The sequence below is a fragment of the Streptomyces chattanoogensis genome (genome assembly GCF_001294335.1).
GTDB lineage: Bacteria > Actinomycetota > Actinomycetes > Streptomycetales > Streptomycetaceae > Streptomyces > Streptomyces chattanoogensis.
On the sequence record NZ_LGKG01000167.1, the window covers coordinates 1 to 42,722 of the forward strand.

The following is a 42,722-nucleotide window of genomic DNA, read 5'->3' on the forward strand; positions in this document are numbered from 1 at the left end:
CCCCCCCCCCCCCCCCCCCCCCCCCCGCGGCCCCCCCCCGCCCCGTCCGCTCCCCCGGCCGCACCTGCCCCCGCCCAGGCGCCCCCCGCCCCGGCCGCTCCCCCGGCGGCCCCCGGCACCGGCAAGGTCAACCTCGACAAGGGCCGCGTCAGCCTCCAGAAGAACCAGACCGTCTCCCTCGTCAAGGGCGGCCGGCCGCTGCTCAGCACCGTCACGATGGGCCTCGGCTGGGAGCCCGCCTTCCAGGGCAGGGGCATCGACCTGGACGCCTCCGTCATCGCCTACGGCCCGGACCGCAAGAAGATCGACAACTGCTTCTTCGGCAAGCTGATGATCCTCGGCGGCGCGATCCAGCACTCCGGCGACAACCTCACCGGCGACGGCTCCGGCGACGACGAGGTCATCACCGTCCACCTGGGCGGCATCCCCCAGGAGGTCACCGGCCTGGTCTTCACGGTGAACTCCTTCTCCGGCCAGAAGTTCTCCGACGTCGCCAAGGCCTACTGCCGGCTGAGCGACGCCGGCACCGGCGAGGAGCTGGTCCGCTTCGACCTCACCGCCGCCGAACCGCACACCGGCGTCATGATGGCCAAGCTGATCCGCCAGTTCTCCGGCGAGTGGGAGATGACCGCCATGGGCGAGTTCGTCGACGCCCGCACCGTACGCGGAATGATCAAGCCGGCGGCCGCGGCACTCTGATCCCCCGACGGGGGTGACCGCGACACACCGCGGTCACCCCCGCACCCCACCTCGTACGGCCGACCAACACCTCGTACCCCGGCGCCCCGCCCCGGACAATGGTCCCGTCCGCCCCGCCCGTACGAGGAGCGCCCGATGGCGCAGCAACCACAACGGCAACCGCAACCTCAGCCGAATCCGCACCTCCCCGACCGCGTCGCCGCCGTCTACGGCGAACAGGACCTGAGCACCGTCCCCGCCTTCGCCGGCGGCTTCATCAACTTCGGCTACTGGGCGCGCCTGCCGGACCTCGCGGACGGCCCCCTGAGCGAGGCCGACCGGATCCGCAGCGAGCAGGACCTCTACCGTCTGGTGCTCGACACCTTCGGGCGGACGCGGGGCCGCAGCGCCCTGGAGGTCGGCTGCGGCCGCGGCCTGGGATGCGCCCTCGCGCTGCGGGAGTACGGCCTGGCACCGGTCACCGGCCTGGACATCCACCCCGACCAGATCGCCCGCGCCCGCGCAACCCACGCGGAACTGCTGGCGGGACCGTCCACCGACGGCCCCGCCGACGCCCCCGCCCCGCTGGCCTTCGTCGAGGGCGCCGCCCAGCGCATCCCGCTGCCCGACGCGAGCGCGGAGTGCCTCTACTCCGTCGAGGCGGCCCAGCACTTCCGCGATCTGCCCGGCTTCGCCCGGGAGGCGGCACGGGTGCTGCGCCCGGACGGCCGGCTGGCACTGACGACGTTCTTCGCCCGCACCCACGAGGCCGCCCGCGCACTGCCCGGCCTGCTGCCCCCGTACGCCGACGGCCTGGACGTCCCCCATGTGATCGACGACGTGGCCGCCGCCCTGGCCGCGGCCGGGCTGCGCGACGTCCGGGTGCGGGCCATCGGCGAGGCGGTCTGGGAACCGTACGACCGCTATATGGCCCAGCGGCGGGAGCTGCGCGACGCCTGGCCGCGGCACTACCTGACGGCCTATCGGACCGGTCTGCTGGACTACTACCTCGTCACGGCCGCGGCACCGGCACCGGTCAGCGCGCCCGGCGGATCCGCTTCCACGGGCCCGTGATCGCCAGCATGATCCCCGGTTCCTGGATGTTGGCGAACAGCGTCCGCCCGTCGGGCGAGAAGACCGGCCCGGTGAACTCGCTGAACTCCGGCTTGTCGGGCGTGCCGATGTTCAGTTCGTTGCGGGCTATCGGGTACGTACGGCCGTCCTCCGTCGCCCCGAACAGATGCTGGATGCCCTGGCCGTCCTCGGCGATGATCAGCCCGCCGTAGGGCGAGACGCTGATGTTGTCCGGGCCGTCGAACGCACCGTCCTTGCCGGGGTCGGGGTTGACGCCGAACCGCACCTTCAGCGTCAGCGTCCGCCGCCGCGGGTCGTAGAACCACACCTGCCCGTCGTGCTGGACCGGGCTCTCCTCCCGCGCGTACGACGACACGACGTACGCGCCGCCGTCCGCCCACCACATGCCCTCCAGCTTGCGGGCGCGGGTGACCTCGCCGTCCTTGAACTGCTTGCGCACCGGGACGGTCCGGGCGTCGCGGTCGGGGACCTCGACCCAGTCGACGCCGTAGACCGTGCCGACCTTGGTGGCCCGGGAGAGGTCGTCGACGAAGTTGCCGCCGGAGTCGAAGCACTTGGGCGCGGCCAGCACACCGGCGTCGTCGGCGAGGGTGCGCAGCTTGCCGCGGCCGTGGGTGAAGCCCTCCGGCGGGGTCCAGCGGTAGAAGAGGCCGTTGGGGCCGGAGGCGTCCTCGGTCAGGTAGACGCGGCCGCGCTTGGGGTCGACGACCACGGCCTCGTGCGGGTAACGGCCCAGCGCCTTGACGGGCTCGGGGTCGCGGTTGGCCTTCTGGTCGTGCGGGTCGACCTCGAAGACATAGCCGTGGTCCCTGGTCATACCGTGCTCGCCGGCCTTGTCCTCGGTCTCCTCGCCGGACAGCCAGGTGCCCCAAGGAGTGCGCCCGCCCGCGCAGTTGGTCGAGGTGCCCGCGAGGCCGACCCACTCGCTCACGTGCGAGCCGTCGTGCGAGACCTCCACGACCGTGCAGCCGCCGGCCGCGGCCGGGTCGTAGACCAGGCCCCCGGCGAGCGGAACCGGGTGCGGCCAGTCGGCGCGCGGGCCCTTCAGCTCATGGTTGTTGACGAGCAGCGTGGCGCCGCGCGGGCCCTCGAAGGTGGCCGTGCCGTCGTGGTTGGAGGGGGTGGACTCCCCGCTCTCCAGCGTGGTCACGCCGGTCCGGGTGATGATCCGGTACGAGAATCCGGCGGGCAGCGCGAGGATGCCGTCCGGGTCCGGGAGCAGCGGGCCGTAGCCGGTGTCCCGGCCGTCCTGTGTGCCCTCGGGCCCGGCGTCCGGGGCCTCCTCGCCGACGGCGCCGGGCGCGGTGGCCAGCACGCCGACGCTGCCGGCCAGCGCCACCGAGGCGCCGGTGAGGGCGGAACGCTTGGCGAAGTTTCTCCGGGTGAGCGGCATTGTCATCTCCTGGACGGCCGGTTTCTTCCCCTGTGTCTGCGCCGCACACGCTCTCGTGCGCCGTCGAACTCCAGTTGAACGCCGCCCTACGTCCAGGAAGCGGTTGGGGGGTGCCGTCACCCGCCGGAGCGGGCGGCCCGGCCGGCCGCCCTTCCCCGGCCGCCGCTCAGCCCGACCGCCGCGACCGCGCCTTGAACGCGGCCTTGCGGGCCTCCTTGGCGGCCTTCTTGTCCGGGTGGAGGCGGCCCATGGCCTCCAGGACCTCGGCGGTCGCCGGGTGGTCCACCCGCCAGGCGGTCTCGAAGAACCCGCTGTGCTGCTCGGTCAGGCCCTGGATCAGCTCGCGCAGCTCGGCGGCCGCCTCGTCCGCGCTGTCCAGCTGTGCCGCGAGGGTGTCCACCGTCAGCCAGAAGATCATGTCCTCGGACGGCTCGGGGATGCCGGGCAGCGCCCGCTCGGCGAGCCAGACCCGGGCCAGTCCGCCCAGCTGCCGGTCGTCGAGCACCTCGCGCAGCGCGGCCTCGGCGTCCGGCGACACCAGGGAGAGGGTCTGCTGGGCGGCCAGCCGGCGCAGCGGGGCGCGCTCGTCGTCGCCGCGGGCGGCCCCGAGCAGATCCCGGGAGGCGTCGAGGGGGCTGCGGACGGCGAGCCACTGCTCGGACTCGGCCTGGGCGAGCGCCTCGGGGTAGTCGGGCAGCGCCTCCAGGAGGACATCGGCGCCCTTGTCGGTGAGGTCGCCGACGGCCGGGGCGTGCACCCCGGCGTCCAGCATCCGGGCGCGGACGGCCCAGACGCCGAGCGGGGTGAGACGGACCATGCCGTAGCGGGAGACGTCCTCGTCGGTGAGCGGCTCGGCGGACCGCACGGTCTCGCCCTGCTCGTCCAGCTCCTCGATCAGCGCCTCGTCGACCGGCCGGTAGGCCACCAGCCCGATCGGCTCCAGGACCCGGAACTGGTCGTCGAGCCGCATCATCGCCTCGGAGACCTCTTCGAGGACGTCGTCGGTGGGCTCGTCCATATCGTCCGGGACGATCATGGAAGCGGCCAGCGCGGGCAACGGGACGTCCTGGTCGGGGCGTTCGGCGAGGGCGGTGAGCAGGTAGAGGTTGCCGAGGATGCCGTCCAGCAGCTCGGCCTCCTCCTCCGGGTTCCAGTCGATGGCGTCCAGGTCCAGTTCGCCGCCCTCGGCGATCTGGTCGGCGATGTCGGAGAGGTCGGGGGCGGCCGCGTCGGCGAGCACCGTCTCCATGCCCTCGAGCCAGATGTCGAGGATGTCGTGCGGGCTGCCGGAGGTGAGCAGGCCCAGCTCCTCACCGGGGCGGGCGGTGCCCATCGTGGCGTCCTCCGCGCCCGCCTCGCCGGACTCCGCGGACTCTGCGGACCCGTCGTGCTCCTCGATCTCCACGAGCCCCGTGTCGACCGCCAGCTGCCAGGCCTCCGCGGTGTACGCGGGCCCGTCCTCGTCGCCCGCCAGCCCCAGCAGTTCGGTGGCGTCGCCCAGCGCCTCCTCGAGGATCTCGCCGCCGGCGCCCACGGGCACGCCCCGTTCGGCCCAGCGGGCGAGCCTGGCCGCGCGGGCCATCAGCGGGGCGCTCAGCGCGTCCCGGGCCAGCTCCGCTTCGGAGTGCAGCCGCACCGGCGGCAGGGTGGGGCGGTCTGCGGACATCTGGGGCTCAGCTCCTCGACGGGTACGGCTCGTGCGACGCCCAAGCGTAGACGGAATTCGCCGTATCTCGGGCGGTTCACCCTCTCGTACGCTCCCGATCACCTGAAGAACCTTGACAACTTCCTTGCCCAAACCGGAGATTGACGCGCGTAGCGTGCGAGTGGCGGCCGCTTGGCATGCACCTGGCGGCCCGGCTCCACGCTCCCCCACACTCCCCCTTCCTTTCGGAGGCCCAGCATGCCGTCCCGTCGTTCGCTCCGCAGACCGGCCGCCGTCGGCGCGGTGGCCGCAGCCGCCCTCGCCGGCGGACTGATCACCGCCACCCAGTCCGCCACCGCGGCCGGCACCCGGATCCACGACATCCAGGGCAGCACCCGGATATCCCCGCTCGCCGGGAAGCAGGTCAGCGACGTGCCGGGCACGGTCACCGCGGTCCGCTCCTTCGGCTCGGCGCGCGGCTTCTGGGTGCAGGACCCGCACCCGGACTCCGACGACGCCACCAGCGAGGCCGTCTTCGTCTTCACCGGCAAGGAGACCCCCAAGGTCGACGTCGGCAACGCCGTCACCGTCAGCGGCACGGTCAGCGAGTACTACCCCGGCGGCAAGGACGCCGGCCTCCAGTCCGTCACCGAAATCACCGGCGCCACCTGGAAGGTCACCGCCGCCAAGGCCCCGCTGCCGGCCGCCTTCAAGCTCAACCCGGCCTCCGTTCCGGGCCGTTACGCCCCCGGCGCGGGCGGCAAGAGCATCGAATCGCTGAAGCTGAGGCCCGCCTCGTACGCGCTGGACCGCTACGAGTCCCTCGAAGGCATGCGGGTCTCGGTCACCGACTCCCCGGTCGTCGGCGCCACCAGCAAGTACCACGACCTGTGGGTCACCGCCGAGCCCGGCCACCACCGCACCGCCCGCGGCGGCACGTTCTACGGGTCGTACGCGGACCCCAACGGCGGCCGGGTCAAGGTGCAGTCGCTGATCCCGTTCTCGCAGCGGCCGTTCCCGGTGGCCGATGTCGGCAACGAGCTGACCGGCACCACCGCCGGGCCGCTGGACTACGACAACTTCGGCGGCTACACCCTCCAGGCCACCGAGCTGGGCAAGGTCACCGGCCACGGCCCGGCCCCGGAGACCACTCGCAGGCAGCAGGCCGGCCAGCTGGCCGTGGCGACGTACAACGTCGAGAACCTCTCCCCCGCCACCCCGCAGGCCAAGTTCGACCGGCTGGCGAAGGCGCTGGTGCACAATCTGTCGGCGCCCGATGTGGTCGCGCTGGAGGAGGTCCAGGACGACAGCGGCCCCACCGACGACGGCACGGTCACCGCCGGGGCCACCCTCAAGAAGCTCACCGATGCGATCAAGGCGGCGGGCGGCCCGGCGTACGAGTGGCGTCAGATCGACCCGCAGAACGACCAGGACGGCGGCCAGCCCGGCGGCAACATCCGCACCGCGTTCCTGTTCAACCCCGAGCGGGTGGCGTTCACGGACGTCAAGGGCGGCGACGCCACCACGCCCGTGAAGGTCGTCGACGACCACGGCAAGGCGGGACTGTCCGCCTCACCGGGCCGGATCGCCCCCGCCGACCAGGCGTGGAAGACCAGCCGCAAACCGCTGGTCGGCGAGTTCGCGCTCAAGAGCCGCCCGGACAGCCGGGTGTTCGTGATCGCCAACCACTTCAACTCCAAGGGCGGCGACCAGGGTCTGGACAGCCGCTTCCAGCCGCCGGCCCGCAGCTCGGAGACCCAGCGCACCGCCCAGGCGAAGCTGGTCAACACCTTCGTCAAGGACCTGCTGGCCAAGGACCCGAAGGCCGAGGTGGTGGTCGCCGGCGACCTCAACGACTACCAGTTCTCGCCCGCGCTGAAGAACCTGACCGACGGCGGGGTGCTCACCGACCTCGTCGGCCGGCTGCCGAAGGCCGAGCGCTACGGCTACGTCTACCAGGGCAACTCCCAGGTCCTCGACCACATCCTCACCACCAGGGCACTGACCAAGGCCGACTACGACATCGTCCACATCAACGCCGAGTACGCCGACCAGGCCAGCGACCACGACCCACAGGTGCTGCGGATCCGGCCGTAGGCCCGAGCATCACCTGCTGCCACCGTTTATCACTCCTTCGGCCCTGGCCCGGGCGCCCGTCACCACCCGCGGTGCGCTACTGGACTCATCACCGTCGCTTCGGCTCGTCGAGCCGGGCGGGACGGCAGGAGACCAGCACGGCACGGGACCGGCAACACAAGGGAGTCACCATGGCGAAGGCGCAGAACCGTCCGTCCGGCGAGGACCGTGGCGCGGAGCAGCGTTCCGACCGCGAGCGCCATCAAAGAGGAACGGAGGAGTCCGCCGCCGAGCGGACCCAGGAGCTCAAGGCACCCTCACGGGAGGCCTGACAGGCGGCTGAAGGGCCTCGGACCGGATAACAAAACGGCCGTCGCACCGGTGGGTGCGGCGGCCGCTTCGTCGCGCGGAGGGTCAGTGGCCCTGGCGGGGCGGGTACGGGCCGGGCGGCGGGCCGAATCCGCCGGGGGCGGGCTGTTCGGGGGCGGGCCGGCCGTAGGGCTTGGGCTGTCCGTACGGGGCGGGCTGTCCCTGGGGCACGGGCTGACCGTACGGGGCGGGCTGCCCCTGGGGCGCGGGCTGACCGTACGGAGCGGGCTGACCGTACGGGCCCCCGGCCACCGGCCGGCCCGCGTCGCCCTCCGCATCCGGCGCCTCGTCCTCCTCGCCCGCGACGAGGTCCCGTACCAGCAGCGTCGCGCCCGCGACCGCACCCGGCATCAGCACCACCGCGACGAACGGGATCAGGAACAGCAGCACGATCGGAGTCCCGAAACCGACGGCGAGCGCCTTGCGGCCGCGCAGCAGGCGCAGCCGCTCGCGGACCGGGATGTCCCGGCGCTGCATCGCCACCGAGGTCAGCTCGACGGCGAGGAAGAAACCGTTGACACAGAAAGCGATCACCGGGATGACCGTCTGCCCGATGAACGGCACGAACCCGAGGGCGAACAGCAGGATCCCGAACACGGCGGCCCGCAGCAGCACATGGACGCTGTCCCGCAGCGCGATCCAGATCTCCTGCCACATCGGCCGGTCCGGGCCGTCCGGGCAGTGCCCCTCACTCTTCTCGACCTGCTCCGACAGCGACTCGTAGAAGGGGTCGCCGATCACCAGCGTGACGGCGGTGAAGGTCAGCACGGACAGCATCAGCGCGCCCGCGAACAGCAGCGCGACGAAGACCCCGCGCACCAGGCCCTGCCAGGGCGAGCCCCAGTCGTCGGCGAACGGCGTCGCCCAGGCGGCGATATCGCCGGACCAGAGGGCCAGCACGGTGAGCACCGCGCCGTACAGCACCAGCGTGATCAGCGCGGGAATCAGCCCGAACCCCCACCACCGGCCGTGCCCGGCAACCCACCGCTGCCCCTTGCCCAGATACCGCATCCCCGCTACAAGATCACGCATACGGCCAAGCCTATCGGCGCCCGGCAGGCCGGTCGCACACCCGTGCCAGATGGTGACGCAGGCGTGCCCGGCCCGTCATGTCCGGTCACGGCCCCGGCACACGGCCCCCGTAGGAGCCGCACGCGCGCCTCCGTACGGGCCCCGTGTGAACCCGCCCCGCATACGGGAGCCCCGCATACAGGACAGCGTCCCGCCCCCGGCCTCACACCTCTCCGGACAGCCGCCCCAACTGCCGCTGGAACCGGTCGAGCCGGGCCTGCATGACGCCGGCCTCGGCACCGGGCCCGGGGACACCGCGGACGGCCGGGCCGGGGGCCGCCGCGGCATCGGCCGGGCCGTCCCGGTGGCCGGGCAGCAGCCGCAGCCGGCCGCCCCCGATCCGTACGAAGTCCTCGAAGCTCACCTGATCGCGCCCGGCCGCGCAGCCCCGGCAGGCCCCGGACAGCGCCCGCCACCCGGTCCGCCCCCAGCCCCCGTCCACGAAGACCTCCGGCGGCAGCCCGCAGCCGCACGGCCCGATCCGCGCCACCCGCACCCGCTGCCGCGCATAGCGCATCCCGCGCTCGAAGCGGATGTACGCACCGAGCACCGTGACCTCCAGGATCGCCGCCCGGCGGTGCGTCCCCGCACGGGCCAGGGCCAGCGCCTGCGCGAAGGTGTGCAGACAGTAGAACCCGCAGTCGCAGCGCAGCGCCGGACAGCGGTGCCGCCGCCCGTACATGCACCGCGCCTCGTCCACCACTCCGTACGGCTGCGCACCGCCGATGGCGACCCCGGCGAAGCCGATCCGGCCGCAGTCCTCGGACAGCACCGGATTGGCGAGCTTGTATCCCCGGGGCGGCTCGGCGGGGCGCTCCCGCGGCAGCCGCAGCCTCAGCGGCGGCCTCATCGTGCGGCCAGTGACCCGGCAAAGGGCCTGCCCGGCTCCCCGGACCCGGCCACCGCGGCCACCGCCACCTCGCCCAGCGGCTGCACAGCCGCCCATGCCCCGGCCCCCCACTCCTCGGCCAGCGGCTCCCCCGCCTCTGGCGCCTCTTCCTCCGCGATGCCGACAGCGAGCGGTTTGCCCAGCCTCATGCCGCCTCCCGGGCGCGGTCCGTACTACACGGTCCCCGCCATGGTGACCCACCCGCCTCCCGCCCGGCAGGAGCGCAAAGCGGCCCCCGCCCCCGCGCCCGGTGCACACGCTGCCCCACGCCCGCGCACGAGCCGGACACCACCCCGGAGCCACCCCGGAAAAGCCACCCCGGAAAGGCCACCCCGGACGCACGGCGGCCCGGCAGGAACTCCCCGCCGGGCCGCCGTCACATGCTTTCGTCCGTGATCAGTTGTGGCTGTGCAGAATCTCGTTCAGACCGCCCCAGACCGCCTTGTTCGGACGGGCCTCGACCGCACCGGTGGTGGAGTTGCGGCGGAAGAGGATGTTGTCTCCGCCGGACAGCTCCAGCGCCTTGACGATCTGCCCGTCGGGCATGGTGACCCGGGTACCCGCGGTCACATACAGCCCGGCCTCGACCACACACTCATCGCCCAGCGCAATACCGATACCGGACTCCGCGCCCAGCAGGCAGCGCTCACCGATCGAGATGATCTGCTTGCCGCCACCCGACAGCGTGCCCATGGTCGAGGCACCGCCGCCGATGTCCGTGCCGTCGCCGATCACCACACCCGCGCTGATCCGGCCCTCGACCATGGAGGTGCCCAGCGTCCCGGCATTGAAGTTGACGAAGCCCTCGTGCATGACGGTGGTGCCGGCCGCCAGGTGGGCGCCCAGCCGCACCCGGTCGGCGTCGCCGATACGCACGCCGGACGGCGCGACGTAGTCCGTCATCCGCGGGAACTTGTCCACGCTGGTGACCTGCAGATGCAGCCCCTCGGCGCGGGCGTTCAGCCGCACCGACTCCAGCCGGTCGACGGCCACCGGGCCCAGCGAGGTCCAGGCGACGTTGGTGAGCAGGCCGAAGATGCCCTCGAGGTTCTGGCCGTGCGGCTTGACCAGCCGGTGGCTGAGGAGGTGCAGGCGCAGATAGGCGTCGTGCGCGTCCAGCGGCTTGTCGTCCAGCGAGGCGATGACCGTGCGGACGGCCACGACCTCCACGTCACGGACCGGGTCGGGACCGATCGCCTTGAGCACGGCCGCGCCGAGCAGTTCGGTGGCGCGCTCGTCCTCCAGCCGCTCGGTGCCGGCCGGGCCGGGCGCGTCGACCAGCGTGGGCGCCGGGAACCAGGTGTCGAGAACAGTGCCGTCGGAGGTGACAGTGGCAAGGCCGGCGGCCACGGCGCCGGTGGTACGGGAGGCAGAAGTTGCAGCATCGGTCATGCGGGAAACCTAACCGGAGCGCGCCCCGCGAGGCGAACCGGTCTCAGCGATCGGGCCCGGCGCCGTAGGGTCGCACGAATCCTCCCGGCGGGCGTGCGTCCCCTCTCGTAGGCCCGCACGAGTCCGCGGATCCCGTCAGGGGCCCGTACGAGTCCCGGTGGGCCACCGCAGCGGCCGCCCCTGCCCCTGCCCCGCAGCCCTTGGCTGCACTTGCGCCTGTGGCTGTACCTCTGCCTGGCGTCTGCCTGCTCACCCCTGCCCCCGCCGTTGCCTTGCTGCCTCCTTGTTCCGGCAACGTTCACGGAGAGTAATTAGTTCCCGACCGTTCACTCTCTGTAGTGACAGCGGTACAGAATCGTCTGCTGGAGATCTCCTGGACCTGCTGGACCTGCTGGATCGCCTCCGGCACAAACGTCATCTGCCGAGCAGACTCTTTGACGCAGATACGGCCGTGCCCGCCAGGAAGTCCTGGCGGGCACGGCCGTACGCGGTGGAGGTGCGCAGGGTCAGACGTTGAACCCCAGGGCGCGCAGTTGCTCACGGCCGTCGTCGGTGATCTTGTCCGGGCCCCACGGGGGCATCCAGACCCAGTTGATCTTCAGTTCGCTGACGATGCCATCGGTGGCCGACTTCGCCTGGTCCTCGATGACGTCGGTCAGCGGGCAGGCCGCGGAGGTCAGCGTCATGTCGATGGTGGCGATGTTGGCGTCGTCGATGTGGATGCCGTAGATCAGGCCGAGGTTGACGACATCGATGCCCAGCTCGGGGTCGACGACGTCGTAGAGGGCCTCGCGGACCTCTTCCTCCGAGGCCGGCTTGGTGGTCGTTTCGGTCATGCGGTCTTCGCCTCCTCGGAGAGGGCCTTGGCCGTGGCGTCCTTCCAGGCCATCCAGCTGAGCAGGGCGCACTTCACGCGCGCCGGGTACTTGGAGACACCGGCGAACGCGACGGCGTCCTCCAGCACCTCCTCCATGGCGTCATCCGGCTCCACCTGGCCCTTGGACTGCATCAGTTCCAGGAACGTCTCCTGGATCTTCTGCGCCTCGCCGAGCTGCTTGCCGACGAGGAGGTCGTTGAGGACGGACGCGGAGGCCTGGCTGATGGAGCAGCCCTGGCCCTCGTACGAGACGTCCTCGATGGTGGCGCCGTCCAGGCGGACGCGCAGGGTGATCTCGTCGCCGCAGGTCGGGTTGACGTGGTGCACCTCGGCGTCGCCGTCCCGAAGACCGCGCCCGTGGGGGTGCTTGTAGTGGTCCAGGATGACGTCCTGGTACATGGAATCCAGCTTCACGGCTGTGTCAGTCCTCGCCTCATCCGCTGTGCGTGGTGATCCGGCTGCATTTCCTCAACCAAAGAAGTTGCGGACGTGCTCCAGGCCTTCGACCAGGGCGTCGACCTCGGCCGGGGTGGAGTACAGATAGAACGACGCTCGCGTGGTCGCAGGAATTCCGTAGCGCAGGCAGACGGGCCGGGCGCAGTGGTGGCCCACCCGCACCGCGATGCCCTGCTCGTCCAGTACCTGGCCGACGTCGTGCGGGTGGATGTCGCCGAGCGTGAAGGAGATCGTCGCGCCGCGGTCCTCGGCCGTGCTGGGGCCGATGATGCGCAGGTCGGGGACCTCCAGCAGCCGCTGGACGGCGTACTCGGTGATCGCGTGCTCATGCGCGGCGATCTTGTCCATACCGATCGCGCTGAGGTAGTCCACGGCCGCGCCGAGGCCGACGGCCTGGGCGATCGGGGGCGTACCGGCCTCGAACTTGTGCGGGGCGGGCGCGTAGGTCGAGGAGTGCATGGACACCGTCTCGATCATTTCGCCGCCGCCGAGGAACGGGGGCAGGTCCTCGAGGAGCTCCTGGCGGCCCCACAGGACGCCGATGCCGGTCGGGCCGCACATCTTGTGTCCGGTGAAGGCGACGAAGTCGGCCTGCAGCGCCTGGACGTCCAGCACCATGTGCGGGGCGGCCTGCGAGGCGTCGATGCAGACCAGCGCGCCGACCTCCTGGGCGCGCCGGATGATCGTCTCGACCGGGTTGATGGTGCCCATGAGGTTGGAGACCAGGGTGAACGAGACGATCTTGGTCTGGTCCGTGATGATCTCGTCGATGTTGGAGAGGTCGAGGCGGCCGTCGTCGGTCAGGCCGAACCACTTCAGCTTCGCGCCGGTGCGCTGGGCGAGCAGCTGCCACGGGACGATGTTGGAGTGGTGCTCCATCTCCGTGATGACGATCTCGGTCTCGCGGTCCACGCGGTAGGGCTCGTCGGCCCAGCCGAGCATGTTGGCCACGAGGTTGAGCGACTCCGAGGCGTTCTTGGTGAAGATCACCTCGTTGCGGCTCGGGGCGTTGATGAAGGCGGCAACCTTGTCGCGGGCGCCTTCGTACAGCGCCGTGGCCTCCTCGGCGAGCACATGCACGCCGCGGTGGACGTTGGCGTTGTGGCGTTCGTAGTAGGCGTTCAGGGCATCGAGGACCTGGCGCGGCTTCTGGGACGTCGCCGCGTTGTCCAGGTACACGATCTTCTTGCCGTCGTGGATCAGTCGGTCCAGGACGGGGAAGTCCTTGCGGATCGCCTCTGTGTCGAGGAGGCCAGGCAGCTGTGTCACGCGGTCGCGCCACCCTTCGTGTATGCCTCGTAGCCCTCGGCCTCCAGCTTGTCGGCGAGCTCGGCGCCGCCGGACTCGGCGATCCGGCCGTCGGCGAAGACGTGGACGTGGTCGGGCTTGATGTAGCGCAGGATGCGCGTGTAGTGGGTGATCAGCAGGGTGCCGACCTGGCCGGTCTCGCGGACGCGGTTGACGCCCTCGGAGACGATGCGCAGCGCGTCGACGTCGAGGCCGGAGTCGGTCTCGTCGAGGATCGCGATGGCGGGCTTGAGCAGCTCCAGCTGGAGGATCTCGTGGCGCTTCTTCTCACCGCCGGAGAAGCCCTCGTTGACGTTGCGCTCGGCGAAGGCGGGGTCCATGCTGAGGCGCTCCATGGCCTCCTTGACCTCCTTGACCCACAGCCGCAGCTTGGGGGCCTCGCCGCGGACGGCGGTGGCGGAGGTGCGCAGGAAGTTGGAGACGGAGACGCCGGGGACCTCGACCGGGTACTGCATGGCGAGGAAGACGCCGGCGCGGGCGCGCTCGTCGACGGACATCTCGAGGACGTCCTCGCCGTCGAGGGTGACGGTGCCGCCGGTGATCGTGTACTTGGGGTGACCCGCGAGGGAGTAGGCGAGGGTCGACTTGCCGGAGCCGTTGGGGCCCATGATGGCGTGCGTCTCGCCCTGCTTCACGGTCAGGTCGACGCCCTTCAGGATCTCGCGCTGGCCGTTCTCGGCCTCGACGGAGACGTGCAGGTCGTGGATCTCAAGCGTTGCCATGGGTGACTCAGGACTCCTGGGTGACGGAGACGAGCACGTCGTCCCCTTCGATCTTTACGGGGTATACGGGGACGGGGCGCGTCGCGGGAAGGCCGTTCGGCTTGCCGGTGCGCAGGTCGAAGCTCGAGCCGTGCAGCCAGCATTCGATCGAGCAGTCCTCGACCTCGCCCTCCGAGAGGGAGACGTTCGCGTGCGAGCAGATGTCGTTGATCGCGAACACCTCGCCCTCGGTGCGGACCAGGGAGACGGGGGTGCCGTCGATCTCCACCCGCTTGGGGGTGTCGTCCTCCAGCTCGCTGAGCGCCGCTGCGCGTACGTAGCTCATACCGCGGACGCTTCCAGCTCGGCCTCGATCTTGCTCATCAGGCGCTCCTCGACGTCCGGGAGGCCGATCTGCTGGACGAGCTCGGCGAAGAAGCCGCGGACGACCAGCCGGCGGGCCTCGTCGGCGGGGATGCCGCGGGCCATCAGGTAGAAGAGCTGCTCGTCGTCGAAGCGGCCGGTGGCCGAGGCGTGGCCGGCGCCGACGATCTCGCCGGTCTCGATCTCGAGGTTCGGCACCGAGTCGACCCGCGCGCCGTCGGTCAGGACGAGGTTGCGGTTGAGTTCGTAGGTGTCCGTGCCGGTGGCCGACGCCTGGATGAGCACGTCGCCGATCCAGACCGCATGGGCGTCCTGGCCCTGCAGCGCGCCCTTGTACGTGACGTGGGAGCGGCAGTTGGTGGCCTCGTGGTCGACGAAGAGGCGGTGCTCGTGGTGCTGGCCCTGCTCGGTGAAGTACAGGCCGTAGAACTCGGCCTCGCCGCCGGGGCCCGCGTAGGTGACGCGCGGGTGGATGCGGACGAGGTCGCCGCCGAAGGTGACGACGACGGACTTGATGCTGGCGTCCCGGCCGACCAGGGCGTTGTGCTGGCCGGTGTGGACGGCCGTGTCGTCCCAGTCCTGGACGGAGACGACGGTCAGCTTGGCGCCGTCGCCGAGGAGGTAGTCGACGTTGGCGGCGAGCACCGCGTCACCGGTGTGGTCGATGACGACGACGGCCTCGGCGAACGCGCCGAGCTCGATGACCTGGTGGCCGAAGGCGGTGCCGCCCTCGCCGTGCACGGCGATCCGGATGGGCTCGGTGAGCACGGTCTCCTTGGGGACCGTGACGACCGAGGCCTTCTCGAAGTTGCTGTACGCCTGCGCCGCGACCCGGTCGACGGGCTTGCCGGCCTTGCCGACGCGGGGGTCGGCGCGGTCGACGAGCTCGTGGGTGACGCCCTCGGGAGCGGTGATGTCGATCTTCAGGTCGGGGCCGCCGGCCTCGGCGGTGCCGTCGTGCAGGCCCTTGAGGCGCGGGAGGGGGGTGAAGCGCCACTCCTCCTCGCGGCCGTGCGGCACCGGGAAGTCCGCCACGTCGTAGGACGGCGGGGCGCTCATCCGGGTGGCGACGGTGGACTCCGCGGCCACCGCGATGGAGCCGGTGGTCGTGGAACCCGCCGGGATGTTCTGAGCCTCAGCCATGGCTGTCGTCGTGCTCGCTTTCTGCGTTCAGGGAGTCGGTCGCTGCTGGGGGCGCGGCGTCAGCCGACCGCGCCTTCCATCTGCAGCTCGATCAGCCGGTTGAGCTCGAGGGCGTACTCCATCGGCAGCTCACGGGCGATCGGCTCGACGAAGCCGCGCACAATCATCGCCATGGCCTCGAACTCCGTCAGGCCGCGGGCCATCAGGTAGAAGAGCTGGTCCTCGCTGACCTTGGAGACGGTCGCCTCGTGTCCCATGGAGACGTCGTCCTCGCGGACGTCGACGTACGGGTAGGTGTCCGACCGGGAGATGGTGTCCACCAGCAGGGCGTCACACAGCACGTTGGACTTGGAGCCGGCCGCGCCCTCGCCGATCTCGACCAGACCGCGGTAGGAGGTACGGCCGCCGCCTCGCGCCACCGACTTGGAGACGATGTTGGAGGAGGTGTTCGGCGCCATGTGGACCATCTTGGAGCCGGCGTCCTGGTGCTGGCCCTCGCCGGCGAAGGCGATGGAGAGGGTCTCGCCCTTGGCGTGCTCGCCCATCAGGTAGACCGCCGGGTACTTCATGGTCACCTTGGAGCCGAGGTTGCCGTCGACCCACTCCATGGTGGCGCCCTCGTAGGCGACGGCGCGCTTGGTGACCAGGTTGTAGACGTTGTTCGACCAGTTCTGGATGGTCGTGTAGCGGCAGCGGCCGCCCTTCTTGACGATGATCTCGACCACCGCGGAGTGCAGCGAGTCCGACTTGTAGATCGGCGCCGTGCAGCCCTCGACGTAGTGGACGTAGGCGTCCTCGTCGACGATGATCAGCGTCCGCTCGAACTGGCCCATGTTCTCGGTGTTGATCCGGAAGTAGGCCTGCAGCGGGATGTCGACGTGGACACCCTTGGGGACGTAGATGAACGAGCCGCCGGACCACACCGCGGTGTTCAGCGACGCGAACTTGTTGTCGCCGACGGGGATGACCGTGCCGAAGTACTCCTGGAAGAGCTCCGGGTGCTCCTTGAGCGCGGTGTCGGTGTCCAGGAAGATGACGCCCTGCTCCTCCAGGTCCTCGCGGATCTGGTGGTAGACGACCTCGGACTCGTACTGCGCGGCGACACCGGCGACCAGGCGCTGCTTCTCCGCCTCGGGGATGCCGAGCTTGTCGTAGGTGTTCTTGATGTCCTCGGGCAGGTCCTCCCAGGAGGCGGCCTGCTGCTCGGTGGAGCGGACGAAGTACTTGATGTTGTCGAAGTCGATGCCGGACAGGTCCGAGCCCCAGTTGGGCATGGGCTTCTTGTCGAACAGCTTCAGGCCCTTGAGGCGGAGCTTGAGCATCCACTCCGGCTCGTTCTTCTTCGCCGAGATGTCGCGGACGACGTCCTCGGAAAGACCGCGCTTGGCGGAGGCGCCGGCCACGTCGGAGTCGGCCCAGCCGTATTCGTAGTTGCCCAGGCCCTCGAGCTCAGGGTGAGCAGTCTCCGTGGGGAGCGTCATGCGGGGTTCCTCCCGGCCGTGCTTGCAGATGCTGTGGTGGTCTTGGTGGGGCGCTCACCGGGGCGGTGAGCTGTCTTGCCGGCGCCGGCCTTCGGGACGAAGGTCGTGCACACCCCGTCACCGTGGGCGATGGTGGCAAGACGCTGTACGTGGGTCCCGAGCAGTCGGGAGAAGACCTCGGTCTCCGCCTCGCACAGCTGCGGGTACTGCTCGGCGACATGGGCGACCGGGCAGTGGTGCTGGCAGAGCTGTTCACCGAGCTGGGGGTTGGGCGCGCTGCGCGCCGTAGCAGCGTACCCGTCCGCGGTCAACGCCTCGGCAAGGGCCTGGGTGCGGTCCTCGGGGGCGGCCGCCTCGACCGCCGCCTGATAGCCCTTGGCCTGGGCCGCGAGCCGTGCGCGGGCGAACGCGGCGACCGCCGCCTCGCCCATCGCGCCGCCGCCGGCGGTCTGCGCGATCCAGCGCAGCGCGTCGGTGGCGAGCTGGTCGTAGGCCTGGTCGAAGGCGTCCCGGCCGCAGTCGGTGAGGGCGAAGGCCTTGGCGGGGCGGCCGCGGCCGCGGGCGCCGTAGACCCGCTTCTCGCGGGGCTCGACGACGCCCTCCGCGACCAGCGCATCCAGATGGCGGCGGACCGCCGCCTGGGTGAGCTCCAGGCGCAGCGCCAGCTCGGCCGCGGTGGACGGACCGTGGTCGAGAATGGAGCGGGCGACGCGGTTTCGGGTGCCCTGCGCCTCGTCGTGGGCCGCAGGGGCGGGATGAGCGGCCCTCGGCTGCGGGGACCGCTCGTGCGCGGAGGGGACCGGCCCGGCGGCCGGCCCGGCCGTCGGTGCTCCCTGGTCCTCGCCCGTCTTTTTCACAACGTCATTGTTGCGTAATTCCTCAGAGCGATTCAACCCATGTCCGGATCGCGGACTGGTGGTCTCCATCACTTAGGGTCACCTACCTTCCGGGCCCGGAGGGGCGTCTCCCCCGGCCGGAAAGCGTCCCGGGCGCGGGCCCCGCCCGCCGGGGCCCGCGCCCCGCTCCGTAAACTGCCCGGCATGCGTACCGAGCCTGCCGTCGAGGTCGTCGGCCTGGTCAAGCGATACGGGACCAAGACCGCCGTGGACGGGCTCGACCTGACCGTCGCGCGCGGCAGGGTGACCGCCGTGCTCGGCCCGAACGGCGCCGGCAAGACCACCACCGTCGAAACCTGCGAGGGCTACCGCCGTCCGGACGAGGGCACCGTCCGCGTCCTGGGCCTGGACCCCGTCGCCGACGCCGCCGCGCTGCGCCCCCGGGTCGGCGTGATGCTGCAGTCCGGCGGGGTCTACGCGGGCGCCCGCGCCGAGGAGATGCTGCGGCACACCGCCACCCTGCACGCCGACCCCGTCGACGTCGGCCTGCTCGTCGACCGGCTCGGCCTGGGCGGCTGCGGCCGTACGCCCTACCGGCGGCTGTCCGGCGGCCAGCAGCAGCGGCTCGCCCTGGCGATGGCCGTCGTCGGCCGCCCCGAGCTGGTCTTCCTCGACGAGCCCACCGCCGGCCTCGACCCGCAGGCCCGGCGCGCGACCTGGGACCTCGTACGGGAACTGCGCACCGACGGCGTGAGCGTCGTGCTGACCACCCATTTCATGGACGAGGCCGAGCAGCTGGCCGACGATGTCGCGATCATCGACGGCGGCCGGGTCATCGCCCAGGGCAGCCCCGAGGAGCTGTGCCGGGGCGGCGCGGAGAACAGCCTGCGCTTCACCGGCCGGCCGGGCCTGGACATCGCCTCCCTCCTCAAGGCGCTGCCCCCGGACAGCACCGCCGCCGAGCTGACCCCGGGCAGCTACCGCGTCAACGGCACGGTCGGCCCGCAGCTCCTCGCCACCGTCGCCTCCTGGTGCGCGCAGAACGGCGTGATGCCCGACGCGATAGCCGTGGAGCGGCACACGCTGGAGGACGTCTTCCTGGAGCTCACGGGTAAGGAGCTGCGCGTATGACCGCCGTCGAGGCCGGTACGGCCACCTCAACCGGTACGTTCACCCCGCGCCCCGGCGCCGCCCCGCTGTCCCGGATGATCCGCGCGCAGGCGGCCCTGGAGACCAGGATGCTGCTGCGCAACGGCGAACAGCTGCTGCTGACGGTCGTGATCCCGACGCTGCTGCTGGTGCTGTTCTCCACCGTCGACATCCTCGATACGGGAACCGGGAAGGCCGTCGACTTCCTCGCGCCCGGCGTCCTCGCCCTGGCCGTGCTGTCGACCGCCTTCACCGGCCAGGCCATCGCCACCGGCTTCGAGCGGCGCTACGGCGTGCTCAAGCGGCTCGGCGCCTCGCCGCTGCCGCGCTGGGGGCTGATGACCGCCAAGACCTGCGCGGTGCTGGTCACCGAGGTGCTCCAGGTGGCGCTGCTGACGGCGGTCGCCCTCGCCCTGGGCTGGTCCCCGCACGGCAACCCCGTCTCCGTCGCCCTTCTGCTCCTCCTGGGCACGGCGGCGTTCTCCGGGCTCGGGCTCCTGATGGCCGGCACCCTCAGGGCCGAGGCCACCCTCGCCGCCGCCAACCTGGTCTTCCTGCTGCTCCTGGTGGGCGGCGGGGTGATCGTCCCGCTCGGCAAGTTCCCGGCGGCGGCGCAGACCGTCCTGCAGTACCTGCCCATCTCCGCGCTGTCGGACGGACTGCGGGACGTCCTCCGGCACGGGGCGGGGCTCCCGTTGGCCGACCTGGGGATCCTCGCCGTATGGGGCGTGCTGGGGCTCGGCGCGGCGGCGAAGTTCTTCCGCTGGGAGTAGGCCGGGCCGGCACCGGTACGCGCCCTTTCGCACCCCTCGTGCTGCATCTTCCCGGGGAGACGACTCCCCCTGCCCCCCTCGTGCTGCATCTTCCCCGGGGAGACGACTCCCCCTGCCCCCCTCGTGAAATCGCGCACAAGCCGCCGCCTACGATGGCACCCGTGCCGAACACGCTGAATCCCCTCGAGCTGATCGCCCGCCGCTGGCAGCCGTCCGCGCGCTTCGTGCGGCGGGCCGCGCTGGCGACCGTCGTCATGGCCGTCATCATCGTCGTGACGGGAGGCGCGGTCCGGCTCACCCAGTCCGGACTGGGCTGCTCGACCTGGCCCAAGTGCACCCCGGACAGCCTGACGCCGACCGCGGCGATGGGCATCAACGGCTACATCGAGTTCGGCAACCGCATGCTGACGTACGTCCTGTGCGCGGTCGTCGGCCTGTTCATCATCGCCGCCCGCGCCCGGCACCCCCGGCGGCGCGCGCTCACCCGGCTCGGCTGGGCGCAGTTCTGGGTCGTGATGGGCAACGCGGTCTGGGGCGGCATCGTCGTACTGACCGGCCTGAACCCGTACCTCGTCGCCGCACACTTCCTGCTCTCCACGGCCCTGCTCACGGTCGCCGTGCTGACCTGGCAGCGGGCGGCCGAGGGCGACGAGGAGCCGCGCGACCTGGTCGCCCGCCCGGTGCGGCAGCTGGCCTGGCTGCTGGTCGCGGCGACCGGCGCGCTCACCGTCATCGGCACGGTGGTCACCGGTACGGGCCCGCACGCGGGCGACGCCAAGAAGGTCCACCGCATCCCGCTGGACTGGCAGGAGATCACCCAGCTGCACGTCGACTTCGTCTACATCGTGGTCGGGCTGAGCGTCGCGCTGTGGTTCACCCTGCGGGCCGTCAAGGCCCCGGCCGCGCCGCGCCGCAGGGTCCTGGAACTGTTCGCCTGCATCGCCGCGCAGGGCGTCATCGGCTACGTCCAGTACTTCATGGGCCTGCCCGAGCTCGTCATCGGGCTCCACATGCTGGGCTCGGCGCTGGTGTGGATCTGCGTGCTGCGGGCCGCCCTGGCGCTGCGCGACCGCGGTCCGCTCCCCGAGGAGGACGCCGTCGTCCCCGCCCCCTCCGACGGGCACGAGGCGCCCGGTCCTCAGGTGGCCGCCGCGTCCAGCCGGTAGACCCGCCGCGCCGTCCCCGACCCGACCATTCCGGCGATCCGCCGCCCGTCCGCGGCGGTGCACAGCCCCTCCTCGGTCCACTCCCGTACGACCCGCTCCAGCGCCCGCAGGAAGAACCGGGCCCCGGTGACGTACAGCTCGGGCAGCCCGCGCGCGCCCGAGGAGAACAGCAGCTTGCCGAACGGCGCCTGCGCGAGTGTCTCCTCGGGGCGCGGTCCGGCGTCGGCGTAGACATGGGTGTGTTCGGCGGCGAGCTGTGCCGCGGGGCGGTGGTGGGGCGCCCCGGGCAGCAGGACGACATCCGTGCCGATGCCGGCCGTGGCGCGCAGGAAGCCCGCCAGCGGCCGGGGGTCGGGGCAGTGGAGCTGCACCGGCAGGCCGGTGGCCATCGCGCTCCACAGCAGATGGCGTACGAGGGCGGGCTCGGCGAGCCGCTCCCCGGGGCGGCGCCCGCGCAGCCAGCGACCGGCGGCGCGCCGTACCTCGCCGGCCTGCGGGGCGTGACCGTCGCAGTAGGTGGCGCCGGAGGCGAAGGCGGTGGCGTGCTGGGCCGCGGCGTAGAGGGCCTCGGCGGTGTAGCCGATGAAGGAGTCGACGCTGCCGGAGGTGTCGGCGACCTGTTCGGCGAGCGATTCGAGGCGGACGACCTCGTGGGCGCGGGCCTGGGCGGCGGCGGCCAGCTCGGTGGCGGAGGTCAGTTCGCTGGGCGCGCCGGCCTCCAGCAGGAAGGTGCCGATGCCGGAGCCGCGCAGCAGCAGCCGGCCCGCGCCGAACGCGCCGATCTCCCGCCGGCGGGCCAGATAGCGGGCGGGCGGGCAGTGCGGCTCGAGGCCCAGCAGCGGGGGGCACCAGCGGCGCAGGGCGAGGCCGGTCCAGCTGTCGAAGTAGCTGGTGCCCGCGGGGGCCGGGCCGTGTGCGCCGGCCGCGGCGGCCAGGTGGGTCTCGAAGGAGCCGAGGCCGAGTTCGCCGTGCACCGCGCCGTGGCTGTACTGATCGATGAGCGGTGGCTGATCCGCCGGGGAGGGAAGGCCGTCCATCCGCTCCTCCTACCCAAGAGGCCCCCGGGCGCGAACGAGATGCCGCGCCCGGTGGGCCTAACGGGCGAGGGGGTGGTGAGGTAGCGGGCTCCGCTTCCGGCGTGCGCTCCGGCGCACTTCACCCCGGCCGTCAGGCGTTGGCCGGGCCGCCGATCCCCAGGCCCGCCATCCGGGACCACTCGTAGCGGCCGGTGCGGACCTTGGCGGCGAGCTCGCCGTCGAAGTCGTCCTGGAGGGTCAGGCCGGCCAGGGCGGCGGCGTCCTTGGCCGTCTCGTAGGAGTCCGCGACGAGGTTGCCCCACTCGCCGTTGGCGCCGACCAGGGCGATCCGGGTGCGGCCGCGGCCGATGTGCGCGAGCTGGCCCTCGGCGCTGCCGCCGTGTGTGTCGGCGAAGGCACGGATCTGCCGGGCGAGCCGGGCCGTGCGCCGGTCCGCCTTGCCGCCCGGCGTGCCCTCGGCCGCCGTCGCCACCTGCTCGTCCGCCTGCTGGGTGTCTGCCATGGACAGCATGCTACCCGCCGGTAATCAGCTGAGGAAGAGGCGGCGGGACGTGACGGTCAGCGCAGGAACGGGTCCACCGCGACGGCCACGAACAGCAGCGACACATAGGTGATGGACCAGTGGAACAGCCGCATCTCCTTGAGCTTGGGGCCCGTGATCCCGGCCTTGGCGCGGGCCTGCAGGCCGTGCGCCTCCTTGAGCCAGAAAGCGCCGGTGAGCACGGCGACCGCGGTGTAGAACCAGCCGGTGTAGCCCAGCGGCTGCAGCAGCAGCGAGACGCCGACCATCACCCAGCTGTAGGCGACGATCTGGCGGGCCACCGCCTTGTTGCCGGCGATGACCGGCAGCATCGGCACGCCGACCCGCTCGTAGTCGTCCTTCACCTTCATCGAAAGCGGCCAGTAATGCGGCGGCGTCCAGAAGAAAATGACGAGGAACAGGATCAGCGCGGCCCAGGACACGGAATTCGTCACCGAGGACCAGCCGATGAAGACCGGCATACAGCCCGCGATTCCGCCCCAGACAATGTTCTGCGCGGTGCGCCGCTTGAGGATCATCGTGTAGACGACGACATAGAAAAGCAGCGCCCCGAGCGAGAGCATCGCCGACAGCGGATTGACCAGGAACCAGAACCAGGCGGTGGAGCCGACCGCGAGGACGGTCGCGAAGACCAGGCATTCGCGCGGCGAGACCATGCCGGTGACCAGCGGACGCTGCGACGTGCGGTCCATCAGGGCGTCGATGTCGCGGTCGATGTACATGTTGTAGGCGCCTGCGCCGCCGGCCGAGAGATAGCCGCCGATGCAGGTGGCCAGGACCAGCCACAGATCGGGTACGCCCTTGGCCGCCAGGAACATCACCGGCACCGTGGTCATCAGCAGCAATTCGATGACCCGCGGCTTGGTCAGCGCGATGAATGCCTTGACGCGAGCCCCGAACGGCCGCTTTCCGGAACTCCCCGGGACCTGAGCAAGCGCCCCCGCAGGACGGGATTCGACGGCCGTCACGCACACCCCTGGATAACGTCAGCGGCCAGCGCCGCGGAGATAAGGCCCGCAAGCTGGACCGGCCGGGAAGAGGCGGTGAAGCTTGCGCGTACCACGCCACTTTAGACGTTGGCGAGAGAGCGATCTTCGCGGGGGTGGGGTCGTGTTGGGCGCCGCACCGCGCCACCGGGACGGCGGCTTTCCGGCGCGGCCGCCCGGTGTTCGGGAGGCGAACGCGACGCCCGCCCGGCAGTCTGGTCGTACGGCCCGCGCATCCGGGCCGCGCCCGGACCGGGAACACCCGATTTCCGCATTCGGCCGCGCAAACCGATCGGCCCTGTGAACCCGCCCGCCGAGTGAGCGCCGGGCACCCCGACTGAGCGTCGACTGAGCGTCTGAAACACCGACTGAGCGTCGAAAAGGCGCACGCACCGGCGGGGGTAGGCTCGGCACCGCCGGCGGACGCACGTTCCCGGTGACCGAGATGTGGAGAGGAGCCCTGACTCAGGGTGAGCACCAAGCCGACCACCACAGATTTCGAGTGGACCGATCTGGACCAGCGGGCCGTGGACACGGTTCGCGTCCTGGCCATGGATTCCGTGCAGAAGGTCGGAAACGGCCATCCGGGTACGGCCATGAGCCTGGCTCCCGCCGCGTACGTTCTCTTCCAGAAGCTGATGCGGCACGACCCGGCGGACGCGGACTGGACCGGCCGTGACCGGTTCGTCCTCTCCGCGGGCCACTCCAGCCTGACCCTCTACATCCAGCTCTACCTGGCCGGCTACGGCCTGGAGCTGGACGATCTGAAGGCGTTCCGTACCTGGGGCTCCAAGACCCCCGGTCACCCGGAGTACGGCCACACCACCGGCGTGGAGACCACCACCGGCCCGCTGGGCCAGGGTGTCGCCAACGCCGTGGGCATGGCGATGGCCGCCCGCTACGAGCGCGGCCTGTTCGACCCCGAGGCGGCGCCGGGCACCTCGCCGTTCGACCACACCATCTGGTGCATCGCCGGTGACGGCTGCCTCCAGGAGGGCATCTCCGCCGAGGCGTCCTCGCTCGCGGGCCACCAGAAGCTCGGCAACCTCGTGCTGCTGTGGGACGACAACCACATCTCCATCGAGGGCGACACCGAGACCGCGGTCTCGGAGGACACCCTCAAGCGCTACGAGGCCTACGGCTGGCACGTCCAGCGCGTCGAGCAGCTGCCCAACGGCGACCTGGACCCGGCCGGTCTGGCCCGGGCCCTCGAGGCCGCCCAGGCCGAGACGGAGCGCCCGTCGTTCATCGCGGCCCGCTCGATCATCGCCTGGCCGGCCCCGAACGCCCAGAACACCGAGGCCGCGCACGGCTCGGCGCTGGGCGCCGAGGAGGTCGCCGCCACCAAGCGGGTGATGGGCTTCGACCCCGAGCAGGACTTCGAGGTCTCCGACGAGGTCCTGGCGCACACCCGCGCCGCCCTGGACCGCGGCCGGGACGCCAAGAAGGAGTGGGAGAAGTCGTTCGCCGCCTGGCGCACGGCCAACCCGGAGCGTGCCGCCGAGTTCGACCGGATCGCCGCGACCGAGCTCCCCGAGGGCTGGGAGTCCCACCTCCCGGCGTTCGAGCCCGGCCATGCGGTCGCCACCCGCGCCGCGTCCGGCAAGGTGCTGCAGGCGCTCGGCGCGGTCATCCCCGAGCTGTGGGGCGGCTCCGCGGACCTCGCCGGTTCCAACAACACCACCATCGACAAGACGTCGTCGTTCCTGCCGAAGGGCAACCCGCTGCCGGAGGCCGACCCCTACGGCCGCACGATCCACTACGGCATCCGCGAGCACTCCATGGCCGCGGAGATGAACGGCATCGCGCTGCACGGCAACACCCGCATCTACGGCGGCACCTTCCTGGTGTTCTCCGACTACATGCGCAACGCCGTCCGGCTGTCCGCGCTGATGCACCTGCCGGTGACGTACGTGTGGACGCACGACTCCATCGGCCTGGGCGAGGACGGCCCGACCCACCAGCCGGTCGAGCACCTGGCCTCGCTGCGCGCCATCCCGGGCCTGAACATCGTGCGCCCGGCCGACGCCAACGAGACCGCGATCGCCTGGCGCGAGATCCTCAGGCGCTACACGAAGAAGTTCGGCGTGGGCGCCCCGCACGGCCTTGCGCTGACCCGTCAGGGCGTGCCGACGTACCCGGCCAACGAGGACGCGGCCAAGGGCGGCTACGTGCTCTTCGAGGCCGACGGTGGCGAGCCGCAGGTCGTCCTGATCGGCACCGGCTCCGAGGTGCAGCTCGCCGTCGCGGCGCGCGAGCAGCTGCAGGCCGCGGGCATCGCGACGCGGGTCGTGTCGATGCCGTCGGTCGAGTGGTTCGAGGAGCAGGACCAGGCATACCGCGACAGCGTGCTGCCGCCGTCCGTCAAGGCCCGTGTCGCCGTCGAAGCCGGCATCGGCCTGACCTGGCACCGCTACGTCGGTGACGCCGGGCGCATCGTGTCGCTGGAGCACTTCGGTGCCTCGGCCGACGGCAAGGTCCTCTTCCGCGAGTTCGGCTTCACCGCCGACGCGGTGGCGGCCGCCGCCCGGGAATCTCTCGACGCCGCAGCGCGCTGACGCCCGTATACAACAAGTAGGAGATGCTGAACCCATGACAGACGCACTCAAGCGCCTCTCCGACGAAGGCGTCGCGATCTGGCTGGACGACCTGTCGCGCCAGCGCATCACGTCCGGCAATCTCGCCGAGCTGATCGACCAGCAGCACGTCGTCGGCGTCACGACCAACCCGTCGATCTTCCAGAAGGCGATCTCGGACGGCCACGGCTACGACCAGCAGGTCGCCGACCTGGCGGCCCGCAAGGTCACCGTCGAGGAAGCCATCCGCATGATCACGACGGCGGACGTCCGCGACGCCGCCGACATCCTGCGGCCGGTCTTCGACGCCACCGGCGGCCAGGACGGCCGGGTCTCCATCGAGGTCGACCCGCGCCTGGCCCACAACACCGCGGCGACCATCGCCGAGGCCAAGCAGCTGGCGTGGCTGGTGGACCGCCCGAACACGCTGATCAAGATCCCGGCCACCAAGGCGGGTCTGCCGGCCATCACCGAGGTGATCGGCCTGGGCATCAGCGTCAACGTCACGCTGATCTTCTCGCTGGAGCGCTACCGCGAGGTCATGGACGCCTACCTGGCGGGCCTGGAGAAGGCGAAGGCCGCCGGCCTGGACCTGTCCCTGATCCGTTCGGTCGCCTCGTTCTTCGTGTCCCGGGTGGACACCGAGATCGACAAGCGCCTGGAGGTCATCGGCACCGACGGGGCCAAGGCGCTCAAGGGCAAGGCCGCGCTGGCCAACGCCCGTCTGGCGTTCGAGGCGTACGAGGAGGTGTTCGGCTCTGCCGACAACTCGACGCAGTCCTCGGACCGCTGGGCCGCGCTCGACAAGGCCGGCGCCAACAAGCAGCGTCCGCTGTGGGCCTCGACCGGCGTCAAGGACCCGGCCTTCAAGGACACGCTGTACGTCGACGAGCTGGTAGCCCCGGGAACCGTCAACACCATGCCGGAGGCCACCCTGGTGGCCACCGCCGCCCGCGGACAGATCACGGGCGACACGGTGCGCGGCACGTACGAGGCGGCCCGTGCCGACCTCGACGCGGTCGCCGCGCTGGGGATCTCGTACGACGAGGTCGTCCAGCTCCTGGAGGACGAGGGCGTCGACAAGTTCGAGACGGCCTGGAACGACCTCCTCAAGTCCACGGAGGCGGAACTCAAGCGCCTCGCTCCCTCGGAGGGCTGATCTCAGTTGTCCAGCAGCAATCCGCTGCGTGACGCACTGGACCGACGGCTCCCGCGTATCGCGGGGCCGTCGGGCCTGGTCATTTTCGGCGTCACGGGCGATTTGTCCCGCAAAAAGCTGATGCCTGCGGTGTACGACCTGGCCAACCGGGGTCTGCTGCCGCCGGGCTTCTCGCTCGTCGGGTTCGCCCGCCGCGAGTGGGAGCACGAGGACTTCGCGCAGGAGGTGTACGAGGCGGTCAAGGAGCACGCCCGTACGCCGTTCCGCGAGGAGGTCTGGCAGCAGCTGGTCCAGGGCTGCCGCTTCGTCCAGGGCAACTTCGACGACGACGAGGCCTTCGAGACGCTCAAGACGACGATAGAAGAGCTGGACAAGGCCCAGGGGACCGGCGGCAACTTCGCCTTCTACCTCTCCGTACCGCCGAAGTTCTTCCCCAAGGTCGTCCAGCAGCTCAAGAAGCACGGCCTGGCCGAGCAGAAGGCGGACTCCTGGCGCCGCGCGGTCATCGAGAAGCCCTTCGGGCACAACCTCGAGAGCGCCCAGGAGCTCAACAAGGTCGTCCACGAGGTCTTCCCGACCAACGAGGTCTTCCGGATCGACCACTACCTGGGCAAGGAGACGGTCCAGAACATCCTGGCGCTGCGCTTCGCCAACACGATGTTCGAGCCGCTGTGGAACCGCAGCTATGTCGACCACGTCCAGATCACGATGGCCGAGGACATCGGCATCGGCGGCCGGGCCGGCTACTACGACGGAATCGGCGCGGCCCGTGACGTCATCCAGAACCACCTCCTCCAGCTGCTCGCGCTGACCGCGATGGAGGAGCCCGCCTCCTTCGACGCCGATGCGCTGGTCGCGGAGAAGACCAAGGTGCTGGGCGCGGTCCGGCTGCCCAAGGACCTCGGCAAGGAGACCGTCCGCGCGCAGTACGCGGAGGGCTGGCAGGGCGGCGAGAAGGCCGTCGGCTACCTCCAGGAAGACGGCATCGACCCCAAGTCGAAGACCGACACCTACGCCGCGATCAAGCTGTCGATCGACAACCGCCGCTGGGCGGGCGTCCCGTTCTATCTGCGCACCGGCAAGCGCCTCGGCCGCCGGGTCACCGAGATCGCGGTGGTCTTCAAGCGCGCCCCGCACTCCCCCTTCGACCACACGGCGACCGAGGAGCTGGGCCAGAACGCCCTGGTCATCCGGGTACAGCCGGACGAGGGCGTGACCGTGCGGTTCGGCTCCAAGGTGCCCGGCACCTCGATGGAGGTCCGGGACGTCTCGATGGACTTCGCCTACGGCGAGTCCTTCACGGAGTCGAGCCCGGAGGCGTACGAGCGCCTGATCCTGGACGTCCTGCTGGGTGACGCCAACCTCTTCCCGCGGCTGGAGGAGGTGGAGCAGTCCTGGCGGATCCTCGACCCCATCGAGGAGTACTGGGACCGGCACGGCAAGCCCGCGCAGTACCCGGCGGGCACCTGGGGCCCGGCCGAGGCGGACGAAATGCTCGCACGAGACGGACGGAGCTGGCGTCGGCCATGAAGATAGATCTGACGGAAACCACGGCCAGCAAGATCAACAAGGCGCTGGTGGAGGGCCGCCGCGCCGTCGGCACCCCGGCCATCGGCATGGTGCTCACCCTCGTCATCGTCACCGACGAGGAGAACGCCTACGACGCGTTGAGGGCCGCCAACGACGCCTCCCGCGAGCACCCCTCGCGCACCCTGGTCGTCATCAAGCGGGTCAGCCGGTCGCCGCGCGACCGCGCCAAGGCCCGCCTGGACGCCGAGGTCCGGGTCGGCACGGACGCGGGCACCGGCGAGACGGTCGTGCTGCGGCTGTACGGCGAGGCGATAGACCACGCCCAGTCCGTGGTGCTGCCGCTGCTGCTGCCGGATGCCCCGGTGGTGGTCTGGTGGGCGGTCAACGCCCCGCTGGACCCGGCCAACGACCCGCTGGGCGCGCTGGCGCAGCGCCGGGTCACCGACGCCTACGCCGCCGAGCAGCCCGTCGAGGAGCTGTCCGGACGCGCCCAGACCTACACCCCCGGCGACACCGACCTGTCCTGGACCCGCATCACCCCGTGGCGCTCGATGCTCGCGGCGGCGCTGGACCAGGCGCCGTGCACGGTCACCTCGGCCGAGGTCGAGGGCGAGGAGTTCAACCCCAGCTGTGAGCTGCTCGCCATGTGGCTCGCCGGCCGGCTGAACGTCCCGGTCACCCGCAAGGTGTCGCCCGGCCCGGGTCTGACGGCCGTCCGCATGGAGTCCAGCGGCGGCACGATCGTGCTGGACCGCCCGGACGGCTCGCTGGCCACGCTCTCCATGCGCGGCCAGCCGGACCGTGCGGTGGCGCTCAAGCGGCGGGAGACCTCCGAGCTGCTCGCCGAGGAGCTGCGCCGGCTCGACCCGGACGACATCTACGCCGCCGCGCTCAAGTACGGCGTGGACCGGCTCGCGGACACGGACGCGCAGCCCGCGCCGCAGGCCCCGGCGGCCGGGGAAGACGCCGCCGCCAAGCCGGCCGCGAAGAAGGCGCCCGGCAAGAAGGCGGCCGCCAAGTGAGCGCTCCGCAGGTCGTCGTCCACCGCGACAAGGAGCTGATGGCGAAGGCCGCGGCGGCCCGGCTGATCACCAAGATCGTGGACGCCCAGGCCGCCCGCGGCTCCGCCTCGGTGGTCCTGACCGGCGGCCGCAACGGCAACGGCCTGCTCGCCGCGCTCGCCGAGGCGCCCGCCCGGGACGCGGTGGACTGGCACCGCCTCGACCTGTGGTGGGGGGACGAGCGCTTCCTGCCGGAGGGCGACCCGGAGCGCAACCACACCCAGGCGCGCGAGGCGCTGCTGGACAGCGTCCCGCTGGATCCGGCGCGGGTGCACCCGATGGAGCCGGCCGGCGGCCGCTTCGGCAACGACGCGGACGCGGCGGCCGAGGAGTACGCCCTCGAGCTCGCCGCCGCGGCCGGGCCCGAGGACCATGCCGCGGTCCCGTCCTTCGACGTCCTCCTCCTGGGCGTCGGCCCGGACACCCACGTCGCCTCGCTCTTCCCCGAGCTGCCCGGCGTGTACGAGCAGGAGCGGACGGTGGTCGGTGTGCACGGCGCGCCCAAGCCGCCGCCCACCCGTGTCTCGCTGACCCTGCCCGCGATCCGCGCGGCCCGGGAGGTCTGGCTGCTGGCGGCCGGCGAGGACAAGGCCAATGCCGTGGCCATGGCCCTCTCCGGTGCCGGTGAGGTCCAGGCCCCGGCGGCGGGCGCCCGGGGCCGCAGCCGCACGCTGTGGCTGCTGGACGAGGCGGCGGCGGCCCAGCTGCCGCGCGATCTGTATCCGCCGGCCTCGGCCTGAGCGCACGCACACGACGAAAGCCCCATGCCCTTCAGGGTGTGGGGCTTTCGTCGTCTTGACCGCAACCATCAATGGAGCAACCCCCACGGCGCGCGACCACCTCCGCGAGAGCGGCGCCGGTCAGGTGCAAAGGGGGTGGTCCCGCAGCCGGATCCCGAGGTGGCGGCGCAGCCGGTGCAGCTCGAACAGGGCGATACAGGTGACCAGCACCGGCGCCCCCAGGATGAAGACCGCCCCCAGCGTCAGCCCGAGGCCGTGCAGATCACCGGTCACCAGGTCCGGCACGGCCATCAGCCAGGTGGTGACGGACGCCAGGACCGGCGGCAGTGCGCGGTGGACGACCCCGGTGCCGAAGAAGTTGCCGTTGATCCGGATCCCCGCGGCGCCGAGGAACCACATCAGCCAGAGCGCCAACGGGGTGGTCGGCAGGGAGTAGGCCACGCCTCTCAGGAGAAGCAGCATCAGCACCGCCGCCCCGACGAAGGCCAGCAGCAGCCGCAGCGGGCCGGACAACCGTGACCGCAGCGGGCGCAGCGGCCCGCGACGGCGCCAGACCAGCAGCATCACCCCGACCGTCAGCGGGGCGACGACCAGAAGCACCAGAGAGGCGACCACCAGGTTCTCCGCGGCCTCCTCGAGGCTGAAGTCCCGTGCCACGAAGGTATAGACGCCGAACGCCACCACCATCCCGGCCAGGACCCGGACGCGTTTGAGCCGCTCCACCAGCGGGTCGTCCGTCTCCGGTATCCAGCCGGGCTGGAAGACCCGCCGGGCCGCACGGTGCGGCCACAGCAGACTCGGCCCGGACCGTGTTCCGCCGCCGCGCCGTACCCGGTCCATGGCCGTCTCCCCCGAACGCGTCACCTGTCCGTGATCGTCCGGGGGATCCTGTGCGACGGCCGGTCAGCGGCCGCGCAGCTCCCGGTACTTGGCGACCAGCCCGGCCGTCGAGGCGTCCAGCCCCGGCACGTCCGCGCCCTCCGTCAGCGCCGGCTCCACCCGCTTGGCGAGCACCTTGCCCAGCTCCACGCCCCACTGGTCGAAGGAGTCGATGTTCCAGACGGCGCCCTGGACGAACACCTTGTGCTCGTACAGCGCGATCAACTGGCCCAGCACGGACGGGCTGAGCTCCTTGGCCAGGATCGTGGTGGTGGGGTGGTTGCCCTGGAAGGTCTTGTGCGGCACCAGCTCCTCGGCCACGCCCTCGGCGCGCACCTCCTCCGGCGTCTTGCCGAACGCCAGGGCCTGGCCCTGCGCGAAGAGGTTGGCCATCAGCAGGTCGTGCTGGGCGACCAGGCCCGGCTGCAGATCGGCGACCGGCTCGGCGAAGCCGATGAAGTCGGCCGGGATCATCTTGGTGCCCTGGTGGAGCAGCTGGTAGTAGGCGTGCTGGCCGTTCGTACCGGGCGTGCCCCACACGACCGGGCCGGTCTCCCAGTTGACCGGATTGCCGTCGCGGTCCACGGACTTGCCGTTGGACTCCATGTCCAGCTGCTGCAGGTAGGCGGTGAACCGGGAGAGGTAGTGGCTGTACGGCAGCACGGCATGCGACTGGGCGCCGAAGAAGTTGCCGTACCAGATGCCCAGCAGGCCCATCAGCAGCGGGGCGTTCGCCTGCGGCGGGGCCGTGCGGAAGTGCTCGTCGACGAGGTGGAAGCCGGCCAGCATCTCGCGGAAGTGCTCCGGGCCGATCGCGATCATCAGCGAGAGGCCGATCGCGGAGTCGAAGGAGTAGCGGCCGCCGACCCAGTCCCAGAACTCGAACATGTTGTCCGTGTTGATGCCGAACTCCGCCACCTTCCCGGCGTTGGTCGACAGCGCCACGAAGTGCTTGGCGACCGCGTCCTGACCGGCATCCAGCCCGGTCAGCAGCCAGTCGCGGGCCGAGACGGCGTTGGTGACGGTCTCGATGGTGGTGAAGGTCTTGGACGCGATGACGAACAGCGTCTCGGCCGGGTCCAGGTCCCGTACCGCCTCGTGCAGATCGGCGCCGTCCACGTTGGACACGAAGCGGAACTGCATGTCCCGGTGGGTGTAGGCGCGCAGCGCCTCGTACGCCATCGCGGGGCCCAGGTCCGAGCCGCCGATACCGATGTTGACGACGGTCTTGATACGGCGGCCGGTGTGGCCCTTCCAGCCGCCGGAGCGGACCCGGTCGGCGAAGGTGCCCATCTTCGTCAGGACGGACTGGACCCTGGGGACGACGTTCTCGCCGTCGCTCTTGATGACCGCCGAGCCGGGCGCGCGCAGCGCGGTGTGCAGCACGGAGCGCCGCTCGGTGATGTTGATCTTCTCGCCGCGGAACATCGCCTCCCGCAGCCCGGCGACGCCGGTGGCCTCGGCCAGTTCGCCCAGCAGCCGCAGCGTCTCGTCGGTGACCAGGTGCTTGGAGTAGTCCAGGTGCAGATCGCCGACCTGGAGGGTGTAGCGCCCGGCACGGTCCGGGTCGCGGTCGAACAGCTCGCGCAGGTGCACCTCCCCCAGCTGCTCCCGGTGCTTGCTCAACGCGGTCCACTCAGGCATCTGGTCGAGCCTGCGGCGGCTTTCTGCGTTCATCTCGGACATCAGCCTTCTTCGTCTCGTACCGGCACCCCGCCGGCACCCAACCTAATTGATCAGGGCGGGGTATGAGGTATCTGTCCGCTGAGGGACGAAGGGCTGTCGGGGGTGTGGCGTACGGGTGCCGGGCGCGCGTGCGAACGGCCCGGCCGGAGGGCGGATGGCCCTCCGGCCGGGCCGGGCGGTGCGTCTGTGCTGCTCAGATCTCGCCGCGGAGCTTGGCCAGCGCCTCGGCGAGAATCGCCTCACCGTCGGCGTCGCTGCGCCGCTCGCGCACGTAGGCGAGGTGGGTCTTGTACGGCTCGGTGCGCGGCGGGTCCGGCGGGCTGTCCCGGTCCTTGCCTGCCGGGAAACCACAGCGCGGGCAGTCCCAGGTGTCCGGGACCTGTGCGTCGCCGGCGAAGCTGGGCTGCGTCTCGTGCCCGTTGGAGCACCAGAAGGAGATGCGGATGCGCGGCGCGGACTCGCCGCGCTCGGCCTCCCCCATCGGCCCCGCCCCGACCCGACTTCCTCGGATCGCGTTGCCACTTGCCACGGTCGTAACTCCCTGCTCAATCGCTGCAAAGCTTTTCTCGCTGCAGCTGCGCTGCGGGCGCTCCAGTCTATGTAGGGCCCAACGCGCGTCCAGTGACAGGAGTTACACCCCGCCCAAGGACGCCGCCCTCAATGATAGGCCGCGCCTCCGACGGTATGTCAGTTGCCGAGCTTCATCAGAATGCCGAGGACCACGATGCACGCGAACCACAGCAGACCGACCACGATGGTGATGCGGTCGAGGTTCCGCTCGGCGACCGAGGAGCCGCCGACCGAGGACTGCATACCGCCACCGAACATGTCGGACAGGCCGCCGCCCTTTCCCTTGTGCATGAGCACCAGCATCATCAGCAGCACGCTGAAGACGATGAGGGCGATCGAGAACCCGATGACCACGGCTGGACCAACTCTCTGGGACTGGTTGAAATGGTGCGGGGCCGGGCGGCGCACTGCACGCCGGACCCGGCCCCGACAGGGTACGACGGGCCGGGCCCGTCGTCATAGCTGCTACTGGTCGCGGAAGCGGACGATCTTCACGAATTCGTCCGCGTCCAGCGCCGCGCCGCCGATCAGCGCGCCGTCGACGTCCGGCTGCGCCATGATCGCCGCGACATTGCCGGACTTGACCGAGCCGCCGTACTGGATGCGGACCTTGTCGGCCAGCTCCTGGCTGTAGAGCTCGGCGAGGCGGCCGCGGATCGCACCGCAGACCTCCTGCGCGTCCTCCGGCGTGGCGACCTCGCCGGTGCCGATGGCCCACACCGGCTCGTAGGCGATCACAATGGTCTCGGCCTGCTCGGCCGGGACGTCCTTGAGGCCGCCGTCGACCTGGGCGAGGGTGTGTGCGACCTGGTTGCCCGCCTTGCGGACGTCCAGGCCCTCACCGACGCACAGAATCGGGGTGAGGCCGTGCTGGAAGGCAGCCTTGACCTTGGCGTTGCAGATCTCTTCGTTCTCGCCGTGGTACTGGCGGCGCTCGCTGTGGCCGACGGCCACGTACGTGCACTTCAGCTTGGCGAGCATCGCGCCGGAGATCTCACCGGTGTAGGCACCGGAACCGTGCGCGGAGAGGTCCTGCGCACCGTACTTGATCTTGAGCTTGTCGCCGTCGACCAGGGTCTGCACCGACCGCAGATCGGTGAAGGGCGGCAGGACGGCGACCTCTACGGCGTCGAAGTCCTTGTCATTGAGCGCGAAGGCGAGCTTCTGGACGTGGGCGATGGCCTCGAGGTGGTTGAGGTTCATCTTCCAGTTGCCCGCCATCAGCGGGGTACGGCCCTTGGCAATATCAGTCATACGGGGTCAGTCCTCCAGTGCGGCGAGGCCGGGGAGCGTCTTGCCCTCGAGGTATTCGAGGCTGGCGCCGCCGCCGGTCGAGATGTGGCCGAAAGCATTCTCGTCGAAGCCCAGCAGGCGCACCGCGGCGGCCGAGTCACCGCCTCCGACGACGGTGAAGGCCTTCGAGTTCAGCAGCCCCTGCGCGACGGCCTTGGTGCCGCCCGCGTAGTCGGGGTGCTCGAAGACGCCCATCGGGCCGTTCCAGAAGACGGTGCCCGCGTCGGCGAGCATCTCGGCGTACAGCTCGCGGGTCTTCGGGCCGATGTCCAGGCCCTCCTGGTCGGCGGGGATGGCGTCCGCGGCGACGGTCGTGGGGTTGGCCGGGGTCTTGCCCTTCAGGTCCGGGAACTCGGGCGACACCAGGACGTCGACGGGGAGCACGAACTCCACACCGCGCTTCTCGGCGCGCGCCAGGTACTCCAGGCAGGCCGGGACCTGGTCCTCCTGGAGCAGCGAGATACCCACCTCGTGGCCCTTGGCCTTGAGGAAGGTGTACGCCATGCCGCCGCCGACGAGGATGCGGTCGGCCTTCTCCAGCAGCTGGTCGATGACGGCGAGCTTGTCGGAGACCTTGGCGCCGCCGAGCACGACGACGTAGGGGCGCCTGACGTCCTCGGTGAGCTTCTTCAGCACGCCGACCTCGGTGGCGATCAGATCGCCGGCGGCGTGCGGAAGGCGCTTGGGCAGGTCGTAGACGGAGGCGTGCTGACGGTGCACGGCGCCGAAGCCGTCGCCCACGTACAGATCCGCCAGCGCGGCGAGCTGGTCGGCGAAGGCGCCGCGCTCGGCGTCGTCCTTGCTGGTCTCGCCCGCGTTGAAGCGGAGGTTCTCCAGCACGGCCACCTGGCCGTCGGCCAGGCCCGCGGCCACGGCCTGGGCGGACTCGCCGACGGTGTCGGTGGCGAACGCCACGTCCTTGCCCAGGAGTTCACCCAGCCGCGTCGCCGCGGGGGCCAGCGAGAACGCCGGGTCCGGCGCACCCTTGGGACGGCCCAGGTGGGAGGCGACGATCACCTTGGCGCCCAGCTCGGCGAGCTTGGCGATCGTCGGGGCGACGGCGCGGATCCGGCCGTCGTCGGTGATTTCGGTGCCGTCCAGCGGCACATTCAGGTCGGCGCGGACAAAGACCCGCTTGCCCGCGACGCCTTCGGTGGCGAGGTCGTCGATCGTCTTCATGGTGGCTCCGTGACTCTGTTCGGAAAGTCAGTCATAGCACGGGGCCCGTACGACGCTTCATCGCGTCGTACGAGCCCCGTCCTCACATCTGCGGTGACTTAACGGTCACACCGGTCAGAGCTGGCCGCCGACGAAGACGGTCAGGTCGACCAGACGGTTGGAGTAGCCCCACTCGTTGTCGTACCAGCCGACGACCTTGACCTGCTTGCCCTGCGCCATCGTCAGCTTCGAGTCGAAGGTGCAGGAGGCCGGGAAGTTCACGATGTCCGAGGAGACGATCGGGTCCTCGGTGTACTCGAGGATGCCCTGGAGCTGGCCCTCGGCGGCCTTCTGGAAGGCGGTGTTGATCTCGTCCTTGGTGACCTCGCGGTCCAGCTCGAGGACCAGGTCGGTGACCGAGCCGGTGGGGACGGGCACGCGCATGGCGATGCCGTCCAGCTTGCCCTTGAGCTGCGGGAGGACCAGGGCGGTGGCCTTCGCGGCACCCGTCGAGGTCGGGATGATGTTCTCCGCGGCGGCGCGGGCGCGGCGCAGGTCGCTGTGCGGGAAGTCCAGGATGCGCTGGTCGTTGGTGTACGCGTGGACCGTCGTCATCAGACCCTTGACGATGCCGAAGTTCTCGTCGAGGACCTTCGCCATCGGCGCCACACAGTTGGTGGTGCAGGAGGCGTTGGAGATGACGTGGTGGTTCGCCGCGTCGTACTTGTCCTGGTTGACACCCATGACGATGGTGATGTCCTCGTCCTTGGCCGGAGCCGAGATGAGGACCTTCTTCGCGCCGCCGGCGAGGTGCTTGGCGGCGTCGTCGCGCTTGGTGAAGATGCCGGTCGACTCGATGACGATGTCGACGCCCAGCTCGCCCCAGGGGATGTCGGCGGGGTTGCGCTCCGAGAGCACCTTGATGGTGCGCTCGCCGACGGTGATGGTGTCCTCGGTGTGCGACACCGTCTCCTTGAGGCGGCCCAGGATGGTGTCGTACTTCAGCAGGTGCGCGGTGGTCGCGGTGTCGCCCAGGTCGTTGACAGCCACGATCTCGATGTCCGCACCCTGCTCCAGCAGCGCGCGGAAGTAGTTACGACCGATGCGGCCAAAGCCGTTGATGCCTACGCGGATCGTCACGAACCGATCTCCTCGTTGGTACGGCGGTATGTGCACCGCCGAGCTGTATGGGATGTCCCCGACCGCCTCCGACCCTACCCCCTGAACGAGACGTACGTGACATTGACATCTGGCCCAACTCCGTACTCACAACTGAGAAGACCAGCAGCTCAGCTGAGCGATCTTGCCGCGCGCCCGCCCCGGAACACCCGCGCACGACAGAAGCCGGGCCCACCGCGTACGACGGTGCCGGCCCGGCCTCTGTCTTCCACTTGTCTTCGGTTCTCCTGCCGGCGACCCTGCCCGCCCGGCGACGGCCCGTCAGCCGACCATCCCCTCGGCCAGCTCCTCCGTCAGATTGGACTCCGTACCGGGAATCCCGAGGTCCTGCGCACGCTTGTCCGCCATCGCCAGCAGCCGCCGGATCCGCCCGGCCACCGCGTCCTTGGTCAGCGGCGGATCGGCGAGGGCACCCAGCTCCTCCAGCGAGGCCTGCTTGTGCTCCATGCGCAGCCGGCCCGCCGCGGCGAGATGCTCGGGAACCTCCTCACCGAGGATCTCCAGAGCACGCTGCACACGGGCACCTGCGGCCACCGCCGCACGCGCCGAGCGGCGGAGGTTGGCGTCGTCGAAGTTGGCGAGGCGGTTGGCGGTGGCGCGGACCTCGCGGCGCATCCGCCGCTCCTCCCAGGCGAGCACCGACTCATGGGCGCCCAGCCGCGTCAGCAGCGCGCCGATCGCATCACCGTCACGGACGACCACGCGGTCCACCCCGCGCACCTCCCGGGCCTTGGCGCCGATACCCAGCCGGCGGGCCGCGCCGACCAGCGCCAGCGCCGCCTCGGGGCCGGGGCAGGTGACCTCCAGCGAGGAGGAACGGCCGGGCTCGGTGAGCGAACCGTGCGCCAGGAACGCGCCGCGCCAGGCCGCCTCGGCGTCACACGTCGCGCCGGAGACCACCTGCGGTGGCAGCCCGCGGATGGGCCGGCCACGGCCGTCGACCAGGCCGGTCTGCCGCGCCAGCTGATCGCCGCCGGCCACCACCCGCACGACATAGCGGCTGCCGCGCCGCAGGCCGCCGGGGGCCATCACCACCAGGTCGGAGGAGTGCCCGAAGATCTCCAGGATGTCCTTGCGCAGCCGGCGGGCGGCGATGCCCGTGTCCAGCTCCGCCTCGATCACAATGCGGCCGCTGACCAGGTGCAGACCACCCGCGAACCGCAGGATCGACGAGACCTCCGACTTCCGGCAGCAGGTCCGGGTGACGGGGAGCCGGGAGATTTCATCCTTCACCGCAGCCGTCATCGCCATGGGCCGATCCTTCCATGCATCCGAAAAATACGGTCGTACGCGGCTGCCAGCAGCTCCGGGTCGTGCCGGTCGGGGGCCGGCCCGGCACCTGGCCGGGCATCGTCTCCTCGGGCGGCGACCGCAGCCAGCTCGACCTCGCTGCCCACCAGCTGCTTGGCGGCAACCGTCAGACCTTCGATGTCGGGCACGGCGGCCTTGTCGGCCAGCACCACGTCGAAGGCGAGTTTAGGGGCGTGTCGGGCCAAAACCTCCAAATGACGCTGCGGTGAGAAGCCATCGGTTTCGCCCGGCTGGGGAGCGAGGTTGAGCGAAAGGACCTTTCTGGCCTTGGTCTCCTCCAGGGCCTCGCGCAGCTCCGGCACCAGCAGATGCGGAATGACGGACGAGAACCACGAGCCGGGACCCAGCACCACCCAGTCGGCATCACGCACCGCGGCGACCGCCTCCGGAACCGCCGGCGGGTCCTCGGGCACCACATGAACGGCGAGCACCTCACCGGGGGTCAGCGCCACGGTGGCCTGGCCGCGCACCGTGGAGACCTCGTCCGGACGCCCCACGTCATGGCCCCTGACCTGGGCCTGGAGCTCCAGGGGCACCGCCGACATGGGCAGCACCCGGCCATGGGCACCCAGCAGCCTGCCGACCAGGTCGAGGGCCTGGACATGATCACCGAGCTGCTCCCACAGCGCGACGATCAGCAGATTGCCCACCGCATGGTCGTGCAGCTCACCCTCGGACTGGAAGCGGTGCTGGATCACCCGGGCCCAGGTCTGGCCCCAGTCGTCGTCACCGCACAGCGCGGCCAGCGCCTTGCGCAGATCACCGGGCGGCAGCACACCCAGCTCGTCACGGAGCCGGCCACTCGAGCCGCCGTCGTCGGCGACCGTGACCACGGCCGTCAGATCGCCGGTGATCCGGCGCAGCGCGGCCAGCGAGGCGGACAGGCCCATCCCGCCGCCGAGCGCCACCACCTTGGGGGTGGCGCCCCTCTTCTTCGAACGGCCGCCCGGGACGAAACTGCGGACCCGGCGCAGCCGCGGCGTACGGCCGGTCATTCGCGCCCCATGTCCCGGTGGACGACGACGGTTTCCACTCCTTCGGAGACCAGCCGGCGGGCCAGCTTCTCCGACATCGCCACGCTGCGGTGCTTGCCGCCCGTACAGCCGACGGCGATCGTCACATAACGCTTGCCCTCCCGGCGGTAGCCCTCGGCGACGATCCGCAGCAGCTCGGCGTAACCGTCCAGGAACTCCTTGGAGCCGGGCTGGCCGAAGACGTAGTCCGAGACCTCTTCGTTCAGACCGGTGAAGGGGCGCAGCTCCGGCACCCAGTGCGGGTTGGGGATGAAACGGCAGTCGATGACCATGTCGGCGTCGACCGGAAGGCCGTACTTGAAGCCGAAGGACATGACCGTCGCGCGCAGCTCCGGAACCTCCTCGCCGGCGAACTGGGCGTCCAGCTTGGCGCGCAGCTCATGGACGTTGAGGCTCGAGGTGTCGATGACCAGGTCGGCGTCGCCGCGCAGCTCGCGCAGCAGATCGCGCTCGGCGGCGATGCCGTCGACGATCCGGCCGTCGCCCTGGAGGGGGTGCGGGCGGCGCACCGACTCGAAACGCCGCACCAGGGCCTCGTCGGAGGACTCCAGGAAGACGATGCGGCGCTTGACGTTCTGCGCGTCGAGAGTGGCCAGGGATTCCTTGAGATTGGCGAAGAAACGGCGGCCGCGGACATCGACGACGACAGCGATCTTGGCGACATTGCCCTGGGAGCGGGCGCCCAGCTCGACCATCGGCGGAATCAGCTCCGGCGGGATGTTGTCGACGACGAACCAGCCGAGGTCCTCCAGGCACTTGGCGGCCGTGCTGCGGCCGGCCCCCGACATGCCGGAGATGATCACCAGCTCGGGGATCGCGGCGCTCTCGCCCTGGTCGGTCGTGCCCGTACTCACCTGTGCACCGTCTCTCTCGGTTTCCTGCGCTGCATGCTCTGTGCTCATCGGTCCTGCCCCCGTTCTGCTGACAACGCGGCCGAGGGGACCCCGTCATCCTCAATGATCTCTCCTGTGGCGGTGTTCACCGCAGGCGCGGACGGCGCCGCCGCCGCGAGCGCCGCCGCGACCGTCTCCGCCGTCTTGCGGCCGACGCCCGGAACCTCGCAGATCTCCTCCACCGTGGCGGACCGCAGCCTCTTCAGCGAACCGAAGTGCTTCAGCAGCGCCTGGCGGCGCGTCTCGCCCAGGCCCGCCACCGCGTCGAGCGGCGAGGCCTTCAGCCGCCTGGTGCGCTTGCTGCGCTGATAGGAGATCGCAAAACGGTGCGCCTCGTCACGGACGCGCTGCAGGAGATAAAGGCCCTCGCTGCTGCGCGGCAGCACGACCGGATCGTCCTCCTCGGGCAGCCAGACCTCCTCCAGCCGCTTGGCCAGCCCGCAGACCGCGACGTCATCGATACCCAGCTCGTCCAGGGCACGGCGGGCGGCCGCCACCTGGGGAGCGCCGCCGTCGACCACCACGAGCTGCGGCGGATAGGCGAACCTCTTGGGACGGCCGTCCTCGTCGGTGGGGCGCCCCGCCATCGCGTCCGGTGCCCCGTCCTCCTCCGCCGCGGCACCGGCGGGCGGCTCCTCCGTCCACTCCCCCGACTTCTGCTTCTCCTGCAGATAGCGCTTGAAGCGGCGGCCGATGACCTCGTGCATGGACCGGACATCGTCCTGGCCCTCGAAGGTCTTGATCTGGAAACGGCGGTATTCGCTCTTCCGGGCGAGACCGTCCTCGAAGACCACCATGGAGGCGACGACGTCCTCGCCCTGGAGATGCGAGATGTCGAAGCACTCGATGCGCAGCGGCACCGCATCCAGGCCGAGGGCCTGCGCGATCTCCTCCAGGGCGCGGGAGCGGGTCGTCAGGTCCGAGGCACGCTTGGTCTTGTGCAGGGCCAGGGCCTGCTGGGCGTTGCGCTGGACCGTGGCCATCAGGTCCTTCTTGTCGCCGCGCTGCGGGATACGCAGCGAGACCAGGGAGCCACGGCGCCCGGCGAGCCACTCCTGGACCGGCCCGACCGGGTCCGGCAGCGCCGGGACCAGGACCTCCTTGGGAACCGCATCGCCCCGCTCCTCGCCGTAGAGCTGCTGGAGGGCGTGCTCGACCAGACCGGCGGTGGTGACCGCCTCCACCTTGTCCGTCACCCAGCCGCGCTGACCGCGCACCCGGCCGCCGCGGACATGGAAAATCTGGACGGCGGCCTCGAGTTCGTCCTCGGCGACGGCGATCAGATCAGCGTCGGTGGCATCCGCGAGCACCACCGCGCTCTTCTCCATCGCCCGCCTCAGCGCGCCTATGTCGTCACGCAGCCGGGCCGCCTTCTCGTACTCCATCTCCTCGGCGGCATCCTGCATCTGCCGTTCCAGACGGCGGATGTACGCCCCCGTACGGCCCGCCATGAAATCGCAGAACTCCTCGGCCAGTTCACGGTGGTCGGCGGCGGAAATACGCTCGACGCAGGGGGCCGAGCACTTGCCGATATAGCCCAGCAGGCAGGGACGGCCGATCTGGGCGGAGCGCTTGAAGACACCCGCCGAGCAGGTGCGTACAGGAAACACGCGCAGCATCAGATCGACGGTCTCGCGAATGGCCCAGGCATGGCCGTACGGACCGAAATAGCGCACGCCCTTCTTCTTGGCGCCACGCATCACCTGAACCCGCGGGAACTCCTCGTCGAGCGTCACCGCCAGGTAGGGATAGCTCTTGTCGTCCCGGTACTTGACGTTGAACCGCGGGTCGAACTCCTTGATCCAGCTGTATTCCAGCTGAAGCGCCTCGACCTCCGTGGCGACGACCGTCCACTCCACGGAAGCGGCGGTGGTCACCATCGTGCGCGTACGAGGATGGAGCCCGGCCAGGTCCTGGAAGTAATTGGCCAGGCGCTGGCGCAGGCTCTTCGCCTTGCCTACGTAGATGACCCGGCCGTGATCGTCGCGGAACTTATAGACCCCCGGCGAGTCGGGGATCTGTCCCGGCTTGGGTCGGTAGCTGCTGGGGTCTGCCATGCCCACCACCCTACTGACCGCCACTGACAATCACGGGCGGCGGAGCACTCCACGGCGGACGGCCGCGCGAGCAGGGCGAGCATGCGAAGGCGCGCCCCCGCCCCCACCCCCCGTCACCCTGCCCTCCCCCCTTCGGGGGGAGGGCAGGGT

General features: G+C 70.9%; 40 protein-coding genes. 12 read left to right on the top strand and 28 right to left on the bottom strand.

Features of this window, described 5'->3' with window-relative positions; translation table 11 throughout:
- Positions 1 to 699: TerD family protein (locus tag ADL29_RS31500; protein WP_211274427.1), on the top strand; the 699-nt coding region annotated here is incomplete at its 5' end.
- Positions 700 to 834: 135 nt separating this feature from the next.
- Positions 835 to 1,752, top strand: a complete 918-nt coding sequence (locus ADL29_RS31505; protein WP_053926963.1) for a class I SAM-dependent methyltransferase — start codon at positions 835 to 837, stop codon at positions 1,750 to 1,752.
- Here ADL29_RS31505 and ADL29_RS31510 read toward each other — a convergent pair.
- Positions 1,715 to 3,166 (bottom strand): alkaline phosphatase PhoX, encoded by a 1,452-nt coding sequence (locus ADL29_RS31510; RefSeq protein ID WP_053926964.1) that lies wholly within the window; start codon positions 3,164 to 3,166, stop codon positions 1,715 to 1,717. The two genes, ADL29_RS31505 and ADL29_RS31510, sit on opposite strands and share 38 nt — an antisense overlap.
- A gap of 166 nt (positions 3,167 to 3,332) precedes the next feature.
- Entirely contained in the window at positions 3,333 to 4,832 is a 1,500-nt protein-coding gene (locus ADL29_RS31515; RefSeq protein ID WP_053926965.1) for a hypothetical protein, read from the bottom strand.
- A gap of 237 nt (positions 4,833 to 5,069) precedes the next feature.
- Here ADL29_RS31515 and ADL29_RS31520 point away from each other — a divergent pair, with 237 nt between their 5' ends.
- The gene (locus ADL29_RS31520) at positions 5,070 to 6,908 is read left to right on the top strand and encodes an endonuclease/exonuclease/phosphatase family protein (RefSeq protein WP_053926966.1); all 1,839 of its coding nucleotides are present in this window, start codon (positions 5,070 to 5,072) and stop codon (positions 6,906 to 6,908) included.
- A 170-nt stretch (positions 6,909 to 7,078) separates the two neighbouring features.
- Entirely contained in the window at positions 7,079 to 7,219 is a 141-nt protein-coding gene (locus ADL29_RS43780) for a hypothetical protein (RefSeq protein WP_157878620.1), read from the top strand.
- An 82-nt stretch (positions 7,220 to 7,301) separates the two neighbouring features.
- On the opposite strand, the gene ADL29_RS31525 is transcribed toward ADL29_RS43780, so the two are convergent.
- The 12 genes from ADL29_RS31525 to ADL29_RS31580 all read right to left on the bottom strand — a co-directional run bounded on the left by ADL29_RS31525 (position 7,302) and on the right by ADL29_RS31580 (position 17,815).
- A complete protein-coding gene (locus ADL29_RS31525; RefSeq protein WP_078971433.1) occupies positions 7,302 to 8,288 on the bottom strand; it encodes an EI24 domain-containing protein in 987 nt (328 codons plus the stop codon).
- A gap of 202 nt (positions 8,289 to 8,490) precedes the next feature.
- Positions 8,491 to 9,177 (bottom strand): hypothetical protein, encoded by a 687-nt coding sequence (locus ADL29_RS31530; RefSeq protein ID WP_342671186.1) that lies wholly within the window; start codon positions 9,175 to 9,177, stop codon positions 8,491 to 8,493.
- Positions 9,174 to 9,365 carry a hypothetical protein gene (locus ADL29_RS31535; RefSeq protein ID WP_046928631.1) on the bottom strand — a complete coding sequence of 64 codons (192 nt, stop codon included), beginning with the start codon at positions 9,363 to 9,365 and terminating at the stop codon, positions 9,174 to 9,176. Before ADL29_RS31535 ends, ADL29_RS31530 begins: the two co-directional genes overlap by 4 nt.
- Positions 9,366 to 9,612: 247 nt before the next feature.
- Positions 9,613 to 10,608, bottom strand: a complete 996-nt coding sequence (gene dapD, locus ADL29_RS31540) for a 2,3,4,5-tetrahydropyridine-2,6-dicarboxylate N-succinyltransferase (protein ID WP_053926967.1) — start codon at positions 10,606 to 10,608, stop codon at positions 9,613 to 9,615.
- A 506-nt stretch (positions 10,609 to 11,114) separates the two neighbouring features.
- Positions 11,115 to 11,444: a metal-sulfur cluster assembly factor gene (locus ADL29_RS31545; RefSeq protein WP_053926968.1), complete on the bottom strand. Its 330-nt coding sequence runs from the start codon at positions 11,442 to 11,444 to the stop codon at positions 11,115 to 11,117.
- Positions 11,441 to 11,899 (bottom strand): Fe-S cluster assembly sulfur transfer protein SufU, encoded by a 459-nt coding sequence (gene sufU / locus ADL29_RS31550; protein ID WP_046928629.1) that lies wholly within the window; start codon positions 11,897 to 11,899, stop codon positions 11,441 to 11,443. The genes ADL29_RS31545 and sufU overlap by 4 nt, the downstream gene beginning before the upstream one ends.
- A gap of 54 nt (positions 11,900 to 11,953) precedes the next feature.
- On the bottom strand, positions 11,954 to 13,210 hold the full coding sequence (locus ADL29_RS31555; RefSeq protein ID WP_053926969.1) for a cysteine desulfurase: 1,257 nt from the start codon (positions 13,208 to 13,210) through the stop codon (positions 11,954 to 11,956).
- Positions 13,207 to 13,971 (bottom strand): Fe-S cluster assembly ATPase SufC, encoded by a 765-nt coding sequence (sufC, locus tag ADL29_RS31560; RefSeq protein ID WP_053926970.1) that lies wholly within the window; start codon positions 13,969 to 13,971, stop codon positions 13,207 to 13,209. The genes ADL29_RS31555 and sufC overlap by 4 nt, the downstream gene beginning before the upstream one ends.
- 7 nt (positions 13,972 to 13,978) lie before the next feature.
- Positions 13,979 to 14,296 (bottom strand): non-heme iron oxygenase ferredoxin subunit, encoded by a 318-nt coding sequence (locus ADL29_RS31565; protein WP_046928626.1) that lies wholly within the window; start codon positions 14,294 to 14,296, stop codon positions 13,979 to 13,981.
- The gene (gene sufD / locus ADL29_RS31570; RefSeq protein ID WP_053926971.1) at positions 14,293 to 15,477 is read right to left on the bottom strand and encodes a Fe-S cluster assembly protein SufD; all 1,185 of its coding nucleotides are present in this window, start codon (positions 15,475 to 15,477) and stop codon (positions 14,293 to 14,295) included. Before sufD ends, ADL29_RS31565 begins: the two co-directional genes overlap by 4 nt.
- 59 nt (positions 15,478 to 15,536) lie before the next feature.
- On the bottom strand, positions 15,537 to 16,958 hold the full coding sequence (gene sufB, locus ADL29_RS31575) for a Fe-S cluster assembly protein SufB (protein ID WP_053926972.1): 1,422 nt from the start codon (positions 16,956 to 16,958) through the stop codon (positions 15,537 to 15,539).
- Positions 16,955 to 17,815, bottom strand: a complete 861-nt coding sequence (locus tag ADL29_RS31580; RefSeq protein ID WP_053926973.1) for a helix-turn-helix transcriptional regulator — start codon at positions 17,813 to 17,815, stop codon at positions 16,955 to 16,957. The genes sufB and ADL29_RS31580 overlap by 4 nt, the downstream gene beginning before the upstream one ends.
- A gap of 183 nt (positions 17,816 to 17,998) precedes the next feature.
- Between ADL29_RS31580 and ADL29_RS31585 the strand changes: the two genes are divergently transcribed.
- From ADL29_RS31585 to ADL29_RS31595, 3 genes are all read left to right on the top strand, one after another.
- Complete coding sequence (locus tag ADL29_RS31585; RefSeq protein WP_053926974.1) at positions 17,999 to 18,925, top strand: ABC transporter ATP-binding protein; 927 nt, start codon at positions 17,999 to 18,001, stop codon at positions 18,923 to 18,925.
- Positions 18,922 to 19,716: an ABC transporter permease gene (locus tag ADL29_RS31590; RefSeq protein ID WP_053926975.1), complete on the top strand. Its 795-nt coding sequence runs from the start codon at positions 18,922 to 18,924 to the stop codon at positions 19,714 to 19,716. Before ADL29_RS31585 ends, ADL29_RS31590 begins: the two co-directional genes overlap by 4 nt.
- Before the next feature lie 161 nt (positions 19,717 to 19,877).
- Positions 19,878 to 20,882, top strand: a complete 1,005-nt coding sequence (locus tag ADL29_RS31595) for a COX15/CtaA family protein (RefSeq protein WP_053926988.1) — start codon at positions 19,878 to 19,880, stop codon at positions 20,880 to 20,882.
- Here ADL29_RS31595 and ADL29_RS31600 read toward each other — a convergent pair.
- The 3 genes from ADL29_RS31600 to ADL29_RS31610 all read right to left on the bottom strand — a co-directional run bounded on the left by ADL29_RS31600 (position 20,855) and on the right by ADL29_RS31610 (position 23,428).
- The gene (locus tag ADL29_RS31600) at positions 20,855 to 21,919 is read right to left on the bottom strand and encodes an amidohydrolase (protein ID WP_053926976.1); all 1,065 of its coding nucleotides are present in this window, start codon (positions 21,917 to 21,919) and stop codon (positions 20,855 to 20,857) included. The two genes, ADL29_RS31595 and ADL29_RS31600, sit on opposite strands and share 28 nt — an antisense overlap.
- A gap of 130 nt (positions 21,920 to 22,049) precedes the next feature.
- Entirely contained in the window at positions 22,050 to 22,430 is a 381-nt protein-coding gene (locus ADL29_RS31605) for a hypothetical protein (protein WP_053926977.1), read from the bottom strand.
- A gap of 47 nt (positions 22,431 to 22,477) precedes the next feature.
- Positions 22,478 to 23,428: a heme o synthase gene (locus ADL29_RS31610; RefSeq protein ID WP_078971434.1), complete on the bottom strand. Its 951-nt coding sequence runs from the start codon at positions 23,426 to 23,428 to the stop codon at positions 22,478 to 22,480.
- Positions 23,429 to 23,916: 488 nt separating this feature from the next.
- On the opposite strand from ADL29_RS31610, the gene tkt reads away from it, so the two are divergent.
- Genes tkt through pgl form a run of 5 tightly spaced genes read left to right on the top strand, consistent with a single transcriptional unit; the run spans position 23,917 to position 30,512 of the window.
- Positions 23,917 to 26,004 carry a transketolase gene (tkt, locus tag ADL29_RS31615; RefSeq protein ID WP_053926978.1) on the top strand — a complete coding sequence of 696 codons (2,088 nt, stop codon included), beginning with the start codon at positions 23,917 to 23,919 and terminating at the stop codon, positions 26,002 to 26,004.
- 34 nt (positions 26,005 to 26,038) lie between these two features.
- On the top strand, positions 26,039 to 27,181 hold the full coding sequence (tal, locus tag ADL29_RS31620; RefSeq protein WP_053926979.1) for a transaldolase: 1,143 nt from the start codon (positions 26,039 to 26,041) through the stop codon (positions 27,179 to 27,181).
- Between the two features lie 6 nt (positions 27,182 to 27,187).
- Positions 27,188 to 28,711, top strand: coding sequence for a glucose-6-phosphate dehydrogenase (zwf, locus tag ADL29_RS31625; protein ID WP_046928616.1), 1,524 nt, complete (start codon positions 27,188 to 27,190; stop codon positions 28,709 to 28,711).
- Positions 28,708 to 29,733 carry a glucose-6-phosphate dehydrogenase assembly protein OpcA gene (gene opcA, locus ADL29_RS31630; RefSeq protein WP_053926980.1) on the top strand — a complete coding sequence of 342 codons (1,026 nt, stop codon included), beginning with the start codon at positions 28,708 to 28,710 and terminating at the stop codon, positions 29,731 to 29,733. Before zwf ends, opcA begins: the two co-directional genes overlap by 4 nt.
- Positions 29,730 to 30,512: a 6-phosphogluconolactonase gene (pgl, locus tag ADL29_RS31635; RefSeq protein WP_046928614.1), complete on the top strand. Its 783-nt coding sequence runs from the start codon at positions 29,730 to 29,732 to the stop codon at positions 30,510 to 30,512. The genes opcA and pgl overlap by 4 nt, the downstream gene beginning before the upstream one ends.
- A gap of 120 nt (positions 30,513 to 30,632) precedes the next feature.
- Here the strand turns inward: pgl and ADL29_RS43785 are convergent, their stop codons facing one another.
- The 11 genes from ADL29_RS43785 to uvrC form a co-directional block, all read right to left on the bottom strand.
- Positions 30,633 to 31,376, bottom strand: a complete 744-nt coding sequence (locus ADL29_RS43785; RefSeq protein ID WP_157878621.1) for a hypothetical protein — start codon at positions 31,374 to 31,376, stop codon at positions 30,633 to 30,635.
- A gap of 39 nt (positions 31,377 to 31,415) precedes the next feature.
- Positions 31,416 to 33,068, bottom strand: coding sequence for a glucose-6-phosphate isomerase (pgi, locus tag ADL29_RS31645; protein WP_053926990.1), 1,653 nt, complete (start codon positions 33,066 to 33,068; stop codon positions 31,416 to 31,418).
- Between the two features lie 202 nt (positions 33,069 to 33,270).
- The gene (locus ADL29_RS31650; RefSeq protein ID WP_016578660.1) at positions 33,271 to 33,606 is read right to left on the bottom strand and encodes an RNA polymerase-binding protein RbpA; all 336 of its coding nucleotides are present in this window, start codon (positions 33,604 to 33,606) and stop codon (positions 33,271 to 33,273) included.
- Between the two features lie 158 nt (positions 33,607 to 33,764).
- Positions 33,765 to 34,001, bottom strand: a complete 237-nt coding sequence (secG, locus tag ADL29_RS31655; RefSeq protein ID WP_046928613.1) for a preprotein translocase subunit SecG — start codon at positions 33,999 to 34,001, stop codon at positions 33,765 to 33,767.
- A gap of 111 nt (positions 34,002 to 34,112) precedes the next feature.
- Complete coding sequence (tpiA, locus tag ADL29_RS31660) at positions 34,113 to 34,901, bottom strand: triose-phosphate isomerase (RefSeq protein WP_053926982.1); 789 nt, start codon at positions 34,899 to 34,901, stop codon at positions 34,113 to 34,115.
- 6 nt (positions 34,902 to 34,907) lie between these two features.
- The gene (locus ADL29_RS31665; RefSeq protein ID WP_053926983.1) at positions 34,908 to 36,119 is read right to left on the bottom strand and encodes a phosphoglycerate kinase; all 1,212 of its coding nucleotides are present in this window, start codon (positions 36,117 to 36,119) and stop codon (positions 34,908 to 34,910) included.
- Between the two features lie 114 nt (positions 36,120 to 36,233).
- On the bottom strand, positions 36,234 to 37,238 hold the full coding sequence (gene gap / locus ADL29_RS31670) for a type I glyceraldehyde-3-phosphate dehydrogenase (protein WP_046928610.1): 1,005 nt from the start codon (positions 37,236 to 37,238) through the stop codon (positions 36,234 to 36,236).
- Between the two features lie 300 nt (positions 37,239 to 37,538).
- Complete coding sequence (gene whiA, locus ADL29_RS31675; protein ID WP_018091880.1) at positions 37,539 to 38,528, bottom strand: DNA-binding protein WhiA; 990 nt, start codon at positions 38,526 to 38,528, stop codon at positions 37,539 to 37,541.
- Positions 38,519 to 39,583, bottom strand: coding sequence for a gluconeogenesis factor YvcK family protein (locus tag ADL29_RS31680; protein ID WP_053926984.1), 1,065 nt, complete (start codon positions 39,581 to 39,583; stop codon positions 38,519 to 38,521). The genes whiA and ADL29_RS31680 overlap by 10 nt, the downstream gene beginning before the upstream one ends.
- Positions 39,580 to 40,524, bottom strand: a complete 945-nt coding sequence (gene rapZ, locus ADL29_RS31685) for an RNase adapter RapZ (protein ID WP_078971436.1) — start codon at positions 40,522 to 40,524, stop codon at positions 39,580 to 39,582. The genes ADL29_RS31680 and rapZ overlap by 4 nt, the downstream gene beginning before the upstream one ends.
- Positions 40,521 to 42,572 (bottom strand): excinuclease ABC subunit UvrC, encoded by a 2,052-nt coding sequence (gene uvrC, locus ADL29_RS31690; protein ID WP_053926986.1) that lies wholly within the window; start codon positions 42,570 to 42,572, stop codon positions 40,521 to 40,523. The genes rapZ and uvrC overlap by 4 nt, the downstream gene beginning before the upstream one ends.
- Positions 42,573 to 42,722 lie beyond the last annotated feature (150 nt).

What these genes read in the sequence shown, in the direction of transcription:
- sufD (WP_053926971.1), bottom strand. Translation starts at nt 15,477, where the DNA reads ATGGCTGAGGCTCAGAACATCCCGGCGGGTTCCACGACCACCGGCTCC.
- ADL29_RS31590 (WP_053926975.1), top strand. Translation starts at nt 18,922, where the DNA reads ATGACCGCCGTCGAGGCCGGTACGGCCACCTCAACCGGTACGTTCACC.
- ADL29_RS31530 (WP_342671186.1), bottom strand. Translation starts at nt 9,177, where the DNA reads ATGAGGCCGCCGCTGAGGCTGCGGCTGCCGCGGGAGCGCCCCGCCGAG.
- ADL29_RS31510 (WP_053926964.1), bottom strand. Translation starts at nt 3,166, where the DNA reads ATGCCGCTCACCCGGAGAAACTTCGCCAAGCGTTCCGCCCTCACCGGC.
- tpiA (WP_053926982.1), bottom strand. Translation starts at nt 34,901, where the DNA reads ATGACTGATATTGCCAAGGGCCGTACCCCGCTGATGGCGGGCAACTGG.
- ADL29_RS31520 (WP_053926966.1), top strand. Translation starts at nt 5,070, where the DNA reads ATGCCGTCCCGTCGTTCGCTCCGCAGACCGGCCGCCGTCGGCGCGGTG.
- ADL29_RS31665 (WP_053926983.1), bottom strand. Translation starts at nt 36,119, where the DNA reads ATGAAGACGATCGACGACCTCGCCACCGAAGGCGTCGCGGGCAAGCGG.
- ADL29_RS31525 (WP_078971433.1), bottom strand. Translation starts at nt 8,288, where the DNA reads ATGCGTGATCTTGTAGCGGGGATGCGGTATCTGGGCAAGGGGCAGCGG.
- sufC (WP_053926970.1), bottom strand. Translation starts at nt 13,971, where the DNA reads ATGGCAACGCTTGAGATCCACGACCTGCACGTCTCCGTCGAGGCCGAG.
- ADL29_RS31605 (WP_053926977.1), bottom strand. Translation starts at nt 22,430, where the DNA reads ATGCTGTCCATGGCAGACACCCAGCAGGCGGACGAGCAGGTGGCGACG.
- uvrC (WP_053926986.1), bottom strand. Translation starts at nt 42,572, where the DNA reads ATGGCAGACCCCAGCAGCTACCGACCCAAGCCGGGACAGATCCCCGAC.
- ADL29_RS31535 (WP_046928631.1), bottom strand. Translation starts at nt 9,365, where the DNA reads ATGAGGCTGGGCAAACCGCTCGCTGTCGGCATCGCGGAGGAAGAGGCG.
- sufB (WP_053926972.1), bottom strand. Translation starts at nt 16,958, where the DNA reads ATGACGCTCCCCACGGAGACTGCTCACCCTGAGCTCGAGGGCCTGGGC.
- ADL29_RS31515 (WP_053926965.1), bottom strand. Translation starts at nt 4,832, where the DNA reads ATGTCCGCAGACCGCCCCACCCTGCCGCCGGTGCGGCTGCACTCCGAA.
- tal (WP_053926979.1), top strand. Translation starts at nt 26,039, where the DNA reads ATGACAGACGCACTCAAGCGCCTCTCCGACGAAGGCGTCGCGATCTGG.
- ADL29_RS31585 (WP_053926974.1), top strand. Translation starts at nt 17,999, where the DNA reads ATGCGTACCGAGCCTGCCGTCGAGGTCGTCGGCCTGGTCAAGCGATAC.
- whiA (WP_018091880.1), bottom strand. Translation starts at nt 38,528, where the DNA reads ATGGCGATGACGGCTGCGGTGAAGGATGAAATCTCCCGGCTCCCCGTC.
- ADL29_RS31565 (WP_046928626.1), bottom strand. Translation starts at nt 14,296, where the DNA reads ATGAGCTACGTACGCGCAGCGGCGCTCAGCGAGCTGGAGGACGACACC.
- ADL29_RS31505 (WP_053926963.1), top strand. Translation starts at nt 835, where the DNA reads ATGGCGCAGCAACCACAACGGCAACCGCAACCTCAGCCGAATCCGCAC.
- ADL29_RS43780 (WP_157878620.1), top strand. Translation starts at nt 7,079, where the DNA reads ATGGCGAAGGCGCAGAACCGTCCGTCCGGCGAGGACCGTGGCGCGGAG.
- ADL29_RS31680 (WP_053926984.1), bottom strand. Translation starts at nt 39,583, where the DNA reads ATGACCGGCCGTACGCCGCGGCTGCGCCGGGTCCGCAGTTTCGTCCCG.
- ADL29_RS31600 (WP_053926976.1), bottom strand. Translation starts at nt 21,919, where the DNA reads ATGGACGGCCTTCCCTCCCCGGCGGATCAGCCACCGCTCATCGATCAG.
- pgi (WP_053926990.1), bottom strand. Translation starts at nt 33,068, where the DNA reads ATGAACGCAGAAAGCCGCCGCAGGCTCGACCAGATGCCTGAGTGGACC.
- opcA (WP_053926980.1), top strand. Translation starts at nt 28,708, where the DNA reads ATGAAGATAGATCTGACGGAAACCACGGCCAGCAAGATCAACAAGGCG.
- rapZ (WP_078971436.1), bottom strand. Translation starts at nt 40,524, where the DNA reads ATGAGCACAGAGCATGCAGCGCAGGAAACCGAGAGAGACGGTGCACAG.
- ADL29_RS31545 (WP_053926968.1), bottom strand. Translation starts at nt 11,444, where the DNA reads ATGACCGAAACGACCACCAAGCCGGCCTCGGAGGAAGAGGTCCGCGAG.
- dapD (WP_053926967.1), bottom strand. Translation starts at nt 10,608, where the DNA reads ATGACCGATGCTGCAACTTCTGCCTCCCGTACCACCGGCGCCGTGGCC.